This window comes from Streptomyces sp. NPDC037290 (assembly GCF_055603245.1).
The window spans coordinates 50,836-108,506 of record NZ_JBVJVZ010000001.1; the positions used below are offsets into that span (position 1 = coordinate 50,836).

46 protein-coding genes and 1 pseudogene (1 of these 47 running past the window's edge) are annotated in these 57,671 nt (G+C 71.6%); 30 read left to right on the forward strand and 17 right to left on the reverse strand.

All coding sequences use genetic code 11. The features are described from left to right. Positions 1–1,389: PucR family transcriptional regulator ligand-binding domain-containing protein (locus tag ACZ7HQ_RS00255; RefSeq protein ID WP_470982685.1), on the reverse strand; the 1,389-nt coding region annotated here is incomplete at its 3' end. Positions 1,390–1,579: 190 nt separating this feature from the next. On the opposite strand from ACZ7HQ_RS00255, the gene ACZ7HQ_RS00260 reads away from it, so the two are divergent. The 11 genes from ACZ7HQ_RS00260 (at position 1,580) to ACZ7HQ_RS00310 (ending at position 16,817) form a co-directional block, all read left to right on the forward strand. Continuing rightward, on the forward strand, positions 1,580–3,043 hold the full coding sequence (locus ACZ7HQ_RS00260; RefSeq protein WP_470982687.1) for a sodium:solute symporter family protein: 1,464 nt from the start codon (positions 1,580–1,582) through the stop codon (positions 3,041–3,043). A gap of 65 nt (positions 3,044–3,108) precedes the next feature. Continuing rightward, positions 3,109–4,077, forward strand: coding sequence for an agmatinase (gene speB / locus ACZ7HQ_RS00265; RefSeq protein ID WP_055706451.1), 969 nt, complete (start codon positions 3,109–3,111; stop codon positions 4,075–4,077). A gap of 23 nt (positions 4,078–4,100) precedes the next feature. After that, on the forward strand, positions 4,101–5,786 hold the full coding sequence (locus tag ACZ7HQ_RS00270; protein WP_470982690.1) for a thiamine pyrophosphate-binding protein: 1,686 nt from the start codon (positions 4,101–4,103) through the stop codon (positions 5,784–5,786). Between the two features lie 234 nt (positions 5,787–6,020). Then, a complete protein-coding gene (locus ACZ7HQ_RS00275) occupies positions 6,021–6,296 on the forward strand; it encodes an ATP-binding protein (RefSeq protein ID WP_470985122.1) in 276 nt (91 codons plus the stop codon). A 53-nt stretch (positions 6,297–6,349) separates the two neighbouring features. After that, a complete protein-coding gene (locus ACZ7HQ_RS00280; protein ID WP_470982692.1) occupies positions 6,350–7,258 on the forward strand; it encodes a hypothetical protein in 909 nt (302 codons plus the stop codon). A gap of 375 nt (positions 7,259–7,633) precedes the next feature. Then, entirely contained in the window at positions 7,634–8,557 is a 924-nt protein-coding gene (locus ACZ7HQ_RS00285; protein WP_470982694.1) for a serine hydrolase, read from the forward strand. Positions 8,558–8,620: 63 nt separating this feature from the next. Next, complete coding sequence (locus tag ACZ7HQ_RS00290) at positions 8,621–9,652, forward strand: esterase-like activity of phytase family protein (protein ID WP_470982697.1); 1,032 nt, start codon at positions 8,621–8,623, stop codon at positions 9,650–9,652. Positions 9,653–9,743: 91 nt separating this feature from the next. Next, positions 9,744–13,463, forward strand: a complete 3,720-nt coding sequence (locus tag ACZ7HQ_RS00295) for an ABC transporter ATP-binding protein (protein WP_470982700.1) — start codon at positions 9,744–9,746, stop codon at positions 13,461–13,463. Positions 13,464–13,574: 111 nt separating this feature from the next. Beyond that, on the forward strand, positions 13,575–13,970 hold the full coding sequence (locus tag ACZ7HQ_RS00300; RefSeq protein WP_470982703.1) for a hypothetical protein: 396 nt from the start codon (positions 13,575–13,577) through the stop codon (positions 13,968–13,970). Between the two features lie 195 nt (positions 13,971–14,165). Then, entirely contained in the window at positions 14,166–16,121 is a 1,956-nt protein-coding gene (locus tag ACZ7HQ_RS00305; protein ID WP_470982706.1) for a glycoside hydrolase family 3 protein, read from the forward strand. 87 nt (positions 16,122–16,208) lie between these two features. Next, positions 16,209–16,817, forward strand: a complete 609-nt coding sequence (locus ACZ7HQ_RS00310) for a hypothetical protein (RefSeq protein ID WP_470982709.1) — start codon at positions 16,209–16,211, stop codon at positions 16,815–16,817. A 7-nt stretch (positions 16,818–16,824) separates the two neighbouring features. On the opposite strand, the gene ACZ7HQ_RS00315 is transcribed toward ACZ7HQ_RS00310, so the two are convergent. The 4 genes from ACZ7HQ_RS00315 to ACZ7HQ_RS00330 all read right to left on the reverse strand — a co-directional run bounded on the left by ACZ7HQ_RS00315 (position 16,825) and on the right by ACZ7HQ_RS00330 (position 20,636). Then, on the reverse strand, positions 16,825–18,243 hold the full coding sequence (locus ACZ7HQ_RS00315; RefSeq protein WP_470982711.1) for a S28 family serine protease: 1,419 nt from the start codon (positions 18,241–18,243) through the stop codon (positions 16,825–16,827). Positions 18,244–18,309: 66 nt separating this feature from the next. Then, positions 18,310–18,624: a hypothetical protein gene (locus ACZ7HQ_RS00320; RefSeq protein ID WP_470982714.1), complete on the reverse strand. Its 315-nt coding sequence runs from the start codon at positions 18,622–18,624 to the stop codon at positions 18,310–18,312. A gap of 264 nt (positions 18,625–18,888) precedes the next feature. Further along, positions 18,889–19,689 (reverse strand): sugar phosphate isomerase/epimerase family protein, encoded by an 801-nt coding sequence (locus tag ACZ7HQ_RS00325; RefSeq protein WP_470982716.1) that lies wholly within the window; start codon positions 19,687–19,689, stop codon positions 18,889–18,891. A 17-nt stretch (positions 19,690–19,706) separates the two neighbouring features. After that, positions 19,707–20,636, reverse strand: coding sequence for a GNAT family N-acetyltransferase (locus ACZ7HQ_RS00330; RefSeq protein ID WP_470982718.1), 930 nt, complete (start codon positions 20,634–20,636; stop codon positions 19,707–19,709). Positions 20,637–21,006: 370 nt separating this feature from the next. Here ACZ7HQ_RS00330 and ACZ7HQ_RS00335 point away from each other — a divergent pair, with 370 nt between their 5' ends. Together ACZ7HQ_RS00335 and ACZ7HQ_RS00340 are read left to right on the forward strand one after the other, a co-directional pair. Next, positions 21,007–21,315, forward strand: coding sequence for a hypothetical protein (locus tag ACZ7HQ_RS00335; protein WP_470982721.1), 309 nt, complete (start codon positions 21,007–21,009; stop codon positions 21,313–21,315). Positions 21,316–21,390: 75 nt separating this feature from the next. Then, positions 21,391–21,951, forward strand: coding sequence for a hypothetical protein (locus ACZ7HQ_RS00340; RefSeq protein ID WP_470982724.1), 561 nt, complete (start codon positions 21,391–21,393; stop codon positions 21,949–21,951). Here the strand turns inward: ACZ7HQ_RS00340 and ACZ7HQ_RS00345 are convergent. After that, the gene (locus tag ACZ7HQ_RS00345) at positions 21,937–22,992 is read right to left on the reverse strand and encodes a LacI family DNA-binding transcriptional regulator (protein ID WP_470982726.1); all 1,056 of its coding nucleotides are present in this window, start codon (positions 22,990–22,992) and stop codon (positions 21,937–21,939) included. The two genes, ACZ7HQ_RS00340 and ACZ7HQ_RS00345, sit on opposite strands and share 15 nt — an antisense overlap. A gap of 232 nt (positions 22,993–23,224) precedes the next feature. Here ACZ7HQ_RS00345 and ACZ7HQ_RS00350 point away from each other — a divergent pair, with 232 nt between their 5' ends. The 3 genes from ACZ7HQ_RS00350 to ACZ7HQ_RS00360 are packed head-to-tail and all read left to right on the forward strand — an operon-like array spanning position 23,225 to position 26,387. Further along, complete coding sequence (locus tag ACZ7HQ_RS00350; protein WP_470982729.1) at positions 23,225–24,376, forward strand: Gfo/Idh/MocA family protein; 1,152 nt, start codon at positions 23,225–23,227, stop codon at positions 24,374–24,376. Beyond that, positions 24,373–25,524, forward strand: coding sequence for a dihydrodipicolinate synthase family protein (locus tag ACZ7HQ_RS00355; protein ID WP_470982732.1), 1,152 nt, complete (start codon positions 24,373–24,375; stop codon positions 25,522–25,524). The genes ACZ7HQ_RS00350 and ACZ7HQ_RS00355 overlap by 4 nt, the downstream gene beginning before the upstream one ends. After that, positions 25,521–26,387 carry a sugar phosphate isomerase/epimerase family protein gene (locus ACZ7HQ_RS00360; protein ID WP_470982734.1) on the forward strand — a complete coding sequence of 289 codons (867 nt, stop codon included), beginning with the start codon at positions 25,521–25,523 and terminating at the stop codon, positions 26,385–26,387. The genes ACZ7HQ_RS00355 and ACZ7HQ_RS00360 overlap by 4 nt, the downstream gene beginning before the upstream one ends. A gap of 6 nt (positions 26,388–26,393) precedes the next feature. Here ACZ7HQ_RS00360 and ACZ7HQ_RS00365 read toward each other — a convergent pair whose 3' ends face one another. The 4 genes and pseudogenes from ACZ7HQ_RS00365 to ACZ7HQ_RS00380 form a co-directional block, all read right to left on the reverse strand. Further along, a complete protein-coding gene (locus ACZ7HQ_RS00365; protein ID WP_470982737.1) occupies positions 26,394–27,113 on the reverse strand; it encodes a VC0807 family protein in 720 nt (239 codons plus the stop codon). 129 nt (positions 27,114–27,242) lie between these two features. Continuing rightward, on the reverse strand, positions 27,243–27,974 hold the full coding sequence (locus ACZ7HQ_RS00370) for a DUF4097 family beta strand repeat-containing protein (protein WP_470982739.1): 732 nt from the start codon (positions 27,972–27,974) through the stop codon (positions 27,243–27,245). A 165-nt stretch (positions 27,975–28,139) separates the two neighbouring features. Next, positions 28,140–28,414: pseudogene (locus ACZ7HQ_RS00375) on the reverse strand (RbsD/FucU domain-containing protein). Next, complete coding sequence (locus tag ACZ7HQ_RS00380) at positions 28,393–29,313, reverse strand: ribokinase (RefSeq protein ID WP_470982742.1); 921 nt, start codon at positions 29,311–29,313, stop codon at positions 28,393–28,395. Before ACZ7HQ_RS00380 ends, ACZ7HQ_RS00375 begins: the two are co-directional and overlap by 22 nt. Positions 29,314–29,548: 235 nt before the next feature. Between ACZ7HQ_RS00380 and recD2 the strand changes: the two genes are divergently transcribed. Both recD2 and ACZ7HQ_RS00390 read left to right on the forward strand, forming a co-directional pair. Then, positions 29,549–31,801 carry an SF1B family DNA helicase RecD2 gene (gene recD2, locus ACZ7HQ_RS00385; protein WP_470982744.1) on the forward strand — a complete coding sequence of 751 codons (2,253 nt, stop codon included), beginning with the start codon at positions 29,549–29,551 and terminating at the stop codon, positions 31,799–31,801. Positions 31,802–32,037: 236 nt separating this feature from the next. Continuing rightward, positions 32,038–33,327 (forward strand): citrate synthase, encoded by a 1,290-nt coding sequence (locus tag ACZ7HQ_RS00390; protein WP_470982747.1) that lies wholly within the window; start codon positions 32,038–32,040, stop codon positions 33,325–33,327. 696 nt (positions 33,328–34,023) lie between these two features. Here ACZ7HQ_RS00390 and ACZ7HQ_RS00395 read toward each other — a convergent pair. From ACZ7HQ_RS00395 to ACZ7HQ_RS00410, 4 genes are all read right to left on the reverse strand, one after another. Continuing rightward, positions 34,024–36,276: a heavy metal translocating P-type ATPase gene (locus ACZ7HQ_RS00395; protein ID WP_470982750.1), complete on the reverse strand. Its 2,253-nt coding sequence runs from the start codon at positions 36,274–36,276 to the stop codon at positions 34,024–34,026. Positions 36,277–36,422: 146 nt separating this feature from the next. Continuing rightward, positions 36,423–36,662: a heavy-metal-associated domain-containing protein gene (locus ACZ7HQ_RS00400; RefSeq protein ID WP_470982753.1), complete on the reverse strand. Its 240-nt coding sequence runs from the start codon at positions 36,660–36,662 to the stop codon at positions 36,423–36,425. A 75-nt stretch (positions 36,663–36,737) separates the two neighbouring features. Further along, a complete protein-coding gene (locus ACZ7HQ_RS00405) occupies positions 36,738–37,688 on the reverse strand; it encodes a PrsW family intramembrane metalloprotease (protein WP_470982756.1) in 951 nt (316 codons plus the stop codon). A gap of 206 nt (positions 37,689–37,894) precedes the next feature. Further along, positions 37,895–38,551 carry a TetR/AcrR family transcriptional regulator gene (locus tag ACZ7HQ_RS00410; protein ID WP_470982758.1) on the reverse strand — a complete coding sequence of 219 codons (657 nt, stop codon included), beginning with the start codon at positions 38,549–38,551 and terminating at the stop codon, positions 37,895–37,897. 160 nt (positions 38,552–38,711) lie between these two features. Here ACZ7HQ_RS00410 and ACZ7HQ_RS00415 point away from each other — a divergent pair, with 160 nt between their 5' ends. Both ACZ7HQ_RS00415 and ACZ7HQ_RS00420 read left to right on the forward strand, forming a co-directional pair. After that, the gene (locus tag ACZ7HQ_RS00415; RefSeq protein ID WP_470982760.1) at positions 38,712–40,970 is read left to right on the forward strand and encodes an MMPL family transporter; all 2,259 of its coding nucleotides are present in this window, start codon (positions 38,712–38,714) and stop codon (positions 40,968–40,970) included. Positions 40,971–41,018: 48 nt separating this feature from the next. After that, entirely contained in the window at positions 41,019–42,062 is a 1,044-nt protein-coding gene (locus tag ACZ7HQ_RS00420) for a zinc-dependent alcohol dehydrogenase family protein (RefSeq protein ID WP_470982762.1), read from the forward strand. A gap of 27 nt (positions 42,063–42,089) precedes the next feature. Here the strand turns inward: ACZ7HQ_RS00420 and ACZ7HQ_RS00425 are convergent, their stop codons facing one another. The 3 genes from ACZ7HQ_RS00425 to ACZ7HQ_RS00435 all read right to left on the reverse strand — a co-directional run bounded on the left by ACZ7HQ_RS00425 (position 42,090) and on the right by ACZ7HQ_RS00435 (position 44,614). After that, positions 42,090–42,302, reverse strand: coding sequence for a helix-turn-helix transcriptional regulator (locus ACZ7HQ_RS00425; protein ID WP_470982764.1), 213 nt, complete (start codon positions 42,300–42,302; stop codon positions 42,090–42,092). Between the two features lie 484 nt (positions 42,303–42,786). After that, a complete protein-coding gene (locus ACZ7HQ_RS00430; protein WP_470982766.1) occupies positions 42,787–43,665 on the reverse strand; it encodes a helix-turn-helix domain-containing protein in 879 nt (292 codons plus the stop codon). 31 nt (positions 43,666–43,696) lie between these two features. After that, positions 43,697–44,614, reverse strand: a complete 918-nt coding sequence (locus tag ACZ7HQ_RS00435) for a sugar phosphate isomerase/epimerase family protein (protein ID WP_470982769.1) — start codon at positions 44,612–44,614, stop codon at positions 43,697–43,699. 125 nt (positions 44,615–44,739) lie between these two features. Here ACZ7HQ_RS00435 and iolC point away from each other — a divergent pair, with 125 nt between their 5' ends. The 10 genes from iolC to ACZ7HQ_RS00485 all read left to right on the forward strand — a co-directional run. Beyond that, a complete protein-coding gene (iolC, locus tag ACZ7HQ_RS00440; protein ID WP_470982771.1) occupies positions 44,740–45,690 on the forward strand; it encodes a 5-dehydro-2-deoxygluconokinase in 951 nt (316 codons plus the stop codon). A gap of 59 nt (positions 45,691–45,749) precedes the next feature. Beyond that, entirely contained in the window at positions 45,750–46,634 is an 885-nt protein-coding gene (locus ACZ7HQ_RS00445) for a Cgl0159 family (beta/alpha)8-fold protein (RefSeq protein ID WP_470985125.1), read from the forward strand. Positions 46,635–46,641: 7 nt separating this feature from the next. Continuing rightward, positions 46,642–47,481 carry a 5-deoxy-glucuronate isomerase gene (gene iolB, locus ACZ7HQ_RS00450; protein WP_470982774.1) on the forward strand — a complete coding sequence of 280 codons (840 nt, stop codon included), beginning with the start codon at positions 46,642–46,644 and terminating at the stop codon, positions 47,479–47,481. Further along, on the forward strand, positions 47,478–49,355 hold the full coding sequence (iolD, locus tag ACZ7HQ_RS00455; protein WP_470982776.1) for a 3D-(3,5/4)-trihydroxycyclohexane-1,2-dione acylhydrolase (decyclizing): 1,878 nt from the start codon (positions 47,478–47,480) through the stop codon (positions 49,353–49,355). Before iolB ends, iolD begins: the two co-directional genes overlap by 4 nt. 16 nt (positions 49,356–49,371) lie before the next feature. Then, a complete protein-coding gene (mmsA, locus tag ACZ7HQ_RS00460) occupies positions 49,372–50,874 on the forward strand; it encodes a CoA-acylating methylmalonate-semialdehyde dehydrogenase (RefSeq protein ID WP_470982779.1) in 1,503 nt (500 codons plus the stop codon). Positions 50,875–51,254: 380 nt separating this feature from the next. Then, a complete protein-coding gene (locus ACZ7HQ_RS00465; RefSeq protein ID WP_470982782.1) occupies positions 51,255–52,667 on the forward strand; it encodes an APC family permease in 1,413 nt (470 codons plus the stop codon). Positions 52,668–52,917: 250 nt separating this feature from the next. Beyond that, complete coding sequence (locus tag ACZ7HQ_RS00470) at positions 52,918–55,566, forward strand: CocE/NonD family hydrolase (RefSeq protein WP_470982784.1); 2,649 nt, start codon at positions 52,918–52,920, stop codon at positions 55,564–55,566. After that, positions 55,563–56,417, forward strand: a complete 855-nt coding sequence (locus tag ACZ7HQ_RS00475; protein WP_470982786.1) for an ABC transporter permease — start codon at positions 55,563–55,565, stop codon at positions 56,415–56,417. Before ACZ7HQ_RS00470 ends, ACZ7HQ_RS00475 begins: the two co-directional genes overlap by 4 nt. A gap of 181 nt (positions 56,418–56,598) precedes the next feature. Next, positions 56,599–57,021, forward strand: a complete 423-nt coding sequence (locus ACZ7HQ_RS00480) for a hypothetical protein (RefSeq protein WP_470982788.1) — start codon at positions 56,599–56,601, stop codon at positions 57,019–57,021. A gap of 347 nt (positions 57,022–57,368) precedes the next feature. After that, positions 57,369–57,671, forward strand: the 5' portion of a protein-coding gene (locus tag ACZ7HQ_RS00485) for a hypothetical protein (RefSeq protein WP_470982791.1). Its footprint extends 12 nt past the window's final position; the window shows 303 of its 315 coding nt (coding positions 1–303); it begins with the start codon at positions 57,369–57,371; its stop codon lies beyond the right edge, outside the window.

Sequence of the window (57,671 nt, forward strand, 5' to 3'; positions counted from 1 at the left end):
GGTGGGTTGTGCCTTGTCTCCCCTCTCCGGCACAGGGTCCTGGGTTCTCGCCGGGTCGTGGTGTGGGCCCAGTGGTTGGGTTGTCGTTCTGCCCCCCGCGAGGGCACGGGCCGCCTGGGCGTCGCCGGCCGCCCACTCCCGTGGCTCGACGGCGCCGCTCACCCCGAGCGTCCACCCGGCCTGCGGCTCCGGTGCCCGCCCCCCGGGCACCAGTACGCGTACGACGTCATGGCCGAGGTCGACCAGCGGCGAGCCCAGGGCGGCACCGAGCGCGGAGGCGCCGACGGCGTCCGGGAGCTGCCCCTCGGGCCGGGCGTGCACGACCACCCAGCCGCCCTCTCCCAGCAGCGGCGCGACCGCCTCCGGCGGGGCGCCGAGCAGCAGCCGCACCAGCGCCGAGGACCGCGCCGCCCCGGCGCCGCTGTGGTGCTCCCCGGTCAGCAACGACAGCAGCACCGCGGCGACGGAGGCGATGGTGTTGTCCCCCGGCTCCCGCCGGGTGGCGGCCACACCGAGCACGAACCCGTCACCGGTGCCGAGAGCGTAGACCGCGAGGTGCGTGGCACCGACGGTGTGGGCGGCGGAGGCGGGGAGCGGGCGGCCCGCACCCGTCGACCCGGGGGCGGCCACGCCCCCGGCCCCGGCCGTGCCCTCACCCCCGCCCCGGGCCGTCCCGTCGGGCGTCGTGTGGGGGGCCGGGGACGGGGCGCCGTCCGCTTCGGGGGCCGGGGCGGGCGTGGGGCGTACCACTGTCGCCAGCTCGGCCAGTGCGTTGCGTACCTCGTCGGCCGGGGCGCGGCCCGCTGTGGCGAGGGACGTGCCGTCGGGACCGTAGAGCACCGCGTGGCCGGAGAGGTGCCGGGCCAGGCGGCGCAGCACCGCCGGCACCGGGTCCGGGCGGGCGGCGGCCGAGGCGAGGCTCTGCTGGGCCTCGGTGACGCGGCGCAGTTCGGCCAGACGGGCCTGGGCCATCAGCTGCCACACGGCGCGGGCCACCCCGGAGAAGGTGGTCTGGGGCGGGACCTCCAGCAGCGGCAGCCCGTAGCGCTCGCAGGCGGCGACCAGGGCGCGCGGGACCGTGTCGTGCACCGGGGCCAGGCCGAAGCCGAGGGCCGCGCCGCCGGCGGCGACGATCCGGGAGACGTAGTCGTCGAAGTAGGTGCCCGAGCCCGCCGCCTCCGGAACGTGCACCCCGGCCGTCAGCAGCAGCTCGCCGCCCAGCAGGTACGGGTACGGGTCGGCCATCTCCGAGGTGTGCGCCCAGTGGATCACGACGGCCGGGTCGGCCGGGCCGGCGATCTGGCGCAGGGCCAGGTCCTCGCGGGCCAGAAGGGCAGCGAGCGGTACCGGTGGGGTCGGTGGGACCGCTGGGGTGATCGTCTCCGGCATGGTGTGCGTTCCCTCCATCCCGCCCCGTTCATATGGATGAAACGTACACTTCGCAGTCGCTTTCCGGCCACCTAGTGTCAAGTCAGCACGGCAGCCGCGGGTACGGGCGGATGTCCCCGCGAGCCGCTGCCGTCGTCCCCACTGCATCTGCACGACACGCCACCGGACAGTGCGCGAAGGAGGGCCCCACATGGCCGTCGACTACACAGTGATCGTCGTCTATCTCGCCGGCATGCTGGCCATGGGCTGGTGGGGCATGCGCCGCGCCAGGTCGAAGAGCGACTTCCTGGTGGCCGGCCGCCGCCTGGGACCCGCCATGTACTCCGGCACCATGGCGGCGATCGTCCTCGGCGGCGCCTCCACCATCGGCGGCGTCGGCCTCGGCTACCGGTACGGACTGTCCGGCGCCTGGATGGTCTTCACCATCGGCCTCGGGCTCCTCGCGCTCTCGGTCTTCTTCTCCGCCCGCATCGCCCGCCTGAAGGTGTACACCGTCTCCGAGATGCTGGACCTGCGCTACGGCGGCCGGGCCGGTGTGATCTCCGGCGTGGTCATGTGGGCGTACACCCTGATGCTGGCCGTCACCTCGACCATCGCCTACGCCACGATCTTCGACGTCCTCTTCGACATGAACCGGACCGTCGCGATCATCCTCGGCGGCTCCATCGTCGTCGCCTACTCCACCCTCGGCGGCATGTGGTCCATCACGCTGACGGACATGGTCCAGTTCGTGGTGAAGACCATCGGTGTGCTGCTCCTGCTGCTGCCGATCGCGGTCGTCAAGGCGGGCGGCTTCTCCGAGATGAGGGCCAAGCTGCCCACCTCGTACTTCGACCCGCTGGGCATCGGCGGCGAGACGATCTTCACGTACGTCCTGATCTACACGTTCGGCATGCTGATCGGCCAGGACATCTGGCAGCGCGTGTTCACCGCCCGCAGCGACAGGACCGCCCGGTGGGGCGGCACGGTGGCCGGCACCTACTGCCTGGCCTACGCCCTCGCCGGCGCGGTGATCGGCACCGCCGCCAAGGTGCTCTACCCCAAGCTCGGCAGCCCCGACGACGCCTTCGCCACCATCGTCAAGGACGAACTCCCGATCGGCGTGCGCGGCCTGGTGCTGGCCGCCGCCCTGGCCGCCGTGATGTCCACCTCCTCCGGCGCGCTGATCGCCTGCGCCACGGTCGCCAACAACGACATCTGGTCGCGGCTGCGGGGGCTCACCGGCCGCTCGTCCGAGGACCACGACGAGGTCACGGGCAACCGGGCGTTCATCCTGGTCATGGGCGTGGCGGTGATCGGTACGGCGATCGCGCTGAACAACGTCGTCGAGGCGCTGACCGTGGCGTACAACCTGCTCGTCGGCGGCCTGCTCGTGCCCATCCTCGGCGGCCTGCTGTGGAAGCGCGGCACGGTCCAGGGCGCGCTGGCCGCCGTGATCGCCGGCGGTCTCGCCGTGATCGGCCTGATGGCGGGTTACGGCATCCTCGCCAACGAGCCCGTGTACTACGGCCTGCTCGCCTCCCTCGTCGCCTACGTCGCCGTATCCCTGGCGACCAAGCCCACCGACGAGGCCGTCCTCACCACCTGGCGGGAGCGCCTCGCCGGGCGAGGAGCCCCCGAACTCGCGTCCGAACCGGTCCCGGCTCCCCAGTAGAGTCGTATGGAAAGCAGTAAATGCAGTACATGCGCGACGAAGCGCAAGAAAGAAGGCATTTCATCATGAGCAGCAACGAGACGCCCCGCGGCCCCGTCGACTCCTCCCGCATCCCGCGGTACGCCGGTCCCGCCACCTTCGCCCGGCTTCCCCGCCTGGACGAGGTCGGCACCGCCGACGTCGCCGTCGTGGGCGTGCCGTTCGACTCCGGCGTCTCGTACCGGCCGGGCGCCCGCTTCGGCGGCAACGCCATCCGCGAGGCGTCCCGGCTGCTGCGCCCCTACAACCCCGCACAGGACGCGTCGCCGTTCGCGCTGGCGCAGGTGGCGGACGGCGGCGACATCGCGGTGAACCCGTTCAACATCAACGAGGCCGTCGAGACGATCGAGGCCGCGGCGGACGAGCTGCTCGGCACGGGCGCCCGCCTGATGACCCTGGGCGGCGACCACACCATCGCGCTGCCGCTGCTGCGCTCGGTGGCGAAGAAGCACGGCCCGGTGGCGCTGCTCCACTTCGACGCCCACCTGGACACCTGGGACACCTACTTCGGCGCCGAGTACACGCACGGAACCCCCTTCCGGCGTGCGGTGGAGGAAGGGATCCTGGACACCTCGGCCCTCTCCCACGTGGGCACCCGTGGTCCCCTGTACGGCAAGCAGGACCTCACCGACGACGAGAAGATGGGCTTCGGCATCGTCACCTCGGCCGACATCTACCGCCGGGGCGCCGACGAGGTGGCCGACCAGCTGCGCCAGCGCATCGGCGACCGCCCGCTGTACATCTCCATCGACATCGACTGCCTCGACCCGGCGCACGCCCCCGGCACGGGCACGCCGGAAGCGGGCGGCATGACGTCGCGGGAGCTGCTGGAGATCCTGCGCGGCCTGGCTTCGTGCAACCTGGTCTCGGCGGACGTCGTCGAGGTGGCGCCCGCGTACGACCACGCCGAGATCACCTCGGTCGCGGCCTCGCACACGGCTTACGAACTCACCACCATCATGAGCCGCCAGATCGCGGCGGCCCGCAACGCCTGACTCTCCCTGGGGGAACAAGAGCTGTGACTCACGACCACGACCTGGTACTCCGCCCGACGCCGGCGCAGATCACCGCCGCCCTGAATCCTCCCGCGGGGCGCAACGGCGGAGACCTGGTCGTGGAAACACTGGCCGGGCTCGGCGCGACCACGGTCTTCGGCCTGCCCGGCCAGCACGCGCTGGGCATGTTCGACGCGCTACGGCGTTCCTCCCTTCGCTATGTGGGCCTGCGGGTGGAGAACAACGCGGGCTTCGCGGCGGACGCGTACGGCCGTGTGACGGGCGAGGCGGCGCCGCTGCTGCTGTCGACCGGCCCGGGCGCGCTGACGTCGCTGGCGGCGTTGCAGGAGGCAGCCGCCGCCTCGGCTCCGGTGCTGGCGATCAGCAGCCAGATCCCGACGGCGGGCCTGGGCGGCGGCCGCCACGGCTACCTCCATGAACTCCCCGACCAGGCGGCCTCGTTCCGCGGTGTGGTGAAGTCGGTTCACACGGTCCGCACCCAGTCCCAGATCCCGTCCGCCATCGCGGCGGCGTGGAAGTCGGCGCTGACGGCACCGCACGGCCCGGTGTGGGTGGAGATCCCGCAGGACGTGCTGCTCGCCGCGACCGCCCTGCCGGTGGTGACGGCGCCGGACGCGACTCCCGAGGACCTGGTCCCGCGCCCCGAACTGACCGCGGTGGCGGCCGACCTGCTGTCGCGGGCCGAGCGTCCGGCGATCATCGCGGGCGGTGGGGTCGTGCGGTCGGACGCGTCCGGGAAACTGCGGGCGCTGGCCGAGAAGCTGAACGCGCCGGTGGTGACGACGTTCGGCGGCAAGGGCGCGTTCCCGTGGGAGCACCCGCTGTCGCTGCAGTCCTGGCTGGAGGACCGCCATACGACCGACTTCCTGGAGGACGCGGACGTCCTGCTGGTGGTGGGCTCGGGCCTCGGTGAACTCTCCTCCAACTACCACACGTTCAAGCCGCGCGGCCGGGTCGTCCAGATCGAGGCCGACCTCGGCAAGCTGGAGTCCAACCATCCCGCCCTCGGCATCCACGCCGACGCGCGCCTGGCGTTGCAGGCGCTGCTGGAGACGGTGGAGGAGCGGGCGGACGACTCGGCGCCGGAGCGGGTGCGGGAGCTGCTGGAGAAGGTGGCCTCCCGCATCGCGTCCCAGGAACTCACCCTGGAGCAGCAGGTACTGGGCGCCGTCCGCCGCGCCCTCCCCGACGCTTCCCCCTCCTTCTGGGACATGACGATCCTGGCGTACTGGGCCTGGTCGGCGTTCGACCCGCAGGGCACGAATCTCATGCACTCCGCGCAGGGCGCCGGCGGCCTCGGCTACGGCTTCCCGGCGGCGCTGGGCGCGGCGGCGGCCGACCCGGCGCGCCCGGTGCTGGCGGTGTCGGGCGACGGAGGCGCCCTGTACTCGATCGCGGAACTGGCGACGGCCCGGCAGTACGACCTGCCCGTGACCTGGCTGATCGTCGACGACGGCGGCTACGGCATCCTCCGCGAGTACATGACGGACGCCTTCGGCCAGGCCACGGCGACGGAACTGACCCGCCCGGACTACGTGGCCCTGGCGGAGTCCTTCGGCGTCCCCGGCTTCCGAACGACTCCGGAGACCCTGGAGCAGGACCTCGCGAAGGCACTGGCGGCACCGGGCCCGTCGGTGGTCGTACTCCCGGCGGTGCTGCGGATGTTCGCGCCGACGCATCTGGCCTAGGGCCGACGGCGGTGAAGATCCGGCGTACGGCTGGCCGAGCAACCTGAGCGGGTACGGCACTGCTGGGCCGGCGGGTCCGATGACACACCGGTCGTCAGTTGCGATCAGCCGTGGAGGCCTGCCGACCATGTAGCCGAAGACCGCACGGGCGTAGTCGGGGGTTTGGAGGAGCCCGGGGACGTGGCTGATACCCGCTCCTCGCTGACACCCGCGAGGCCCGCCTCGACCTGGCTCATCTGCGCCGACGTCGAGCTGAGCAGCCCCGCTACCTCGCGGCCCGTACGCCACACGGGGCCGGCCGCGCTGGGGGCTCGCCGCACCCCGGAGGGCACGGTGTGGATCGGGGCGTGGGACACCGACCCGGCCCCACCGGACCCGCCGCGCCCGCTGGGGCAGGTGGCGGAGCTGGAGTGGGAGGACGGGCGGGGGCTGGGGTTGGTGAAGGCGCGCGCGGAGTACTGGGGGTGGCGGCCGGCGGCACGGTTCGGTGACAGAGGCAAATTCGTGTGATGCGAACTTGCGGCGGCGTAGCTCGTTGATCACGGCGATGGAAAGGAGAGCTGATGGTCGGCTCGTCGCATGAGGCGTTGCACCGGATCTTCCAGAAGGACCCGACGCTGCTGACGAAGGCGTTACAGAAGGTCCTGCACGTGCCGTTTCCCGAACCGAGGGAGATCGCGGCGCTGAACGTGGACCTCACCGAGATCGAACCGGTCGAGCGCCGGGTGGACACGCTGCTGCGGGCGGAGACGGACGAGGGCACGTATCTGCTGGTGGTGGAGTCGCAGGGGAAGGTGGACGAGCGCAAGCGGGGCAGCTGGCCGTACTACCTGTCCTACTTGTATGAAAAGTACCGCTGCGAGCCGGTGCTGATCGTCATCACGCAGAGCAGCAGGACCGCCCAGTGGGCCTCGCGCCCGATCCGGTTCGGCTTCGCCGGCTGGGACTCGTTGACGGTGCGTCCGTTGGTGCTGGGTCCGGACAACGTGCCGGTGATCGCGGACGAGCGGCAGGCCGAGAAGGACGTCCCCCTTGCGGTGCTCTCGGCCATGACACACGGGCGTGGACCGAAGGCTGAGGCCATACTGGAATCCCTGGCCGCCGCCCTGCGGACCATCGACCCCGACAGTGCCGCAGTCTTCGTGCAGTTCGTCGACTCCTGCCTGGCCGACCCCCAGGCGAAGCAGATGTGGAGGGATTTGATGACGGCGATCCAGTACTTCTGGCGACACCCCCTCGCCGAACAGGTACGCGAGGAAGGACGGGAGCAAGGCCTGGAGCAAGGCCTGGAGCAGGGGCGTGTTCAGGATCGTCAGGAGATGACCCTGCGCATCCTGGAGTGGCGCGGCATCCCCGTGTCAGAAGCAGTCCGCCAGCGGGTCGAGGCCTGTACGGACCTGGACCAGCTCGAGGTCTGGGCCCAGCGCGCCGTACATGCCACGAATGCCGCGGGGTTGTTCGCCGAGGAGTGAGCACGCGGCCGTTGCGCGGGCAGCTCTGGCAAGGTGCTTCGGCCCTGCCCGTCCGGGCGGCTGGCCGGTTGGAAGAGGACGACTTCGATGCCGACGGGACGACACGCGGACCGGGCACCCCGCTGGACCCTCCCTGCGCTGCTCGCGGTTCTGCTGCTGGCGGCCGTGCTCTATTGATGTCGTTGACTCGCTTCCGGTCGGACGGGACCAGGCAGTGCAGGACCGCCAGCGCCGCGAACAACCGCCCCGAGCGCACGTATCCGCTTTCCTTCTCCTCCGGCATGAGCGAATCATTGCCGTCTTCCGGGGCGATCGAACTCCCGCCTCCGGGAACGGGCGTACAACTTCCGGTCGGTCTCGCGCGTCAACCGGGGTATGAAACCCCGGACCTCACGACGTACCGGCGCGCTCTCCGCCGCCCTCGGTGCCGCGCTGCTCATACCCACCGTGGCCGCCGCCACCCCGGCCGCCGCGGCCACGCCAGCCGTCAGCTGTACGTCCGCCACGGCGGGCCTCGCCGCCAAGCTGCAGAAGGACATCACGGCCGCCCTCGCGAACCGCACGGGCACGGTCGCCATCGGCCTGTACGACCGCAGCACCAGCACCACCTGCACCCTGCGCGCCACCAGCTCCTACGACTCGGCCAGCACCGTCAAGGTCACCGTGCTCGCCACGCTGCTCTGGGACGCGAAGAAGCACAACCGGTACCTGACCGACCGTGAGGCCTCGCTCGCCAAGGCCATGATCACCCAGTCGGACAACAACGCCACGACCACGCTGTGGAAGCAGCTGGGCATGACGAAGATCAAGGGCTTCCTCGCCGCCGCCGGGATGACGAAGACCGTGCCGGGCGCGGACGGCTACTGGGGCCTGACCCAGGAGAACGTCACCGACGAGCAGAAGCTGCTCAAGCTCGTCACCGCACCGAACAGCGTGCTGAGCGACAACTCCCGTGCCTACATCCTGAAGCTGATGGGCCAGGTCATCTCCTCGCAGCGCTGGGGCACCCCGGCCGGTGCGCCGTCCACCGTCTCCGTGCACGTCAAGAACGGCTGGCTGCAGCGCGCAACGCACGGCTGGCGGGTGCACAGCCTCGGCACCTTCAACGGCGCCGGCCACGACTACATGATGTCGGTGCTGACGCAGGACAACAGCACCATGGACTACGGCGTCACGACGATCCAGAACGTCGCGAGGGCCATCCACAAGGACCTGGTGCCGACCACCCCGTCGACCGCGGTCTACACCCCGACCAGCAGGCCCAGTGAGGCCTTCGTCGCGGTCCCGCCGCAGGGCTGAGGCGGCAGGTCGGTTCACGGGGCGGTCTCCCGCAGGACACCCGGCCGCCCTACGGTGACCGGCATGCGCCTGAGAACCGTACTCGCCACCCTGACCGCCGGCCTGGCGGCGGCCACCTGCCTGACCGCCGCCGGGCCCGCCGGTGCCGCCAACTCCGCGGACGGTCAAGCCTGTTCGCCGTCCGTCGCCATCGACCGCTTCTCCGACGCGCTCGACAAGACGACGTACGACGGCACGTTCGTCGGCAACTTCTCCGCGCTCGCCGTCGACCGGGACGGCTCGATCGCGGCCCTGGAGGACCGCTCCTCGCTGTTCGGCCTGGACCCGGTGACCCTCCAGCCGCGGCGGGCCGTCCACCTCGCCGACGAGAAGGGCGCCGACCTCGACTCCGAGGGCCTGGTCGTCGAGGGCGACGGGACCCGGCTGGTCACCTCCGAGACCGAGCCGTCCGTCCGCCGCTACTCCGCCGACGGCAGGATCCTCGACCGTCTCCCGGTGCCGTCCTCCCTCCTGGTCGCCCCGGCCGGCCGCGCCACCTCCAACCAGACCTTCGAGGGGCTGACCCTGCTGCCCGGCGGCCACACCCTGCTGGCCTCCATGGAGTACGCGATCTCGGGCGACTCGACGGGTGTCGTCCGCTTCCAGACCTGGACCCGGACCAAGGGCGGCCACTTCCGTCTCGCCGCCCAGTACGCCTACCGCACCGACGCCGGCCTCGGCGTCCCGGAGGTGCGGGCCACCCCCGACGGCCGCCTCCTCGTCCTGGAGCGCGGTTTCACCGCCGGCGTCGGCAACACCGTCCGTCTCTATCTGGCCGACCTCCGCCACGCGACGGACACCAGCGGCATCGAGAACCTCACCGGGCAGAGCGGCGTGCGGTTGATCAAGAAGTCGCTGCTGACCGACATCGCGGACTGCCCGTCCCTGGGTGCCACGGCGAAGCAGCCCCAGCCGAACCCGCTGCTGGACAACATCGAGGGCATGACGATCACGGGGCGGGACCGCACCGGCCGCCTGAAGGTCCTGCTGGTCAGCGACGACAACCAGAACGCGGCCCAGACGACCCGGTTCTACTACCTGCGGGTACGGACCTGACCGCGGCCCCTGTTTTGTTGCGGAGGGATGAAATCCGGTCCCGGACGCGTTGGTGTCTTCCGGTAGAACAGGTCGACAGGAAGGCACCCGCGTGTCACCGCAACGGGGATGGGCAAGAAGGCTCGCAGGGTATGCCTGGCGGTATCCGAAGGACGTCGTCCTCGCCCTCGGCTCCTCTCTCGCGGGCATGGCCGTCATGGCCGTGGTGCCGCTGATCACGAAGGTGATCATCGACGACGTGATCGGGAACCACACCCGCACCATGGCCCCCTGGGCCGGCGCCCTGATCGGCGCCGCCCTGCTCGTCTACGCCTCCGCCTACGTCCGCCGCTACTACGGCGGCCGGCTCGCCCTCGACGTCCAGCACGACCTGCGGACCGAGATGTACCGCACGATCACCCGCCTGGACGGCCGCCGCCAGGACGAGCTGTCCACGGGGCAGGTGGTCGGCCGGGCCACCAGCGACCTGCAGCTGATCCAGGGTCTGCTCTTCATGCTCCCGATGACCCTCGGGAACGTCCTGCTCTTCCTGATCTCCCTGGTGATCATGGCCTGGCTGTCGCTGCCGCTGACCCTGGTCGCGCTCGCCGTGGCACCGGCCCTGTACTGGATCGCCAGGCGCAGCCGCGGCAGGCTGCATCCCGCCACCTGGTACGCCCAGGCCCAGGCCGCCGCCGTCGCGGGCGTGGTCGACGGCGCCGTCAGCGGCGTACGCGTGGTGAAGGGCTTCGGGCAGGAGGAGCAGGAGACCGGGAAGCTCAGGGAGGTCGGCCGCAGGCTCTTCGCCGGGAGGCTGCGCACGATCCGGCTGAACAGCAGGTACACCCCCGCCCTGCAGGCCGTCCCCGCCCTCGGCCAGGTCGCCATGCTGGCCCTCGGCGGCTGGCTGGCGGTGCGCGGGCACATCACGCTCGGCACCTTCGTCGCCTTCTCCAGCTATCTCGCCCAGCTGGTCGGCCCGGTCCGCATGCTCGCGGTGGTCCTCACCGTCGGCCAGCAGGCCCGCGCCGGAACCGAGCGCGTCCTGGAACTGATCGACACCGAGCCGACGATGCGGGACGGCACCAAGACCCTGCCGGCCGACGCGCCCGCGACCGTCGAGTTCGACGACGTGTCCTTCGGGTACGACAGCGGATCCAGCGTCCTGGACGGGCTGACCTTCGAGATCCGCTCCGGCGAGACCCTCGCCGTCGTCGGCTCCTCCGGCTCCGGCAAGTCCACCCTGTCCCTGCTGCTCCCGCGCTTCTACGACGTCACCCACGGCGCCGTCCTGATCGGCGGCCACGACGTCCGCGAGCTGACCCTGGACTCGCTCAGGGCCGCCATCGGGCTCGTCCCCGAGGACTCCTTCCTCTTCTCCGACACCGTCCGCGCCAACATCGCCTACGGCCGTCCGGACGCCACCCAGGAGGAGATCGAGCAGGCCGCCCGCGCCGCCCAGGCGGACCGTTTCATCAGGGATCTCCCCGACGGCTACGACACCAAGGTCGGCGAGCAGGGCCTGACCCTCTCCGGCGGCCAGCGCCAGCGCGTCGCGCTCGCCCGGGCCCTGCTCACCGATCCGCGCCTGCTGGTCCTGGACGACGCCACCTCGGCCGTGGACGCCCGCGTCGAACACGAGATCCACGAGGCCCTGGGGCAGGTCATGGCGGGGCGTACGACCCTGCTCATCGCCCACCGCCGCTCCACCCTGAACCTCGCCGACCGCATCGCCGTCCTCGACGGCGGCCGGCTCGCCGACGTCGGCACGCACGAGGAACTCCAGCAGCGGTCCGCGCTGTACCGGCGGCTGCTCACCGACCCGGACGAGCTGGGCGGGGTCTCTCCGGGCCACGCCGAGCCCGCCGTGCCGCGCGAGGACACCTCCGTCCGCGAGGAGCTGGACGCCGAGTTCGACGCCGAGCGGGGTGTGACCCCGAGGCTGTGGACCGGCGACCGTGAACCCAAGGACCAGGCGCTGACCGGCACCCCCGCCACCCCGCAGCTCCTCGCCCAGGTGGAGGCGCTGCCGCCGGCCACCGACACCCCCGACGTCGACGAGGCGCGGGCGGTCCGCCGTGAGGACTCCTACGGCCTGCGCCGCCTGCTGCACGGCTTCGGTACGCCCCTGCTGCTCAGCCTGCTGCTGGTCGCCCTGGACGCGGGCGCGGGCCTGCTGCTGCCGGTGCTGATCCGGCACGGCATCGACGCGGGCGTGTCGAAGATGGCCCTCGGCGCGGTCTGGGCGGCCTCGCTGCTCGCCCTGGTGACCGTCCTCGTCCAGTGGGTTGCGCAGATCGGCGAGACCCGGATGACCGGCCGTACCGGCGAGCGGGTGCTGTACGCGCTGCGGCTGAAGATCTTCGCGCAGCTCCAGCGGCTGGGGCTCGACTACTACGAGCGCGAGCTGACCGGCCGGATCATGACCCGGATGACGACGGACGTCGACGCCCTGTCGACCTTCCTGCAGACCGGCCTGGTCACGGCGTTCGTCTCGGTCGTGACGTTCTTCGGCATCATGGCCGCCCTGCTGGTGATCGACCTCCACCTCGCCCTTGTGGTCTTCGCGACGCTGCCCCCGCTGATCGTCGCGACCTTCTTCTTCCGCCGGGCGAGCGTGAAGGCGTACGAACTGGCCCGGGAACGCGTGTCGACGGTCAACGCCGACCTCCAGGAGTCGGTCGCCGGGCTGCGGATCGTGCAGGCCTTCCGGCGCGAGCGGGACGGCGGCCGCCGGTTCGGCGAGCGCAGCGACAGCTACCGGCGCGCCCGCATACGCGGCCAGTGGCTGATATCGATCTACTTCCCGTTCGTGCAGCTGCTGTCCTCGGTGGCGGCGGCGAGCGTGCTGATCGCGGGTGCGCACCGGATCGAGGCGGCCACGCTGACGACCGGCGCCCTGGTCGCGTACCTGCTCTACATCGACCTGTTCTTCGCCCCGGTCCAGCAGCTCTCCCAGGTCTTCGACGGCTACCAGCAGGCCACGGTGTCCCTGGGCCGCATCCAGGAACTGCTGCGCGAGCCGACGTCCACGAAGTCCGCGGACGAACCCCTCGACGTCCTCTCCCTCCGCGGCGACATCGCCTTCGAGGGCGTGCACTTCGCGTACGGCGACGGTGAGGAGGCGCTGACCGGCATCGACCTGACGATCCCCGCCGGGCAGACGGTCGCCTTCGTCGGCGAGACGGGCGCCGGCAAGTCCACCCTCGTCAAGCTGGTCGCGCGCTTCTACGACCCCACGTCCGGCCGGGTCACGGTCGACGGCGCGGATGTGCGCGCCCTGGGCCTGACCTCGTACCGGCACCGCCTCGGGGTGGTCCCGCAGGAGGCCTACCTCTTCCCCGGCACGGTCCGGGACGCCATCGCCTACGGCCGCCCCGACGCCACCGACGCCGAGGTGGAGGCGGCGGCGCGAGCCGTCGGCGCGCACGAGATGATCGCCACCCTCCAGGGCGGCTACCTGCACGAGGTCGCCGAGCGCGGCCGCAACCTCTCGGCCGGCCAGCGCCAGCTGATCGCGCTCGCCCGCGCAGAACTCGTCGACCCCGACATCCTGCTCCTGGACGAGGCCACGGCCGCCCTGGACCTGGCCACGGAGGCCCAGGTCAACCAGGCCACCGACCGTCTGGCGGGGCGCCGTACGACACTGGTGGTCGCCCACCGCCTGACCACGGCGGCCCGCGCGGACCGGGTGGTGGTGATGGACCACGGCCGGGTCGCCGAGGACGGCACCCACGAGGAACTCCTCGCCCGCGACGGCCGGTACGCCGAGCTGTGGCGCACCTTCATCGGCCGCGCCGAACCGGAGGAGCCGGTCACCGCGTCCCGCTGAGCCCCCCGGTGGACGCGTGCCGCTGACGGCCGTGCAACCATCCGGCATACGTCGTGCGTCCGTACAGCAGTACGGCAACCGGAGGTACGACCGATGCGGGGGAGGACGACAGTGCACAGTGGTGGGATACGCCGGCGCCTGGCGCTCGGCGCGGCGGTGCTGGCCGCGACCGGAGTGCTCGGGCTGGTGACATCGGGAACCGCCGCGGCGGCCACGGCCCAGGGCTGCGCCGGGCGCGAGGTGCGGACGCTGCCGTTCAGCAGCGGTGTCACCCACGTCTACAAGCGCGACGGCTACATCTGCGCCATCACCGTGGCCCGGCATCCCGGCTCCGCCCAGACGATGTCCGTCAGTGTCCAGGCCCGCGGCAGCCGGCCGGTCGTGGACATGGGCCGCTACTGGCACCACGCCGGCCCGGTGACGGTCCACGCCGGCCGCCGCTGCGTCCTGGTCAAGGGCTCGGTCGGGTCGAGCGGAAAGGTCGACTCGGGCTGGATCCTGTGCTGACGGCCGACCCCGGCCGGTCAGCCGGCCGCGGCCGGTGAACCACGGGAACCGGCCCGGCCCCCCACCCGTCCAACGGCCAGGCTGCCGGACGAGTCTCCGTGGTGCGGTGTCGGCCTGAACGCCCGGCGGCGAGCGCCGACGCACCCTCTCCGCCGCATCCGGCCGACAGCCCGCCGCCATCGGCGCGCCCCCTCAATGCGCCGATGGCGGCCCCTTCTCCGGTTACTGTGCTCTCCCTTGACGGAAAGTAACTTCCCGGATATTGGTGACCCCTCGGAAGTTTCCTTCAGCGGTTCACCTCTGGAAGGAGCGCACGTGTCCGACACCAGCAGACCGTCCAGACGCGCCGTCCTCGCCGCCACCGCGGGTTTCACCGCCGCGCTGACCGTACCGACGACCGCCCGCGCCGCCGCACCCGGTGACGACCGCCGGCTGCGTGCCCTGATCTCCCGGATGACTCTTCAGGAGAAGGTCGGCCAGCTCTTCGTGATGCGGGTCTACGGCCACTCCGCCACCGCCCCCGACCAGGCCGACATCGACGCCAACCTCAAGGAGATCGGCGTCCGCACGGCCGCCGAGCTGGTCGCGAAGTACCGGGTCGGCGGGATCATCTACTTCACCTGGGCCCACAACACCCGTGACCCGCAGCAGATCGCGGACCTCTCCGACGGTATCCAGCAGGCCTCCCTCGACCAGCCGCGCGGCCTGCCGGTGCTCATCGCCACCGACCAGGAGCACGGCGCGGTCTGCCGGGTCGGCAAGCCCGCCACCCTCTTCCCCGGCGCCATGGCGATCGGCGCCGGCGGCTCCCGCGCGGACGCGCACACCCTCGGCCGGATCTCCGGCGCCGAGCTGCGCGCGATGGGCATCAACCAGGACTACTCGCCGGACGCCGACGTCAACGTCAACCCGGCCAACCCGATCATCGGCGTACGGTCGTTCGGCGCCGACCCGGACGCCGTCGCCGCGCTGGTGGCCGCCGAGGTGAGGGGCTATCAGGAGTCCCGGGTCGCGGCCACCGCCAAGCACTTCCCGGGCCACGGCGACACCGCCGTCGACAGCCACACCGGCTTCCCGGTCATCACGCACAGCCGGGACCTGTGGGAGAAGCTGGACGCCGTGCCGTTCCGGGCGGCGATCGCCACCGGCATCGACTCCGTCATGACCGCGCACATCCAGTTCCCCGCCCTGGACGACTCCGGCGACCCGGCCACCCTCTCGCACCCGGTGCTCACCGGCATCCTGCGCGGCGAACTCGGCTACGACGGGGTCGTGATCACCGACTCCCTCGGCATGGAGGGCGTCCGGACCAAGTACGGCGACGACCGGGTGCCGGTGCTCGCGCTGAAGGCCGGCGTCGACCAGCTGCTCAACCCGCCGTCCCTGGACGTGGCCTGGAACGCCGTGCTGACGGCCGTCCAGGACGGCGAACTGACCGAGTCCCGCCTGGACGAATCGATCCTGCGCATCCTCCGTCTGAAGGCCCGCCTGGGCCTGTTCGACGACCCGCGCGCCGACCCGACCCGCATCGGGCACACCGTGGGCACCAAGGCGCATCTGGCTGCCGCCGACCGGATCGCCGAGCGGACCACCACCCTCTTGGTCAACGAGGACCGCACTCTTCCCCTCGCCCCCCGGACCGAACCCCGCCTCCTGGTCGTCGGCGCGGACCCGGCCTCCCCCTCCGGCACCACCGGCCCGCCCACCGGCGTCCTGGCGGCCGCCCTCACCGAGCTGGGCTTCACCGCCACGGCCCTGTCCACCGGCACCTCGCCCTCCACGGCGGCCATCGCCCAGGCGGTCACGGCAGCGCGGGACGCGGACGCGGTGATCGTGGCGACGTACAACGTGACGGCGGGCAGTGCGCAGCAGACGCTGGTGGAGCACCTGTCGGCCACCGGCAGACCCCTGGTGGCACTCGCCGTCCGCAACCCCTACGACGTGGCCCAACTCCCCTCCGTGAAGGCCTGCCTGGCCTCCTACGGCTGGACGGACGTCGAAGTACGCGCCGCCGCACGCGTGATCGCCGGACGCGTGGCGCCGCGCGGCAGGCTGCCGGTGCCGGTGCAGCGGGCCGACGACCCCACGCAGGTGCTGTACCCGATCGGGCACGGGCTGACGTACCAGCCGTACGCCACACACCGGGCGTAATACCCCCCATGGGCGGAAAACCTCCCGCATGTCTGGCGTGGCCCCGTCGCCAAGGGCCACGCTGGACCGGGGTGTCAGGGGGGTGCCATGCGTGGGAAGGGTGCCGCAGGACTCGCGTGCCTGCTGCTGGCCGTCCTGCTGACCGGCTGCCGGGGCCCGGCGGGCACCCCCGTCGGCGACGCCCGCCCCGCCCCGGCCACGACCAGCGGCTACGGAGCCGAGTTCCTCGCGGTCGGCGAGTGCAGCTCCTTCGGCACGACCAGCTTCACCGAGGTGCCCTGCGCGAGCGAGCGGGCGGCGGCCAGGGTCGTCGCCCGCTACGACGGCGTGGCCGCCGACGGCCCCTCGTGCCCGGCGACGACCGACTTCGTCCTGCACATCAGCGCCCAGGCCGCGACCGGCGACGAGGACGGCGACGGCGCGATCCCCCAGGGCTACGCCTGCATGCGCAACCTGGAGCCCCCGCACCCCGGCGACCCGGGCGGCGGGGGCGGCCCCCGCACGATCCCCGGCGACTGCGTGTACGCCTCCGGTGAGGGCCAGGTCCGCGAGACGCCCTGCGACGGCTCGGGCGGACACCGGCCCCAGTACCGGATCACCAGGGCGACGACGACCCGCGGGAGCTGCCCGGCGTCGACGGCGCTGTACGTCCAGCTGGGCGGGAGCGAACCGGTGGGCTGCGCCAGGCGGGTGTGACGCTCCGCTACGGCCGCAGCGCGGGCTCCCGTTCCGGATCCCGGCGATCCAGCTTCGCATCGAACCGGGCCAGCGGCCTGGCCCGGGCCACGTCGGCGGAGGAGACCCCGGCCCACTGCAGGATGCGCTCGGTGGCGAGGGACCTCTGGTCCGGTACCAGGCCCGCCACGTTCGCGCCGTGGTTCAGGCCGGGTGCCGTGAAGACGTAGGAGTCACGCGCACCCGGGCCGAGCCGGAACCGTTCCGAACCCCAGGGGTCGTTCTGGCCGTACACGAAGAGCATGTGCGCGGCGTGGTGCCGGACCCAGGTGTCCACGTCCCGCATCGCGTGCGGCTGGAAGCGCATCGGGATGGAGCGGGGCACGAGGCTGCGCGGCTGCTCGTAGCCGTAGCGGATCAGTTTCCGCTCGATGCGGGGGAAGTGGATGGTCGGCGCGCCGAGCTGGGTGCCCGCCTGGTAGTAGTACGGCGTGTACTGCGCGAGGCCCTGGTCGGTGTAGGCGGAGAAACCGGAGATGGTGTCGACCGACTTCCAGATCTCCTCGTCGCTCGCCGTGGCCGCGTTCGCCGGGACGGTGTCGCAGTCCTTCAGCAGGCTGTACTGCCAAAAGCCCCACACGTAGTCGAGGACGACCGCCTCGTAGGCCCTGTCCAGGCCGCCGATCGTGTCGAAGGTGTCGTGGTTGTCGGCGGCGTACTGCGCGTACCGCTTCTCCAGCGGCTCCCGGCGCACCAGTGCCTCCCGCTGGACGGCGTTCAGCCGGTCCCGGCACTCCTTGGTGCCGACGGTGGCGAAGAAGCGGTCGTAGGCGGAGTCCTCGTCGTTGACGACGTCGTTGGGCGCGACATACGCCACCACACCGTCCATGTCATGCGGGTAGAACCGCTCGTAGTACGTCGCCGTCATACCGCCCTTGGAGCCGCCGGTGGCGAGCCAGTGGCCGCCGTAGATCGGTTTGAGCGCCTCGAACACGCGGTGCTGGTCGCCGGCCGCCTGCCAGATGTCCAGCTTGGACCAGTCGGCCGGGTCGGGGCGGGACGGGGTGAAGAAGCGGTACTCCAGGGAGACCTGGTTGCCGTCCACGATCTGCGTGGGCTCGCGGCGCGAGGGGGTCGTGGAGACGTTGTAGCCGCTGGTGTAGAAGACCGTCGGCCGGCTGGTGTCCTTGTGCAGTACGGTGATCCGCTGCTGGAAGGTGCCGCGGTCCGGATGGCGGTGGTCGATCGGCTGGGTGTAGTCCAGGACGAAGTAGCGGTAGCCGGGGTACGGCTTCTCCTCGATCAGGCTCATGCCCGGTACGGACAGCAGCCGGTCCTTGATGTCGGTGGGCCCGGACCGCGCGGCGGTGGCCGCGCCGGCCGCCGTGCCGCTCAGTGTTCCTATGAACACCGCGAGCGCCAGCAGCCATCTGAGCGCCTTGCGCATGCGCACTCTCCCCTGTGTGACTGTTGTGAGACACATGTGCGCCGGAAGCTATCGGAGCAACTTCTCTCACACCAGAGGGGGTTGAGCCGACCGGGCAGCAGCTGACCGGAGTTGCCGGGCGGCACCGACCGGTTCCGCCGCGAGGGCGCGGACCGCCTGAGGCCCCCGCAGGGCGAGTCGGTCGTTCGGGTCGTCCACCGTGACCCGGCCGAGCGCGGCGCCCACGAACAGGCCGAGGGCGAGGTCGGTGATCGGCGCACCGCGCACCACCCGGTGCCCGGCCGGCCCGAAGGTCCGGCAGCACACCGGCCGGGGCGGCGCCGACGAGCGGGACGAACACCCCGGCCCCGGGGCACCGAGCGCGCCGTACGCCGGCCGCACGACGACCAGCGCGAGAACGGCGCCACCGGGACATGCCCGCTGACACCCTGCACGGCCAGCGGCGCGGAACCGGCCGCTTGGCTCACGGTCGCCGTCAGAAGGATCCGCCGCCGGTACGAAGAGCCCGCACACCCGGCACCTGGTTCATGACCGTCACCATGGCCATGAACCCGGCCGGCGCGGACGCGGCTGGATCACCGCGGGCCGGGACAGCGGTTCACCGGGGCCGGGTGGGGGCGGCGCCCGGCAGGGGGCGCCGCAGCGTCACGCGGCCTCGCCCAGCAGACGCAGCACATGCTCCCGCCCCGCGCCCAGCAGCCCCGCGAGCGGCGCAGCCGACTCGTACCACCGCTTCTCGTACTCCCAGCACAGCCACCCGTCCCACCCCTGCCGCAGGAGCACATCCACGCACTCGGTGAGCGGCAACACCCCCGACCCCAGCGGCAGCGGCACCGTGTCCTGCGCCGACGCGATGTCCTTGACCTGTACGTATCCCAGGTGCGGGCGGAGCGCGGCGAAGGTGTCGGAGGGCTGCTCGCCGCCCAGCCAGGTGTGCATCACGTCCCACAGCGCGCCCACCTGCCGGTGGCCGACCGGGCCGAGGACCCGGATGGCGTCGGCACCGGTGCGGTGCGAGTCGTGCGTCTCCAGCAGGATCCGCACCCCCAGCGCGGAAGCGTCCTCCGCGGCGGTGCCGAGCCGCCGGGCGGCGAGGGCGTCGGACTCCTCGCGCGGGCGGTCGGGGTCGGCGCCGGGGAAGACCCGGACGAAGGGCGCGCCCAGGTCATGGGCGAGGTGGAGGAGGTCCCGGACCTCCGCCAGTACGGGCTCGTCGTCACCGGGCGCGGCGACACGCGCGTACCCGGCGACGGCCAGCGCCTCGATCCCGGCCGCCTTGAACAGGGCGGCCGTCTCGGCGCGTTCGGCGGGGGAGAGGCCGGGATGCACCGGCTCCTCCGGGTGGGCACGCAGTTCGACGCCGTGATAGCCGTGTGCGGTCGCGAGCGCGAGGACCTCAGGGACGGGCAGGCCAGGGACACCGAGAGTGGAGAACGCCAGCTTCATGGGGCGGACCCTACTCGTCATGCGCCCGATTCGTGTAGATCCAGCCGCCAGTCCTGGCCGACGAGGTCCTTGCCGAAGGAGCGGTGCGGCTTCTCCGCGACGAGGACGAAACCGTGTCGCTGGTAGATGCGGCGGGCGCCGCCCAGCACGTCGTTGGTCCACAGCACCAGGTCGCGGTAGCCGGCCCCGCGCGCGAAGTCGATCACCGTCCGCACCAGTGCGTCGCCGATGCCGTGCCCGCGCGCCTCCGGCTCGACGAGCAGCAGCCGCAGCCGCGCGGTACCGGGCGCGTCGTCCCGTACGCACATCACGCACCCCACCGGCCGCCCGTCCTCCTCGGCGATCCACACCCGCTCCAGGTGCGGGTCGTGATCCTCCGCGAAGTCGGCGACGATCCGGGCGACCAGCCCCTCGTAGTCGGCGTTCCAGCCGTACTCGGCCGCGTACAGCGCTGCGTTGCGCTGCACGATCCAGCCGAGGTCGCCGGGGAGCGGCTCGCGCAGCACCGCCTCGCCGGACCGGGTGCGCGGCTCGCCGAGGAGGTCCCGGATGGTCCGCATGGCCTCCGCCAGCCGCGGCCGGTCGGCCGGGGCCACGGTGTCGAGCATGGCCCCGACCGTCGCCCGGGCCCGCTCGTCCAGCAGCCCGGCGGCCTCCCGCCCGCGCCCGGTGAGCCGCACCCGCCTGCGGCGCGGATCGCGTTCCGACGGCCCGCGCTCGATCAGCCCGGCGTCCTCGAACTTGTTCAGGATCCGGCTCAGGTACCCGGCGTCCAGGTCGAGCAGGGTGCGCAGGTCGGCCGCGTCCACGTGCGGGGCCTGGGCGAGTTCGTACAGCATGCGGGATTCGGTGAGCGTGTACGGCGCGTAGAGATGGCGGCCGTAGTCGAGGGCGCCGATGAGGCCCGTGTAGAAGCGGTTGAAGGCTCGGACGTCCTGGACGCTCATAATCGCCCCCGGATGCTTGACTCAGTCAGAGATACCGCCCCCCGAGCGTAAGCCCGCGACCCGCCCGCGTCCACGGTCCGAAGGCGCAGCGGCCCCGGAGGGCTGCCGAAACGGCTTGCCCGGCGGGGAAGTTGGGCCCTTGTCCTTACCTCCTTCCGTCGTCCCGCTCCTTTTGACTTCGTCGTAAACTCGTCGTAGTTTAAGAACAAACGTCACATATGCCCGTTCTGTTTCGGGAGTGACGATTCGCCGCCGTAGCGCAACGCGGGCGGCGGAGGGGCGCACGGAGCGACGCGCAGGCTCCGGAGCGCAGGCTGACGGCCCGTCACGGCCGCCGTACATCAACCGCACCCTCGGAGAGGGGTTCATCATGCGCGCGCACACCACCCGCATCAAGAGAGTGGCCATCGCGGTCTGCTCGGCGCCGATCCTGGCCATCGCCGCCGGAGCCGGAGCCGCCACCGCGGCCTCCGCTGCGGCCCCTGACCATGTCGTCGCCTACGACAACCACGGTGGTGGCGGGGGCGGAGACCACGGCGGCGGGGGCGGCTACGGCGGCGGAGGCGGAGACCACGGCGGCGGAGGCGACTACGGCGGCGGGGGCGACCACGGAGGCGGAGACCACGGAGGAGGAGACCACGGTGGCTGCGGCTGGGGCGATGACGACGACGACTGCTGAGTCGACCGTCGTGACTGCCGCCCACTGACAGCGACAGCGGATCCGGGTGCCCAGCCCAATGGGGCGCCCGGATCCATGCTGCACCGCACCGGACCCCGAGAGCGCACGCGTGGTGAGCGCCGGGTCCGCTCACGCGGCGAACCGGCGAAGTGGCAGCGGTTCCGGCACCTCAGCAACAGGACCTGGTACGACGACGCCGGCACCCCCGTCGTCCTGGCCGGCGAGGCCGCGCACACCACGCACCTCACGCTCGGCTCCGGGACCCGCCTGGCGGTGATCGACGCGATCGTGCCGGCCCACAGCCTCGCCCGGTACCCGGACCCACGGGTGGCGCTGCGCGAGTACGACCGGCACCGCCGTGCGGAACTGCACCCCGTGCAGGCGGGAGCGCGCTCCGGCATGGCCTGGTTCGAGCAGCCGGACGACTGCCTGGACCGCGGCCCGGTGTCCTTCGCCTACGCCGTGTCCGTGCGCCAGGGCCGCCAGCGCCTCTGGCGCTACCGGGTCCACCTCGCCACCCGGATCGCCGCGGAACGCCGGGCCCGGCGGGCCTACGACACCGGAAAGCGCTGGTACCGGGACCGCCGCAGGGGCGAGGCGCCCCTGCAGCCGCTGGGGCGATCACTTCCCGGCTGACCGGGGCACCCCCGAGGACCCCCGCACCATCAACTCCCCGCGAACGCTCGCCACACCCCCCGGCGGCGGCTCCTCCCGCCCCATGGCGATACGCCCGGCCCGCGCCCCCGCCTCAGCGAGCGGCAGCCGCACGGTCGTCAGCGAAGGCACCGCGTCGATGCTGAACGGCAGGTCGTCGAAGCCCGCCACCGACACGTCCTCCGGTATCCGCAACCCCGCCTCCCGCAACGCCGCACACGCCCCGAGCGCGACGGAGTCGTTCGCGGCGACGACCGCCGTCAGCGACGGATCGCGGCGCAGCAGCTCCACCGTGGCCTCGTGACCGGACTGGCGGTCGTACCGTCCGTGCACCGTCCAGCGAGGGTCCTCCTCGATACCCGCCGCGGCCAGCGCCGCCCGGTGGCCCTCCAGGCGGTGCCGGGTGGTCGTACGCTCCTCCGGGCCCGCGATGTAGCCGAGGCGGCGGTGGCCGAGACCGAGGAGGTGCTCCGTCAGCCGGCGGGCACCGCCCCGGTTGTCGAAGGTGAGGGCGACGGCGCCGGTGTCGGGTGCCGGCGGCCGCCCGCACAGCACCACCCGCGTCCCGGCCTCCGCGAGCTTGCGCAGCTTCGCCGCGACCGCGGCCGCGTGCGGCGCGTCCTCCACGGCTCCGCCGGTCAGCACCACGGCCGCCGCGCGCTGTCGCTGCAGCAGCGTGAGATACGTCAGCTCGCGCTCCGGCGATCCGCCCGTGTTGCAGACGACCGCGAGCCGCTCGCCGCCCGCCCGGCCGCCCGGCCCGCCGATCTCGGCCTGGATCGCGCTCGCCATGATCCCGAAGAACGGGTCGGCGATGTCGTTGACGAGAATGCCGACCAGATCGGAGGTGGCCGCCGCGAGGGCGCTCGCCGGGCCGTTGAGGACGTAGTCCAGTTCGTCCACCGCCCGCAGCACCCGCTCGCGCGTGGAGGCGGCCACCGGGTAGTTGCCGTTCAGCACGCGCGACACCGTCGCTGGGGAGACCTGGGCGCGGGCCGCCACATCCGCCAGGGTCACCGTCATGTCGTCGTCCTCCGGTCGCGCATCGTGTCGTACGCCCTCGTAGACAGCCAGACCCTGCTCCTGGTTCCGAGCAGATCTTCCAGCAGACCTTAAAGCCATGGCCTCCGTTTGTTCGCCCCCTCGAACAACTCGAAGGGGACACGGTCTTGTACGGACCACTGTCCTGACGCTAGCTTCTCACCGTAGAAAGCGCTTGCTGCACTCGTGCCGATGCTGTGCGAAGGGAACTGACGTGACACGCAAGACGGTGCGTATCGCCATGAACGGCGTCACCGGGCGCATGGGCCACCGCCAGCACCTCGTCCGGTCGATCCTGGCCCTGCGCGAGCAGGGCGGCCTCGCCCTCGGCGACGGCACCGTGCTGTGGCCGGAGCCGGTCCTGCTCGGCCGCCGCGAGCACGCCCTCCGGGACATCGCCGACCGCCACGGCCTGGGGCACGTCTCCACCGACCTCGACGCCGTACTCGCCGACCCGTCCGTCGACATCTACTTCGACGCCCAGGTCACCTCCGCCCGCGAGGAGGCCGTCAGGAAGGCGATCGCGGCGGGCAAACACGTCTACACCGAGAAGCCGACGGCGACGGGGCTGGCGGGCGCCCTCGAACTCGCCCGCCTCGCCCAGAGGAAGGGGATCAAGCACGGCGTCGTCCAGGACAAGATCTTCCTGCCGGGCCTGCTGAAGCTGAAGCGGCTGATCGACGGCGGCTTCTTCGGCCGGATCCTCTCCGTGCGGGGCGAGTTCGGCTACTGGGTCTTCGAGGGCGACTGGCAGGCCGCCCAGCGCCCCTCCTGGAACTACCGGGCCGAGGACGGCGGCGGCATCGTCGCCGACATGTTCCCGCACTGGGAGTACGTCCTGCACGAGCTGTTCGGCCGGGTGACGTCCGTCCAGGCCCTCGCCACCACCCACATCCCGCAGCGCTGGGACGAACAGGGCAAGCCCTACGACGCCACCGCGGACGACGCAGCCTACGGCGTCTTCGAACTCGAGGGCGGCGCCGTCGCCCAGATCAACTCCTCCTGGGCCGTGCGCGTCCACCGCGACGAACTCGTCGAGTTCCAGGTCGACGGCACCGAGGGCTCGGCCGTGGCCGGCCTGCGCACGTGCCGCGTCCAGCACCGGTCCGCCACCCCCAAGCCGGTCTGGAACCCGGACGTCCCGGCCACGGAGGCCTTCCGCGACCAGTGGCAGGAGGTGCCGGACAACGGTGACTTCGACAACGGCTTCAAGGCCCAGTGGGAGCTGTTCCTCAGGCACGTCCACGCCGACACCCCGTACCACTGGGACCTGCTGGCCGGCGCCCGCGGGGTGCAACTCGCCGAACTGGGCCTGAGGTCCTCCGCCGAGGGCCGCCGCCTCGACGTACCGGAGATCGCGCTGTGACCATCCGACTCCCTTGTACGGATGGGGAGTTGCGGACGTACGAGCCGCGCCCCGAGCCGCTGCCGGTGACTTCGGGCACCCCCTTCACCTCCCGTACGGTCTTCTCGGCGGCCCATGTGGTGGCCGACCCGTACGCCGACACCACCCCCGACTCGCCCGCCGCCGTCGACTGGGACGCCACCCTCGCCTTCCGCCGCCACCTGTGGTCCCACGGACTCGGAGTCGCCGAGGCGATGGACACCGCCCAGCGCGGCATGGGCCTGGACTGGGCGGGCGCGGCCGAGCTGATCCGCCGTTCGGCGGCGGAGGCGAAGTCGGCCGGCGGCCGGATCGCCTGCGGGGCCGGCACCGACCAGATCACGGGCGGTTCCCTGACGGAGATCCGCGCGGCCTACGAGGAGCAGCTCGCGGTGGTGGAGGAGTCGGGCGCCCAGCCGGTCCTGATGGCCTCGCGCGCGCTGGCCGCCACGGCTCACGGCTCCGAGGACTACCAGGAGGTCTACGGCCACCTGCTGCGCCAGTCCGCCGAGCCGGTGATCCTGCACTGGCTGGGCCCCGTGTTCGACCCGGCACTGGAGGGCTACTGGGGGTCGAGCGACCTGGATGCGGCGACGGAGGTGCTCCTGGAGGTCGTCGCCGCGCACCCGGAAAAGGTCGACGGCATCAAGGTGTCGTTGCTGGACGCGCGGCGGGAGATCGACCTGCGCCGCCGGCTGCCTCGCGGTGTCCGCTGCTACACCGGCGACGACTTCCACTACCCCGAGCTGATCGCGGGCGACGACCAGGGATTCAGCCACGCCCTGCTCGGCGTCTTCGACCCGCTGGGCCCGCTGGCGGCCGAGGCGGTACGGGCCCTGGACACGGGTGATGTGACAGGCTTTCGGGGTCTGCTGGACCCCACGGTCGAGCTGTCCCGCCACCTCTTCCAGGCGCCGACCCGGTTCTACAAGACCGGCGTGGTCCTGCTCGCCTGGCTCGCGGGCCACCAGTCGCACTTCACCATGGTCGGCGGCCTCCAGTCGGCCCGCTCCCTCCCGCACCTGGCCCGCGCCTACGAACTGGCGGACGGCCTCGGCCTGTTCCCGGACCCGAAGCTCGCCGAGGAGCGCATGAAGACCCTGCTGTCGCTGTACGGGGTGAACCAATGACCGGTCTGGCGCGTTTCAGCATCAACCAGATGACCGTGAAGCAGTTGTCCCTGCCGGAACTGGCGCAAGCCTGCGTCGAGTCGGGCGTCAGCCAGGTGGGCCTGTGGCGTGAACCGGTCCGGGCGTACGGCCTGGACGCGACGGCGAAGCTGGTCCGTGACGCGGGCCTGACGGTGACGACCCTGTGCCGGGGCGGCTTCCTCACGGCGATCGACCCGTCCGAGCGGGCGAAGGCGCTGACGGACAACCGCCGTGCCGTGGACGAGGCGGCCGTCCTCGGCACCGACACCCTGGTCCTGGTCTCGGGCGGTCTCCCGCCCGGAACCCGGGACCTGCGGGCGGCCCGCGAACGCGTCGCCGACGCCCTGGCCGAGCTCGCGCCGTACGCCGGGAACCACGGCGTACGCCTGGCCGTCGAGCCCCTGCACCCCATGTACGCCGCCGACCGCTGCGTGGTGTCGACGCTGGCCCAGGCCCTGGACCTCGCCGAACGCTTCCCCGCCCACCAGGTCGGGGTGACCGTGGACACGTATCACATCTGGTGGGACGACCAGGCCCCGGCGCAGATCGCGCGGGCGGGGGCGGGCGGCCGTATCCACACCTTCCAACTCGCCGACTGGGTCACCCCTCTGCCCGAGGGCGTCCTCAACGGCCGGGGCCAGATCGGGGACGGCGCGATCGACATGCGGGAGTGGAAGGGATACGTGGAGAACGCGGGCTACGCCGGCCCCATCGAGGTCGAGCTGTTCAACGAGGGCCTGTGGGCACGCGACGGCCGGGAGGTGCTGGTGGAGACGGCGGCACGCTTCGCCGAACACTTCTCGTCGGGCTCTTCCCAGGGCCCCCGACCGCGATCCGGGTGAGGCCGTCTAGCCCTGGGCCGCGGCCGCGGCGGTACGTTCCTCGCCCCTGCGCCGTGCCCGCTTGCCGTACAGGGTCGTCCACAGGACGAGGCCGCCGAGGACGCCGTAGATCAGGATCGGGCTGATGCTCACCACGGTGCCGGTGCTCAGCACGGAGGCCAACGCGATGCGGACCACGGCCTCCAGGCAGTAGGCCACGCCCCAGACGATGGTCATCGTCCGTACGGTCGTGCGGAACCCTTCGAACTGCCAGAGGCCGTTCCACCAGGCGGTGCTCGCGCGGGTGCCGTCGGTGGCGAACTTGCGGCCGAAGTAGAACATGAGCGGCCGCGGCGCCAGCAGCGTCGCCAGGCACAGCAGGCCGAAGAGACCGGTGACGGCCGAGTCCTTGACCAGCAGGGCCCCGGCCGAGTGGGGGCCGACGAGTGAGACGACAGCCGTGATGACCAGGAACGCCAGGGTCACGATGGCGAACTCGTCGAGGCGGCGCCGCCACACGAGGTGCACGGCACTGTCGAGCACCGGCCAGGCACCGCTTGCCAGCAGTGCGGCGAACTCACTCCACCCCCGGTCATGCAGGGCGTTGTAGGTGAAGATCGGCGCCGCCACGTTCAGCGCGATGGTGAGGATCCAGCCGGCCGCGGCGCTGCCCTGGGACCGGGCAGGCGGCAGCGGGCGTTCCTCCGCCTGTGCCGCCCGCACGTCCGCCGGTCTTGGCGTGTCCATGGCATCCTGAACAGACATGATTCCCCCCGGAGTTCCTGCTGATGAAAGTGGTCGTCGGCGGGCATGATCATTCACGACCAGGATTCGTTTTGGCAAGGTTGGCGGGGCGGAGGGCGGGGGCGGGGGCCGTCAGGCGGGCTTGACCGTGATGTCCCCACTGGAGGTCCTCAGGTCCAGGGCGTACCTGGCGGACGGGTCGGTGGGCACGGAGATGTGCGGGCTGCCGCTGCTGATGTCGGTGGACACCCGGTAGGGGCCGGCGGGTGCCGCGACGGTGACGTTGCCGCTGGAGGTCTTCACCCACACGTTCTGGGCCACCGCCGGGCTGATGGAGACCGACCCGTTGGACGTCTCGGCCCTCACCCCGCGGCCCTTCAGCCCCTTCGCCTCGACCTCGCCGTTCGAGGTGTGCAGGTCGACCGGCCCGCTCGCGCCGTCGACGGTCACGTCCCCGTTGCTGGTGGACACCTTCACCTCGCCCACGGCGGACAGGTCCACCTCTCCGTTCGTCGTCGAACCGGTCACCGGCAGGTTCGCCGGCACGTCGACCGTGTAGTCCACCGCGCAGTGGTGGCCACAGCCGGCGAGCACCAGGACGCCGTTCTCGACGTGGTAGCTCGGGGACTGTGGTTTGTCGTTCCGGTAGGTGACCCTGCGGTGGACCGACACCTTCGTGGCACCCTCGGTGCCCCGCACCTCGACCCCGCCGTTCGCGTTGTCGAGCCGCATCGCAGTGATCTTCTGCGAGACGGCGTGGTCGTCCTCGAAGGTCTTGTCGTCGAGCGCACCGCACGCGCCGAGCGCTCCTGCCGCGATCACGGTCACGGACGCAGCCGCGAGAAAGCGGAGCCGCTGGTGCATGAGAATCTCCCCCGTTGTGCACAAGTCGCCGAGCCGGTCGGCAGTACCGGCCGGCGGTATGGTCGAAGCGCAGGTCGGAACCGTGATCGAATCCGCCCTCGGCACGACGTTACAAAGCCCGCGACGAGCCCCGCCATGGGGTTAACCCCCGCATGCGCCTGCGGATCACCCACCCGGCCGGCGGTGACCCGCGAGGGGCGGCCCCTGGAAGGACACCCCGCACCGCAGCAGCACATCGGTGTACGGCCGGGCCTCCCCGGTGCGGACGACCAGCCGGGCGCCCGCCGACCGTTCCTTCAGACGCTCGCGCGGACGAGGTCCAGATCCGGGAAGTGCCGGTCCAGCAGGACCCGGTCGGCGCACACCAGCACCTCGTGCCTGTGCCCCAACTCGGCGAGCGCGCCCAAGAGATGACGGTTCAGGATTCCCGACTTCCGCACAGGGCGTCGACCTCCTCCGTCGTCGGGTACGACTCCTGCGCGCCCCGCTTCGTCACGGCCGCCGCACCGACCCGGGCCGCGTGGGCCGCCGCCCGGGCCAGCGGGGCGCCCGTGCCCAGCTTCCAGGCGAGCGCGGCCGTGAACGCGTCCCCGGCACCGGTGGTGTCGACCGCGTCCACCTTCACCGACTCGACCCGCGTCACCCCCGAGCCGTCGCACACGAGCGCCCCCTCCGCGCCCAGCGTCACCACCACCGAGCGCGGACCCTTGGCCAGCAGCAGCCGAGCCCAGTCCGCAGGCTCCTCGCTGACACAGGCGTCGCCGAGGATCACCCGTGCCTCGTGCTCGTTCACGATCAGCGGGTCGCAGGCCGCGAGCACCTCCGTCGGCAGGGGCCGGGGCGGCGAGGGGTTCAGCACGAAGCGGCTGTCCGGGGACAGGTTCCGTACCACCTCCACCACCGTCTCCAGCGGGATCTCCAGCTGCGCCGACACCACTCGCGAGGCCAGGAACAGGCTCACGGCCGCCCGGACGTCCGCCGGGGTGAGCCGGGCGTTGGCACCCGGCGACACCACGATGCTGTTGTCCCCGGCCGGGTCCACGGTGATCAGTGCCACGCCCGTCGGTGCCCCGCCCACCAGTACGCCGACCGTGTCGACGCCGGCCGCGTGCAGGGAGTCGAGGAGCAGCCGGCCGTAGGTGTCGTCACCGACCCGGGCCAGCAGGGCCGTACCGGCGCCGAGGCGGGCCGCGGCGACCGCCTGGTTGGCGCCCTTGCCGCCCGGGTGGACGGTCAGGTCGCCGCCGAGCACCGTCTCCCCGGCGGCGGGCCGCCGTTCGACGTCGATCACCAGGTCGGCGTTGGCCGAACCCACGACCAGCAGGTCGTAGTCGTACATCAGTTGACTCCCCAGAGAGATGACCCGGGCGGACGGCCGTCGCCCACGCCGCCCCATGGTGGCCCATGGCGGCGTTCCATGGGGTCCGACCGCCCGCCCCTGCCGTCGTCAGCCGCTGAAGCCGGCCACGTTGTCCTTCGTGACCACCCTCATGGGCACCTTCACCATCGGCTCCCCCTTCTCCGGCGATCCCCTCTCCGCCCCTCCTGTCAGACCCGCCCGGTACCGTCGGATCATGGCTCGACAGGCGGGGACGCAGACCGGTGAGCGGCGGCTTGCCTTGCTCGAGGGTGTGCTGGAGCGCATCACGTACGCCAACGAGGAGAACGGCTACACCGTCGCCCGCGTCGACACCGGAAGAGGCGGCGGAGACCTCCTCACGGTCGTCGGCGCGCTGCTCGGTGCCCAGGTCGGCGAGTCGCTCCGGATGGAGGGCCGCTGGGGCTCCCACCCCCAGTACGGCAAGCAGTTCCACGTCGAGAACTACACCACCGTCCTGCCCGCCACCGTGCAGGGCATCCGGCGCTATCTCGGGTCCGGCCTCGTCAAAGGCATCGGACCGGTCTTCGCCGACCGGATCACCCAGCACTTCGGACTGGACACCCTCCGGATCATCGAGGAGGAGCCGAAGCGGCTCGTCGAAGTCCCCGGTCTCGGACCCAAGCGGACCAGGAAGATCGCCGACGCCTGGGAGGAGCAGAAGGCGATCAAGGAGGTCATGCTCTTCCTCCAGACCGTCGAAGTGTCCACGTCCATCGCCGTGCGGATCTACAAGAAGTACGGCGACGCGTCGATCTCCGTCGTCAAGGAGCAGCCGTACCGGCTCGCCGCCGACGTCTGGGGCATCGGCTTCCTCACCGCCGACAAGATCGCCCAGTCCGTCGGGATCCCCCACGACAGCCCGGAGAGGGTGAAAGCCGGGCTGCAGTACGCCCTGTCCCAGTCCGCCGACCAGGGGCACTGTTTCCTGCCCGAGGAGCGGCTGATCTCCGACGCCGTGAAGCTCCTCGCCGTCGACACCGGGCTTGTCATCGAGTGCCTCGCGGAGCTGGCCGAGCCGGCACAGGACGGCTCGGACCCGGGCGTCGTACGGGAGAAGGTGCCCGGGCCGGAGGGTGATGCCGAGCAGCCCGTCACCGCCGTCTACCTCGTCCCCTTCCACCGCGCCGAGGTGTCCCTCTCCGCCCAGTTGCTGCGCCTCCTGCGGACCGACCAGGACCGCATGCCGGCCTTCCGGGACGTCGACTGGGGCAAGGCCCTCGGCTGGCTGAAGAGCCGTACGGGCGCCGACCTCGCCCCGGAGCAGGAAGCCGCCGTCAGGCTCGCGCTCAGCGAGAAGGTCGCCGTCCTCACCGGCGGGCCCGGCTGCGGCAAGTCCTTCACGGTGCGCTCGATCGTGGAGCTGGCCCGGGCCAAGCGGGCCAAGGTGCTGCTCGCCGCTCCGACGGGGCGTGCCGCCAAGCGGCTGGCCGAGCTGACCGGTGCCGAGGCCTCGACCGTGCACCGGCTGCTGGAGCTGAAGCCGGGAGGGGATGCCGCCTATGACCGGGACCGCCCGCTCGACGCCGACCTCGTCGTCGTGGACGAGGCCTCCATGCTGGACCTCCTCCTCGCCAACAAGCTGGTCAAGGCCGTGCCCCCGGGTGCTCATCTGCTCTTCGTCGGGGACGTGGACCAGTTGCCCAGCGTCGGCGCGGGAGAAGTCCTCCGGGATCTGCTCGCCGAGGGCGGTCCCCTGCCCGCGGTCCGGCTCACCCGGGTCTTCCGCCAGGCCCAGCAGTCCGGTGTCGTCACCAACGCGCACCGGATCAACGCCGGGCAGCATCCGGTCACCGACGGGATGAAGGACTTCTTCCTCTTCGTCGAGGACGACACGGAGGAGGCCGGGCGGCTCACCGTGGACGTGGCCGCGCGGCGGATTCCGGCCAGGTTCGGGCTCGATCCGCGGCGGGACGTGCAGGTCCTCGCGCCGATGCACCGGGGCCCGGCCGGGGCCGGCGTACTCAACGGGCTGCTCCAGCAGGCCATCACGCCCGGGCGGCCCGATCTGCCGGAGAAGCGGATCGGAGGCCGGGTCTTCCGCGTCGGCGACAAGGTCACCCAGATTCGCAACAATTACGAGAAAGGGAAGAACGGTGTCTTCAACGGCACCGTCGGCGTCGTCACCTCGCTCGACCCGGTCGACCAGCGCCTGACGGTGCTGACGGACGAGGACGAGGAGGTTCCGTACGAATTCGACGAACTGGACGAACTGGCACATGCGTACGCGGTGACCATCCACCGTTCGCAGGGGAGTGAATATCCCGCCGTGGTGATTCCCGTCACGACCGGAGCATGGATGATGCTCCAGCGGAACCTGCTCTACACGGCGGTCACCCGGGCCAAGCGGCTGGTCGTCCTCGTCGGTTCGCGCAAGGCGATCGGACAGGCGGTGCGCACGGTGTCGGCCGGACGGCGTTGCACAGCCCTCGATTTCAGGCTGGCGTAACCGGCTCGTACGGTCGGCGGACGGCATCAGAAAAAATGATCGATCAAATGAGTCGTGAAGGTCACAGAGCACTTCCAGATGCCGTTCGGAGGGGGCAGGATGAGCAGGTTGGCGGCACTGAGTGCCGTCGATAGGCCCAATGGTCGACCCCGAGTGCACTCTCCTGAGCCAAATGGGGGATGGTAGAGACAGTCAGGGCACCTCGAAGATGAGGCACTACGTCGGTGAGGGAAGACGTGAGCGACAACTCTGTAGTACTGCGGTACGGCGACGGCGAGTACACCTACCCGGTGGTCGACAGCACCGTCGGCGACAAGGGCTTCGACATCGGGAAGCTCCGCGCCCAGACCGGTCTGGTGACGCTGGACAGCGGTTACGGCAACACGGCCGCCTACAAATCCGCGGTCACCTACCTCGACGGCGAGGCGGGCATCCTCCGCTACCGCGGCTACCCCATCGAGCAGCTGGCCGAGCGCTCCACCTTCCTCGAGGTGGCGTACCTGCTGATCAACGGTGAGCTGCCCACCGTCGACGAGCTGACGACGTTCAAGAACGACATCACGCGGCACACCCTGCTGCACGAGGACGTCAAGAACTTCTACAAGGGCTTCCCGCGCGACGCCCACCCGATGGCCATGCTGTCCTCGGTCGTCTCGGCGCTGTCCACCTTCTACCAGGACAGCCACAACCCGTTCGACGAGAAGCAGCGCGACCTCTCCACGATCCGGCTGCTCGCCAAGCTGCCGACGATCGCGGCGTACGCGTACAAGAAGTCGATCGGCCACCCGTTCGTCTACCCGCGCAACGACCTGGGCTACGTCGAGAACTTCCTGCGCATGACCTTCTCGGTCCCGGCGCAGGAGTTCGAGCTGGACCCGGTCGTGGTCTCCGCGCTGGACAAGCTGCTGATCCTGCACGCCGACCACGAGCAGAACTGTTCGACCTCGACGGTCCGCCTGGTCGGCTCGTCGCAGGCCAACATGTTCGCGTCGATCTCGGCCGGCATCAGCGCGCTGTGGGGCCCGCTGCACGGTGGCGCCAACCAGTCCGTGCTGGAGATGCTCGAGGGCATCCGCGACTCCGGCTCCGACGTCGACACCTTCATCCGCAAGGTGAAGAACAAGGAGGACGGCGTCCGCCTGATGGGCTTCGGCCACCGGGTCTACAAGAACTTCGACCCGCGCGCCAAGATCATCAAGGCCGCCGCGCACGACGTGCTCTCCGCGCTCGGCAAGGAGGACGAGCTCCTCGACATCGCCCTGAAGCTGGAGGAGCACGCGCTCTCCGACGACTACTTCGTCGAGCGCAAGCTGTACCCGAACGTCGACTTCTACACCGGTCTGATCTACCGGGCCATGGGCTTCCCGACCGAGATGTTCACGGTCCTGTTCGCCCTGGGCCGCCTTCCGGGCTGGATCGCCCAGTGGACCGAGATGATCAAGGAGCCGGGCTCCCGTATCGGCCGCCCGCGCCAGATCTACACGGGTGTCGTCGAGCGCGACTTCGTGCCGGTCGAGGAGCGCTGACACCTGCCGCTGAGGGGCGCCGCTCGCCTGGTGCCCCTCGCTGTGGCGTCAGCCGATCCCACGAGTGGGAGGGCGCATGGGCCCTGAAATCACAGGCGACCCCACGGGGGAGCGCTGAACCTCAGATGACCCCATGGGCGGTCCCTGAGTCACAGGTGAAAAGCAGAAGGCGCCCTGTCGCCGGTCCCCCCACGGGCCGACGATCAGGGCGCCTTCCCATGTCCCGGTGCGGATTCCCCCCACGGGATCCGGCCGGGCGCTCGGAGAGGACAGCGCCTGAATCGCTGTCGATGAGCAGAATGAGCAAAACTCGTCCTGCCCCAGTGATGCCGTGCGATCTGCCGGGACAACGCACGCTGGGAGGGCCGCTCAAAGCTTCCCTGTGTGCGTGCCCCGGCAACGCATCTCTGAGGAAGTCCCCCAAGACATCCCCAGATGCCGACTGACGCCCCCCAAGACGCCTAACCGACATCGCCAACTTAGACCTTCGAACCCCTTCGATGGTTACGTTCGCATCACTGTGATCTGCGTCTCTTGCATATGTCCTTTAGGTGCGCAAGAGCCCCGATACGGCGATCGGGGCCCAAGCGTAAGGATGATGCGCGAGCCTTGTGAAGAGCTTATGTGAGGCTCGCGTCGGACTCTAGGGGGTCTCTTACTTCTGCTGCGGCGAACCGCCGGTAACCCCGGGGGACTTCAGCGGAAGCGGCGCAGGCGGAGGCTGTTGGTCACCACGAACACCGAGGAGAAGGCCATCGCCGCGCCGGCGATCATTGGATTGAGCAGCCCCGCGGCGGCCAGCGGCAGCGCGGCCACGTTGTAACCGAAGGCCCACACCAGGTTGCCCTTGATGGTGGCCAGCGTCCGCCGGGACAGCCGGATGGCGTCCGCCGCCACGCGCAGGTCCCCCCGCACCAGCGTCAGGTCCCCGGCCTCGATCGCCGCGTCCGTCCCGGTGCCCATCGCGAGGCCCAGGTCGGCGGTGGCGAGGGCGGCCGCGTCGTTGACGCCGTCCCCGACCATGGCCACGGCCCGCCCCTCGCGCTGCAGCCGTCGTACGACGTCGGCCTTGTCCTCGGGGAGCACCTCGGCGAACACGTCCCCGGAGTCGATGCCGACCGTGCGCGCGACCGCCTCGGCGACCGTGCGGTTGTCCCCGGTGAGCAGCACCGGCCTCAGGCCCAGCGCACGCAGTTCCCGTACCGCCTCCGCGCTGGTCTCCTTGACCGCGTCGGCGACGGCGAGCACCCCGCGGGCCCGTCCGTCCCAGCCGGCCACGACGGCCGTACGGCCCTCCTGCTCGGCCTCGTGCACCGCGCGGGCCAGCTCCTTCGGCAGTACGTCGTACAGGCGCCCCACGGCCACCTCACGGCCGTTCACGCGCCCGCGTACGCCCCGCCCGGGGACGTTCTCGAAGTGCTCGGCCGGGGGCAGCGCTCCGGCGCGCCCCTCGGCGCCGGCGGCGATCGCGCGGGCGACGGGGTGCTCGGAGGCGTGTTCCAGGGCGCCCGCGAGCCGCAGCAGCTCCTTCTCGTCCTCGCCCTCGGCGACGTACACCGACTGGAGCGTCATCCGGCCGGTGGTGACCGTGCCGGTCTTGTCGAGGACGACCGTGTCGACGCGGCGCGTGGACTCCAGGACCTCGGGCCCCTTGATGAGGATGCCGAGCTGGGCGCCGCGCCCGGTGCCGACCATCAGCGCGGTCGGCGTGGCGAGGCCCAGCGCACACGGACAGGCGATGATCAGGACGGCGACGGCGGCGGTGAACGCGGCGGCCGTGTCGCCCGTGACGCCCAGCCAGACGCCGAAGGTGCCGAGCGAGATCAGGAGGACCACGGGCACGAAGACGGCGGAGATCCGGTCGGCGAGCCGCTGCACCTCGGCCTTGCCGTTCTGCGCGTCCTCCACCAGCCGCGCCATCCGGGCGAGCTGGGTGTCGGCGCCGACCCGGGTGGCCTCGACGACCAGCCGGCCGCCCGCGTTGACCGTGGCACCGGTGACCCGGTCGCCGGGCCCGACGTCCACCGGCACCGACTCGCCGGTCAGCATGGAGGCGTCGACGGCGGAGACGCCCTCGACCACCGTACCGTCGGTGGCGATCTTCTCGCCGGGCCGTGCGACGAACCGGTCGCCGACGGCCAGGGACGACACGGGGACGCGTGTCTCGCGGCCGTCCCGCAGGACCGCCACGTCCTTGGCGCCCAGCTCCATCAGTGCCTTCAGGGCCGCCCCGGCGCGGCGCTTGGAGCGGGCCTCCAGATAGCGGCCGAGCAGGATCAGGGCGACGACTCCGGCGGCGACCTCCAGATAGATGGTGGAGGCGGCGTCCATGCGGGAGACGGTGAGGCGGAACTCGTCGTGCATGCCGGGCATGCCCGCGTCACCGAGGAACAGCGCCCACAGTGACCAGCCGAACGCCGCCAGCGTGCCGACCGAGACCAGGGTGTCCATGGTGGCGGCGCCGTGCCGGGCGTTGGTCCAGGCGGCCCGGTGGAAGGAGGCGCCGCCCCAGACGACGACGGGCGCGGCGAGGGTGAGCGAGAGCCACTGCCAGTTGTCGAACTGCAGCGCCGGGATCATCGCCAGCAGGACCACGGGCGCGGCGAGCAGCGCGGAGACGAGCAGACGGTGGCGCAGGGCACCGAGTTCGGGATCCCGCGCGGGGGTTTCCGGCGCCGTCTCGGGTCCGGGCTCCGGCGGCGCGGGTTCCTCGGCGGTGTAGCCCGTCCGCTCCACGGTGGCGATCAGGTCGGCCACCTGGACGCCCTGCCCGAAGGTGATCTTCGCCTTCTCGGTGGCGAAGTTGACGGTGGCGCTGACGCCCTCCATCCGGTTGAGCTTCCGCTCCACGCGGGCGGCGCAGGAGGCGCAGGTCATTCCGCCGATGAGCAGCTCGACCTCGGAGTTCGAACCCGGGGCTATGGCTGTCTCTGCGGTGGTGCTGGTCATGTCCGGACTCCAGACATCGGACCGGGCCGTACGGAGCCAGTATCAGCTGGTCGGCACGGCCGGTCGGGGAAAGGTTTCTGGTCCCGTGCTCAGGGCGGGACCGGTCGTACGAGCCCTGACGCTCGGGCCTTGTCGTACGAGCCCTGTCAGGCCCGCCCGGCCAGTTCGAAACCGGCCTCGTCCACTGCGGCGCGCACGGCCTCGTCGTCCAGCGGGGCGTCGGAGACGACGGTCACCTCGCCGGTCGACGCGACGGCCTTCACCGAGCTGACGCCGGGGATCTGGGAGATCTCGCCGGAGACGGAGCCCTCGCAGTGGCCACAGCTCATGCCGGTCACCTTGTAGACGGTGATGACGGAGTCCGGGGTGTCGGTGTGGGCGGTCATGTCGTTACTCCTCGTCGAGGCGTGTGGGGCCGGTGGGGTCCGCGGGGGATCCCCACGCTTCCTCACAGTATACCCCTAGGGGGTATTTCTCCAAGGAGGGTCCCGGCGCGCGAGCAAGCGCACCCATCCGACGCCCGCCAGGGCCACCAGGGCGAGTCCGCCGATCGAGAACAGCGTGAACAGGTGTGCCTGCCCGGTGCTCGGCCGGACGAGGTACCCCTGGGTGAACAGCCGCCCCCTCGTACCGGTGCCCGTCAGCCGGCCGACCACCCAGATCGCGATGCCGTGCGTGGTGTCCCCGAGCGCGTGCAGCAGGGAGACGCCCAGGCCGGCGGCGGCCACCGGCGCGGCGAGGCGGAAGTGCCCGTTCAGGCGGCGCCGGGACAGCAGCACGCCGCCGGCGATCGCGGTCCACAGGCCGTGTCCGAGGGGGGCGAGCACACCGCGCGGGAACTCCGTCTCCAGCAGGATGCGCAGCTCGGTGCCGGGGGCGGAGGCGGCCGTGGTGAAGGCGTACCCGGCGCTCTCCAGGGCCGCGAAGCCGAAGCCGACGGCCGCGCCGAGCACCAGTCCGGCCCGCGGCCCGCGGATCCCCGGATGCCGGCGCAGCACGAAGACCAGCCCCGCGAGCTTGGCCGCCTCCTCGGTCAGGCCGATTCCGGCGAACGTTCCGAGGGAGGGGTGCAGCAGATACGTCCCCGCCAGTGAGGCGCCCAGGGCGCCGAGGGTCCCGCCGGTGAGGAAACAGCCGAGCACGGCGCTGACGCCCAGGTCGCGGCTGTGCCGCTCGTACGCCCACAGTGTGAAGACGACCGGTATGAGAAACCCGCCGAGCAGGATCAGTGTCGGCAGCAGCGTGGCGCTCCGCGTCTCGTACGTGATCCACGCGGTCAGCGCCCACAGGGCGATCCCCCCGCCCAGGCAGCGCCGCCACAGGCCCGCGGCGATACGGGGGTACGGCGGTGGCGGCTGCTGGGGGCCGGGGATGCGGGCCTTGGGTGTGCCGGGAGGCGGGGAGTGACTCACGGGGGTCCCCTCGACAGCTGCTGGGCGATTTATCCGCACTCTAGGCAGATGTACCGGGCGTCGCAGTCCGGGTGATTCCCGGGATCACCCCTCCGGGACGGCCCTCCCTGTCACCTGCGGCATCACCTGTGGCGGTATCCATGGCGGTGTCCATGGCGGCACCTACGGCGGTGCCTACGGCGGTGCCTACGGCGGTGCCTACGGCATCAGCCGCGGCCGAGGCGTGCGCCCACCAGCGGTTCCAGGTAGCGGATCAGGACGTCCTTGATCTCCTGGACGTAGGCCGCGCGCCGGGTGCCCTCGTGGGCGAGGACCAGCTCCAGGCCGGCCTTGTAGACACCGAGGCAGACGTGCGCCGTGCGGGTGACGTCGGCCGGGGCGGCGCCGGGCATGAGCGAGGCGAGCAGTTCCTCGATCCGGCCGAGCACGGTCGTGTGCAGCTGGTCGTGCTGCTCGGCCATCCGGCCCGGGATGTCGGGGCCATGCATCAGCGCGAAGAAGACCGGGTGCTCGGTGTTGAAGGTGATGAACCGGTCGATGGCGGACCCGATGGCCTCCTCCAGGGGGGTGGCCGGGGCGACCGGGCCCAGCGCCTCGCCGTAGGCCGCCCGCATCTCGTGGACGAGCCGGTCTCCCAGCTCGACCGCGATCGCCTCCTTGTTCGGGAAGAACTGGTAGAGCGTGCCCGGCGAGACGCCGGCCTCACGGGCGATGGCGTTGGTGCTGGCGGCGGTGTAGCCGGTGGTGCAGAAGACCCGGGCGGCCGCCTCGAGCAGCTGGGCGATACGGCGCTCCCCGCGGGCCTGCCGGCGACGGGGCTGCTCCTTGTCCCGTGACTGCTCCTTCTCCGAGGTGTCGGACACGCGTTATCCCCAGCTCTCCGAAGGTCATTGACAAACACGAGTTACCGCTCGCATTCTTGAGAAACGCGAGCGATGTCTCGTGTTTGCCAGTTTAGGGCAACGACTCCTCCGTGCCGCCTGCTCGTGCGGGCACGGCTCGTGGTGAAGGGGACACCGCAGGATGACCGAAGTCAACACGCCACCGCGGACAGGGAAGCGGGCGCCAGGGGAGGCGCCGCCCCGGCCCGGCCGGCACACCCGTTTCGTCACCGCGCGCCCACGCCTGTCGCTGCTGGTGGCCCTGGTGCTCACCGCGCTCGCCGTGCTGGCCGGCAGCGGGGTCGCGGACCGTCTCGGCAGCGGCGGCTGGGAGGACCCGGGCGCCGAGTCGACGTACGCGACCAAGGCCCTGGAGCGCGAGTTCCCCGGCTCCCAGCCCAATCTGCTGCTCCTGGTCGACGCGGGCCGCGCCTCGGTCGACGATCCGGCGGTCGCCGCCGAGGCCCGCGACCTGGTCGGCCGGCTGGCGGGGGAGAAGGGCGTGACCGGCGTCGGCTCCTACTGGCAGAGCGGCTCACCCGCCCTGCGCGCCGAGGACGGGCACGAGGCGCTGATCGCCGCCCGCATCACCGGCGACGACAGCGCGATGGGCAAGACCCTGGACCGCATGGCGCCCCACTACCGGGGCGCGCACGGCCCGGTCCGGGTGAAGCTCGGCGGCATCGTCGCCGTTCGGCACGAGATGCAGACGATCATCAAGGAGGATCTGACCCGCGCCGAGCTGATCGCCCTGCCGATCACACTGGTCCTGCTGGTGATGGTGTTCGGCAGTGCGATCGCCGCCCTGCTGCCGCTCGGCATCGGCATCGTCGCCATCCTCGGCACCAACGCCGTCCTGCGCGGACTGACGGCATTCACCGACGTCTCCGTCTTCGCGCTCAACCTCACCACGGCCTTCGGCCTCGGCCTGGCCATCGACTACGCCCTGTTCATCGTGCGCCGCTACAGAGAGGAACTGGCCACCGGCGCCGACCCGTTGACCGCGGTGGGGGCGACCCTGCGGACGGCCGGGCGCACGGTGCTCTTCTCCGCCCTCACGGTGGCGGTGTCCCTGGCCGCCATGATGGTCTTCCCGCAGTACTTCCTCCGGTCCTTCGCCTACGCCGGCATCGCCGTGGTCCTGCTCGCCGCGGCCGCCGCCCTGATCCTGCTTCCGGCCGCGCTGGTGCTGCTCGGTCACCGGGTCAACTCCCTCGACCTGCGCCGCCTGCTGCGCCGGCGCCGCGATCCGAAGCCCGCCGAGGGGTCGGCCTGGGCACGGACCGCCGTCCTGGTGATGCGCCGCGCCCCGCTCTTCGCACTCGGCACCACCGTCCTGCTCGTGACCCTCGGACTGCCCTTCCTGGGCGTGAAGTTCGGTACCGCCGACGACCGTCAGCTCCCCTCGACCGCCGAGTCCCACATGGTGCAGGAGCACATCCGTGAGGGCTTCCCGGGAAGCCCCGGCGGCGGCCTGGAGGTCCTCGCCGAGGGCAGGGCCACCAAGGCTCAGTACGCCGCGTACGAGCGGCGGGTGGCCGCCCTGCCCGAGGTGCTCCGCGTCGACGGTCCGCTGGTCAAGGGGGACGCCGCCTACTTCACGGTGCAGCCGAAGGGCGAGGCCGTGGACGACGCGGCCCAGCGCCTGGTCGGCGACCTGCGCGCACTGCACGCCCCCTTCGACACCCGGGTGACCGGCACGGCCGCCGTCCTCGTCGACACCAAGCACGCGATAGCCCGGCGTCTGCCCTGGGCGGCCGCCTTCATCGCCGTCGTCACCCTCCTGCTGGTCTTCCTGCTCACCGGGAGCGTGCTGATACCCGTACAGGCCGTGGTGCTCAACGCCCTCAGCCTGACCGCGATGTTCGGCGCCGTGGTCTGGGTCTTCCAGGACGGCCATCTGTCCGGCGCGCTCGGCTTCACCAGCTCCGGCTCCATCGAGACCACCCTGCCCGTGCTGATGTTCTGCGTGGCCTTCGGACTGTCCATGGACTACGGCGTGTTCCTGCTCTCCCGCATCAAGGAGGAGTACGACCGCACCGGCGACCACGACGCGGCGGTACGGCACGGACTGCAGCGCACGGGAGGTCTGATCACCGCGGCGGCGGTCATCCTCGCCGTGGTGATGGTCGCCATCGGCACCTCACGGGTGACCAACACGAAGATGCTCGGCCTGGGCATCGCGCTGGCCGTCCTGATGGACGCGATGGTGGTCCGGAGCCTGCTGGTACCGGCGATCATGCGGTTGACGGGCAGGGCCACATGGTGGGCGCCGGGGCCGTTGCGCCGCCTCCACGAACGGTTCGGACTCAGTGAGGGTGAGCCTCCGGCGGCCCCGAAGGGGCGTGACGAGCCACGGACGGCCCGCAGTCGCCGGACGGCAGCTCCCGCCGAGCGCTAGCGTTCCGCGAGAGCGGTGGCCCGGACGCGGCCGGAAGGTGAGGCACGGATGCGCGCGGTGGTGTTCGAGCGGTACGGGGAGCCGGCCGAGATGCGAAACGTACCCGACCCGGAACCCGCCGGCCACGGAGTCGTCGTGCGGGTCGAGGCGACCGGCCTGTGCCGAAGCGACTGGCACGGCTGGATGGGCCACGACCCCGACATCACCCTGCCGCATGTGCCCGGGCACGAACTCGCCGGTGTCGTCGAGGCGGTGGGCTCCCGGGTGACCGGATGGCGGCCGGGCGACCGGGTCACCGTGCCGTTCGTCTGCGCCTGCGGCACGTGTCCCTCCTGCGCGGCCGGCGACCAGCAGGTCTGCGAACGCCAGACCCAGCCGGGCTTCCACCACTGGGGCTCCTTCGCCGGCTACGTGGCGCTCGGCCACGCCGACGTCAACCTGGTCGCGATCCCCGACGACATGGCGTACTCCACCGCCGCCGCCCTCGGCTGCCGCTTCGCCACCGCCTTCCGCGCGGTGGTGCGGCAGGGCCGGGTGGCGGCGGGGGAGTGGGTCGCGGTGCACGGCTGTGGCGGGGTCGGGCTGTCGGCCGTGATGATCGCGGCGGCCGCCGGGGCGCGGGTGGTCGCCGTCGACGTATCACCCCACGCCCTCGATCTGGCACGGAAGTTCGGGGCCGCCGAGTGCGTGGACGCGACCGGTGCGGCCGACCCCGCCGGGGCCGTCCGCGAGCTGACCGCCGGTGGTGCCCATCTCTCCCTGGACGCGCTCGGCTCGCCGGTCACCTGCGCGGCCTCCGTGAACGGCCTGCGCCGCCGCGGCCGGCACGTTCAGGTCGGGCTGCTGCCCTCGGACGACGGCACCACCCCCGTGCCGCTGGCCCGCGCCATCGCCCTGGAGCTGGAGCTCCTCGGAAGCCACGGCATGGCCGCCCACGCCTATCCCGGCATGCTCCGCATGGTCCGCTCCGGTGCCCTGCGCCCCGACCTCCTGGTGACCTCCACCATCCCGCTCGACGCGACACCGGCGGCCCTCGCGGCGATGGGGACGGCGCCGGGGGCCGGGGTCACGGTCATCGAGCCGTGGACCTGAGAGCGGCCCGGGCGGGGCGCAGCCGGTCTACGGCGCGGATCCGTCCGGCCGGCGTCCTCGGTTGCCGGGCCGGGAGGCGACCCAGGCGCGGACGGTGTCGGCGTACCAGTAGGGCTTGCCGCCCTCCACGTGGTCGGGCGGGGGCAGCAGCCCGTGCTTGCGATAGGACCGCACGGTGTCCGGCTGCACTTTGATGTGCGCCGCGATCTCCTTGTAGGACCAGAGCCCTCGGTCGGTCATGAGTTGCACCTCCCTGCGCGCGCCGCAGCGGCGACCAAGGGCGGTCGTCGGGGGAGCCGGGCGCTGCGCTGGCGATCACCAGCCTGCGTCCGGTGAACGACACGGAGTGACCGCGGGACAGGGCCTGTCGAGATGGTGTGACGCACAACCGGCGTACATGAGACATGTGTGACACAGAGAGTGCCTTTGTGACACAGCCGCCACAAAGGCGTACGCCCGGGCACCGGCGGTCGCGTTGACATCGCGTCGGTCCCGAGGTGACGGAACCGGTCGACCCGGGCCGGTCCACCCGGTGCCGGTCGAACCGGTGCCGATCCGGTGCCGGTGGGCCGATGACGGGCCGGGTCCGCTGCGTCAGACCCGGCCCGCCGGCTTCCCCGCATCCTCCGGCGGCTGATTCCCCCGGGGCCACCTCCTGGACCGGTGCCCCTGGCCGCCGAAGGCCCCCGTCTCCCCGGACCCCGTGGGCGGGACGATCAGCGTGTCAGGCCCTGCCCGCACGGGTCTTGGAAAAAAGCGCACCGCGGCCGGGGGTGAGGAGCAGGCTGGTCGGCTCGCCCGCCAGCCGGTCGGTCACGGCGCCTGCCGCCGACAGCCGCCGGGCCGCCAGGAACTCCCCCGGGGTGCAGCCCGTCATGGTCTTGAAGTCGCCGCTGAGGTGCGCCTGGTCGTAGTAGCCGCAGATCGCCGCGGTCTCCGCCTGCCCGTGCCCCGCGGCCAGCAGCCGCCGCGCCCGTTGCAGCCGCAGCACCCGGGCGGCCGCCTTCGGGGGCAGACCGATCTGTTCCCGGAAGCGGTTCTCCAGGTGCCGTACGCTCCAGCCCACCTGCTCGGCCAGCCGGGGCACCGGGACCGTGCCGGCGCTGTGCCGCAGCAGCGACCAGGCGTGCACCACCCGCTCGGAAGCGGGGGCGCCCGCGCGCAGCCGCTCCAGCAACACCCGGTCGAGCAGCGCGAACCGCTCCGTCCAGCGGGGCAACGCGGCGAGGGCGCCCGCCAGTCGACCGAGGCTGCGGTCCAGCTCATCGGGGCCGACGGAGCGGTTGGCGAGTTCGTACTGCTCCGTGCCGAGCAGCGCGAACGAGGCCCACGGTTCCAGCAGCACCTCGACGCCGGAGAGCCGGCCGTTGTGTTCGCCGAGCGCGGGGGTGGTGGTGAGGCCGTTGACGAGGGAGACCAGGCTCACCGGGGGCCGCCCGGGGCGGGAGATGCGCACCGGCTGCTCGAAGCCCAGCAGTAACGTGGCCGCACCGATCGGCGCCTCCAGCCGCCGGCGGGGCCGCCCGAGGTCCACCCGGATCCCGCGATAACTGATCACTCCGGGCCGCAACGCCGGATGGGGTCGTGCGGACACGGTGAACATGCCCTCATGGTAGGCAGGGCACGCTACCCCCCTACACCCCGCAGGAGCGAAGAAACGCCCGGGTCCGCCGGGCGATCGGCAACGGCGCATCCGCCTCGCACGGGTACATGTCCTGCTCCACGATCGCGAACAGATCCACCCCCAGCCGCTGCGCGGCGGCGAGCACCGGACCCAGTTCAGGCACCCCACCAGGGGGTTCGCACATCACCCCCTGGGCCACGGCGGGCCCGAACGGCGTCCCCTTGGCCCGTACGTCCGCGAGGATCTCCGGGTCTACCTGCTTGAGGTGCAGATACCCGATCCGTTCCCCGTACGTCTCGATCAACCGCACGCTGTCCCCGCCGCAGTAGGCGTAGTGCCCGGTGTCCAGGCACAGCGACACCAGGCCGGAGTCCGTGCCGTCGAGGAAGCGGGTGACATTCTCCTCGCTGTCGATGTGGGTGTCGGCGTGCGGGTGGACGACGATCGTCAGCCCGTACCGCTCCCGCACCTCCCGGCCCAGTCGCTCGGTGAGCGAGGTCAGGTCGCGCCACTGCTCGGGGGTGAGTTCGGACGGTTCCAGCACCTCGCCCGTCTTGTCGTCCCGCCAGAAGGACGGGATGACGACCAGGTGCCGGGCGCCCATCGCCTGGGTGAGCGCCGCGATGTCGCAGACGTGCGCCCACGTCCTGTCCCACACGGCCCTGCCGTGGTGCAGCCCGGTGAAGACGGTGCCGGCCGACACCTTCAGGCCGCGCCGGGCGGTCTCCTCGGCGAGCACCGCGGGGTCGCTGGGCAGATAGCCGTAGGGGCCCAGCTCGATCCACTCGTAGCCGGAGTCGGCCACCTCGTCGAGGAAGCGCCGCCAGGGCACCTGCCGGGGGTCGTCGGGGAACCACACGCCCCAGGAGTCGGGCGCCGATCCGATCCGGATACGGGACAGTGAGGAGGAGGGCGACAACGACGTCATGGGCGTCAGCGTGCGGGCCTCCGGAAAGCGGTGTCAAGTGCTGGTCCGAATGTCCGGACAAAATATTGACAGGGCGCGGCATGCGGGACTAGAAATCCGGGGAGAGCCACGACGAAGGGAAGCCGATGGCCTACGACCTGATCACCATGGGGCGGATCGGAGTGGACCTCTACCCGCTGCAAACCGGTGTCCCGCTCGCCCAGGTGTCGTCCTTCGGCAAGTTCCTCGGCGGGTCGGCGACGAACGTCGCGGTCGCCGCGGCCCGGCTCGGCCGGCACACCGCCGTGATCACCCGTACGGGCGACGACCCGTTCGGCGCCTATCTGCACGAGGCCCTGCGCGGCTTCGGTGTCGACGACCGCTGGGTCACCCCGGTCCCCGGACTGCCGACCCCGGTCACCTTCTGCGAGGTCTTCCCACCGGACGACTTCCCCCTCTACTTCTACCGGCAGCCCAAGGCGCCCGACCTGGAGATCGACGCCCACGAGCTGGACCTCGACGCCATCCGCGAGGCCCGCGTCTTCTGGGTCACCGGCACCGGCCTGAGCGAGGAACCCAGCCGTACGGCCACCCTCGCCGCCCTCACCCACCGGGCGAAGGCGGGCACGACGGTCTTCGACCTCGACTGGCGGCCCATGTTCTGGGCCCACCCCGACGAGGCCCGCTCCTTCTACGCCGAGGCGCTGAGGCACACGACCGTCGCCGTGGGAAACCTGGACGAGGTGGAGGTCGCCACCGGCGTACGCGAGCCGCATGCGGCGGCCCGGGCACTCCTCGAAGCCGGCGTCGAGATCGCCGTCGTCAAGCAGGGGCCCAAGGGTGTCCTCGCGGTCAGCCGGAACGGCGACTCGGCCGAGGTCCCGCCGCTCCCCGTCACCGTCCTCAACGGACTCGGTGCCGGAGACGCCTTCGGCGGCTCCCTGTGCAACGGCCTCCTCGAAGGCTGGGACCTGGAGACGGTCATGCGGCACGCCAACGCGGCCGGTGCCATCGTCGCCTCCCGCCTGGAGTGCTCCTCCGCGATGCCCACCCCGGACGAGGTGGCCGCCGCGCTCGACGCCGGAGCGGTGCTGTGAGGGCCGGCCGGGTCACGGGCACGCACACCGAGGGCGGGGACGCCGGACGGCGCTCCCGCATCGACGTCGCCGAACTCGTCCGTATCCGCACCCATCACCCCGAAGCGATCGCCGAGGCCGCCGTCCGCCGGGTCCGCCGCCCGCTGCTGAACGAAAGCGGCCGGCTGGTGATCGTCGCCGCCGACCACCCGGCCCGCGGTGCGCTGGGCGTCGGCGACCGCAAGCTCGCCATGGCCAACCGCGCCGACCTGCTCGAACGCCTCTGCCTGGCGCTGAGCCGACCCGGCGTCGACGGCGTCCTCGCCACCGCCGACATCCTGGACGACCTGCTGCTGCTCGGCGCCCTCGACCACAAGGTCGTCATGGGCTCCATGAACCGGGGCGGACTGCAGGGCGCCAGCTTCGAGCTGGACGACCGTTTCACCGGGCACCGCCCGGAGGACATCCAGCGCCTCGGTTTCGACGCGGGCAAGCTGCTGCTGCGCATCGACTACGACGACCCCGGCTCGCTGACCACCCTGGAGTCCACCGCCCGTGCCATCGACGAGATGGCCGCGCGCCGGCTGCCGGTCTTCGTCGAGCCGTTCATCAGCCACCGCACGCCCGGGGGAAAGGTGCGCAACGACCTGTCCGCCGACGCGGTCACCAGGTCCATCGCCATCGCCTCCGGCCTCGGCGGCTCCTCCGCCTACACCTGGCTGAAGGTGCCCGTCACCGACGACCCCGACGACATGGCCCGGGTCATGGAGACCTCGACGCTGCCCGCCGTGCTGCTCGGCGGCGACATCGGCGACTCGCCCGAGGACCAGGTCGCCGCGTACGAGAAGTGGCGTGACGCGCTGCAACTGCCCACCGTGCGCGGCCTGGTGGCCGGTCGCTCGCTGCTGTACCCGGCGGACGGCGATGTGGCCGCCGCCGTGGACACCGCCGTAGGACTGCTGTGAGGGCCGCATGACCAGCACCGACCTGCACCTGCCCCGGGGTGCCGCCGCGAACGCCCGGTACGCCGTCGACATCGACCCCGAGTTGGCCGGCTGGACACACAGCAGCCTGCGTGTCGTCGAGTTGGCGCCCGGCGGCAGCCATACGTTCACCACCGGGGACGGTGAGTGGATCGTGCTTCCGCTGGAAGGCGGATGTACCGTACAAATTGAGACTGCGTCAACGCAGCGGTGCGCGTTCCAACTCCTGGGCCGGGACAGTGTGTTCGCGGACGTCTCCGACTTCGCGTACGCCCCCCGGGACGCCCGGGTCCAGATCGCCTCCGGCGCGGGAGGCCGCTTCGCCCTGGCAGGAGCGAAGTGCGAGCGACGACTCCCCGCCCGCTACGGCCCCGCGCCGGAGGTCCCCGTCGAGCAGCGCGGCAGCGGCAGCTGCGCCCGCCGGGTGCGCAACTTCGCCTCGGCGGACTCCTTCGACTGCGACAAGCTGATCGCCGTCGAGGTGATCACCCCGGGCGGCAACTGGTCCTCCTACCCGCCGCACAAGCACGACGAGCACCGTCCGGGCGAGGAGTCCGAGCTGGAGGAGATCTACTACTTCGAGATCGACGGCCCGAACGGTCTCGGATACCAGCGCGTGTTCCCCTCGCGGGAAGGCGGCTCCGACGTCCTCGCCGAGGTCCGCTCCGGCGACGCCGTCCTCGTCCCCGACGGATGGCACGGCCCGTCCATCGCCCAGCCCGGGCACGACATGTACTACCTGAACGTCATGGCGGGTCCGGGCGAGACCCGGGAGTGGCGGATCTGTTTCCACCCCGACCACGTAGAGAGCACAGGGGGCTACCGATGACGATCCGGCTGACCGTCGCCCAGGCACTCGTCCGCTTCCTCGCCGCCCAGTACACCGAACGGGACGGCGAACGGCACCGGCTGATCGGCGCCACCTGGGGCATCTTCGGCCACGGCAATGTCGCGGGGCTCGGCCAGGCGCTGGTCGAGTACGCCGACGCCATGCCGTACCACCAGGGCCGCAACGAGCAGTCCATGGTGCACGCGGCCGTCGGCTACGCCCGCCAGTCGGGCCGCCTGTCCACGCACGCGGTGACGACGTCCATCGGCCCCGGCGCCACCAACCTCGTCACCGGTGCCGCCCTCGCCACCATCAACCACCTCCCGGTGCTGCTGCTGCCCGGCGACGTCTTCGCCACCCGCCCCGCCGACCCGGTCCTGCAGCAGCTGGAGCTGCCGTACGCGGGCGACGTCTCGGTCAACGACACCCTGCGCCCGGTGTCGAAGTACTTCGACCGCGTCACCCGCCCGGAGGCCCTGATCCCGTCGGCCCTCCAGGCCATGCGGGTCCTCACCGACCCGGTGGAGACCGGCGCGGTCACCCTCGCCCTGCCGCAGGACGTGCAGGCGGAGGCCTTCGACTGGCCGGAGGAGTTCTTCTCGACGCGCGTGTGGACCGTACGACGGCCGGGCGCGGACCCCACCGAGCTGGCCGAGGCGGTCCGCGCGATCCGTGCGGCGCGGCGGCCCCTCGTCATCGCGGGCGGCGGGGTCCACCACAGCCGCGCCGAGGCCGCCCTCGCCGAGTTCGCGTCGGCCACCCGCATCCCGGTCGCGTCCACCCAGGCCGGCAAGGGCTCACTCCGCTACGACCACCCGCAGGACGTCGGCGGGGTCGGCCACACCGGCACCGCGACCGCCGACGAACTGGCCCGCACCGCCGACCTGGTGATCGGCGTCGGCACCCGGTACACCGACTTCACCACCGCCTCCGGCACCCTCTTCGAGAACCCGGAGGTCCGCTTCCTCAACCTCAACATCGCGCCCTTCGACGGCCACAAGCTGTCCGGACTCCCGCTGGTCGCCGACGCCCGCAGCGGCCTCGGTGAACTGACCGAGGCGCTGGTGGTGCACGGGCACGGGGCGGCGGAGTCGTACGTCGCCGAGTACTCGGAGGACAAGGAGCGCTGGGAGCAGCGCGTCGACGCCTGCTTCGAGGCCGGCGAGATCGACGTACGGCCGACCCAGCCGCAGGTCATCGGCGCCCTGGACGCCCTGGTCGACGAGTCGGACATCGTCATCAACGCGGCCGGCTCGCTCCCGGGCGATCTGCACAAGCTGTGGCGGGCGCGGTCGAGGGACCAGTACCACCTGGAGTACGGCTACTCCTGCATGGGCTACGAGATCCCGGCCGCGCTCGGTGTGAAGCTCGCCGCGCCGGAGCGGAACGTGTGGGCGCTGGTCGGCGACGGCACGTATCTGATGATGCCGACCGAGATCGTGACCGCCGTGCAGGAGGGCATCGCGATCAAGGTGCTGCTGGTGCAGAACCACGGGTACGCGTCCATCGGCGGGCTGTCGGAGTCGGTGGGCGGCGAGCGGTTCGGCACCGCGTACCGGTTCCAGGCCGAGGACGGCACGTACACCGGTGCCCCGCTGCCCGTCGACCTCGCCGCCAACGCGGCCAGCCTCGGCATGCGGGTGCTGCGCGCGAAGACCGTGCGCGACCTGCGCGCGGCGCTCGCCGAGGCGCGCGCCGCCGACACTCCCACATGTGTCTACGTGGAGACCGAAACGTCCGACACTGTGTCGGGCGCGCCTCCGGCGCAGGCCTGGTGGGATGTTCCTGTGGCCGAGACCGCGACCCGACCGTCGGCGGTCAAGGCACGTGAGCTGTACGAACGGCACGTCTCGACCCGACGCCGCCATCTGTAAGAAGGAGTCTCTGGGCATGACGAAGATCGTCAACCACTGGATCGGCGGCAAGACCGTCGAAGGCGCGTCGGGCACGTACGGGCCGGTCACCGACCCGGCGACCGGCGCGGTCACCACGAAGGTCGCGTTCGCGTCGGTGGAGGAGGTGGACGCGGCGGTCGCGGCTGCCAAGGACGCGTTCACCAGCTGGGGCCAGTCCTCGCTGGCCCAGCGCACCACCATCCTCTTCCGCTTCCGCGCGCTGCTCGACGCGCACCGGGACGAGATCGCCGAGCTGATCACCGCCGAGCACGGCAAGGTGCACTCCGACGCGCTCGGCGAGGTCGCGCGCGGTCTGGAGATCGTGGACCTGGCCTGTGGCATCAACGTGCAGCTGAAGGGCGAGCTGTCGACGCAGGTCGCGAGCCGCGTGGACGTCTCCTCCCTGCGCCAGCCGCTCGGTGTCGTCGCCGGTATCACGCCGTTCAACTTCCCGGCGATGGTCCCGATGTGGATGTTCCCGATCGCCATCGCGTGCGGCAACACGTTCGTGCTGAAGCCGAGCGAGAAGGACCCGTCGGCGTCGATCAGGCTCGCCGAGCTGCTGGCCGAGGCCGGTCTGCCGGACGGCGTCTTCAACGTCCTCCACGGCGACAAGGTGGCCGTGGACCGCCTGCTGGAGCACCCGGACGTCAAGGCGGTGTCGTTCGTCGGCTCGACCCCGATCGCCCGCTACATCCACACCACGGCCTCCGCCAGGGGCAAGCGCGTGCAGGCTCTGGGCGGTGCGAAGAACCACATGCTGGTGCTGCCGGACGCCGACCTGGACGCGGCGGCCGACGCCGCGGTGAGCGCGGCGTACGGCTCCGCCGGCGAGCGCTGCATGGCGATCTCGGCGGTCGTGGCCGTGGGCGCCATCGGCGACACGCTGGTGGAGAAGATCCGCGAGCGCGCCGAGAAGATCAAGATCGGCCCCGGCAACGACCCGACGTCCGAGATGGGTCCGCTGATCACCGCCGCCCACCGCGACAAGGTGGCGTCGTACGTGGAGGGCGCCGCCGCCGAGGGCGCCGAGGTCGTGCTCGACGGCACCGGGTACACCGTGGAGGGCTTCGAGGACGGTCACTGGATCGGCATCTCGCTGCTCGACAAGGTGCCGACCAGCGCCAAGGCCTACCAGGACGAGATCTTCGGCCCGGTGCTGTGCGTGCTGCGCGTGGACACGTACGACGAGGGCGTGGCGCTGATCAACAGCTCCCCGTTCGGCAACGGCACCGCGATCTTCACCCGGGACGGTGGCGCGGCCCGCCGCTTCCAGCTGGAGATCGAGGCGGGCATGGTCGGCGTGAATGTCCCGATCCCGGTCCCCGTCGGCTACCACTCCTTCGGTGGCTGGAAGGACTCGCTCTTCGGCGACCACCACATCTACGGCAACGACGGCACGCACTTCTACACCCGCGGCAAGGTCGTCACCACCCGCTGGCCCGACCCGGCCGACGCCCCGGCGGGCGTGGACCTGGGCTTCCCGCGCAACCACTGAGCACCGCCAGAACCCTGTCGTCAGGCCGTCCGGATTCCGGACGGCCTGACATTTTTTTGACACGTTGGCTGCGGTTCCCGTTTACGCGGGACGAAACGGGTGGCGAAGGGGTTACGAGCAGATGACCTTGGAAAGCAAGGTCACATTTGCCATGGGCTTGATGGATGCCTCTATAGGGCGCCGCCGCCTAGGAATGTGGTGCGGCGTAAGGGTCTCTGGAAGTGCGGATTCCGAAGGTAAACGGCCATTGACGTGGCGGTTTTCGTCGGGGTTCGCTATGCAGCGCCGGGAGCGGACGAGATGAACGCACCACGATCCGCCGGAGGCGATAGCGCTCCCGACCCCCACCCTCAGCCGCTCAAGTCGATCGGAACCGCCGCATGACCGACACGCTCCAGAAGTCCGTGGTTGACACCGCGACGGCCCCCTCACCCGGGCTGAAGCGTTCCATCGGTGTCGTCGGCGGCACCCTGCTGACGCTGTCCTGCGTCACGCCCGCCTCCACGCTCTTCGTGATCGTGCCCGACCTGTTCTCCAGCCTGGGCACGGCGACGGCGCTCTGTCTCGCCATCGGCGCGCTGCTGTGTATCCCCGTGGCGTTCTGCTACTCGGAGCTGGGCACCCTCATCCCCAGCGCGGGCGGCGAGTACGCCATCGTCTCCACCCTGGCCGGGCGGCTCGCCGGCTGGCTGGCCTTCGTGATGTCGCTGCTCGTCGTGATGATCGTCCCTCCGGTCATCGCGATGGGCACCGCCGACTACCTGGCCCCGGTCATCCACCTCGCCCCGTCCATGACGGGCGCCGGCGTGATGATCGCGGCCACCCTCGCCGGACTGCTGGACCTGCGCGCCAACGCCTGGATCACCGGCATCTTCCTGGTCCTGGAGGTCGTCGCCGCCGGAGTCGTCGCGATGCTCGGCTTCACCCACGCCCACCGCGGTGCGGGCAGCCTCGTGGGCTCGTTCCACGTGGCCGGCGAGCACGCGCACGTCAACCCGGTCACGGCCATGATGGTCCTCTCCGGGCTCGCCATCGCCCTCTTCGCCACCCAGGGCTTCTCCACCGCCATCTACCTCTCCGAGGAGCTGGAGAACCCGCGCCGCAGCGTCGCCCGCACCGTCCTCGCCACCCTCGCCATCTCCAGCGTGGTCATCCTGGTGCCGGTCGTGGCGATCACCCTGGGCGCCGGTGACCTCAAGGCCCTGACCGGCGGCGACATCTCCAGCATGGTCATCGCCTGGAGCAACTCGGCCGTCGGCACCTTCGTCAGCCTGTGCGTCGCCCTCGCGATCATCAACGCGGGCATCGTCATGGTCATCCAGAACTCCCGCGTGCTCTTCGCCTCCGCCCGCGACAAGGCCTGGCCCTCGCCGGTCAACGCGGCCCTGTCCAAGCTGGGCCGGTTCGGCTCCCCGTGGGTCGCCACCCTCGTCGTCGGCATCCCGGGCGCGTTCCTCTGCTTCGTCAACCTGGACACCCTCTACGGCGTCACCGGCGTCGCCGTCACCGGCCTGTACCTGCTGGTCGCGGTCGCCGCCCTGCTCGCCCGCCGCGGCGCGCACCGCGGGAAGCAGGCGTGGCGGATGCCGCTGTGGCCGGCCATGCCGGTCCTGCTGATCGCGGTGCTCGTCTACATCCTGGTCGAGCAGGACCCGTCGTACCTGTGGTGGACCGGTGGCATCACCGCCGTCGCCACCCTCTACTGGGCCTTCTACCTCCGCCCGCGCCGCGAGACCCGCTGGCTGGTCTCCCTGCCCGAGGACGTCCAGACCGCCGAGGAGGCGCAGGCGTAGGGGGTCACCACTCCCACGTCATCACCGTGCACGTCCCGTCGCCCTCGCCGCCCGCACTCCGACAAGCGGCAAGGGCGACGTCGTTCCCGGCCCCGGCCCACCTCGGCGACGGTGGTCGCCCGGCGCATGCCCGCGGGCCTTCGTACCACGGCTGGTGTACGCCGGTCAGGCCCCGTACTCCTGTGGGAGGGGCGGGGGTTCAGCCCAGCGGCTTCAGCGGTTGTCGGTGGCGGCCCGTACCGTTGAGGGCATGGATCTTCGGGTGCCTTCCGTGCGAGGGCTGCTCAAGGGGCCGCGCCGGCTGTTCGCCGCCGCGGCCGCCGTCGTGGTGCTCGCCGGTGCCGGCACCTGGACGGCGGCCGCCTCCGGCGACACGCGGGCGGTACGCGTGAGCGACCGGGTCATGGCGGTCGACGGAGTGCGCCTGGACACCTCGTTCTTCACCCCGGCCGACGCCGGCCGCCACCCGGCCGTCCTGCTGGCGCACGGCTTCGGCGGCAGCAAGGACGACGTGCGCGAGCAGGCCGAGGACCTCGCCCGGGACGGGTACGCGGTCCTGACCTGGTCCGCGCGCGGCTTCGGCAGGTCCACCGGAAAGATCGGGCTGAACGACCCGAAGGGCGAGGTCGCCGACGTCTCCCGGCTCATCGACTGGCTGGCGAAGCGGCCCCAGGTCCGGCTCGACAAACCGGGCGACCCGCGCGTGGGCATGGCCGGCGGCTCCTACGGCGGCGCGATCTCCCTGCTCGCCGCGGGGTACGACCACCGGGTCGACGCCATCGCCCCGGCCATCACCTACTGGAACCTCGCGGACGCCCTGTTCCCGGGCGGCGTCTTCAAGAGGCTGTGGGCCGGTGTCTTCTTCAACACCGGCGGCGGCTGCGCCCGCTTCGAGCCCGCGCTGTGCCGGATGTACGACAGGGTCGCCGAGTCCGGCACCCCGGACGCGGCCGCCCGCACGCTGCTCGAGCGGCGCTCGCCGTCCGCCGTGGGCTCCCGGATCAAGGTGCCCACGCTGCTGATGCAGGGCCAGACGGACTCCCTGTTCACCCTCGCCCAGTCCGACGCGGCTGAGAAGGCGATCCGGGCGAACGGCGCACCGGTGGACGTCGACTGGATCGCGGGCGGCCATGACGGCGGCGACATGGAGGCCGGCCGGGGCCGGACACGCGTGCGTGCGTGGTTCGACCGGTATCTGAAGGGCGACAGGAACACCGACACCGGGCCGGCCTTCCGGATCACCCGCACCGGAGGCGTCGACTCCACGAACGGCAGGGCCCAGTTGCGCGGCGCGAGCGCCACCGCCTACCCCGGCCTGCGCGACCACCCGCGCGGCATCACCCTGACCGGCGGCACCCAGCGGATCACCAACCCGGCAGGCGCCAGCCCGCCCGGCGTCTCCGCGCTGCCCGGCCTCGGCGGCTCCGGCGGCCTGACCCAGCTGTCCGCGCTCGGTCTCGGTGTCTCCCTGGACTTCCCCGGTCAGTACGCGAAGTTCGACTCCGCGCCGCTCACCCGCGACCTGCAGATCACCGGCACCCCGACCGCGACCGTCCACATCACCTCGACCAGCGACGACGCCGTCCTGTTCGGCAAGGTCTACGACGTCGGCCCCGACGGCACCCAGCAGGTGCTGCCCTCCCAGCTCGTCGCCCCCTTCCGGGTGACCGGCGCCAGGGCCGGCAAGGACGTCACGCTCACCCTCCCGGCGATCGACCACGAGGCGCAGAAGGGCCACCGGCTCCGCCTGGTCCTCGCCTCCACCGACCTCGGCTACGCCTCACCGGCCGCTCCGGCCACCTACACCGTCTCCCTCAAGGGCGACCTGAGCGTGCCGACGGCCCCGGCCGTCACCACCGCCGCGGCGCCCCTGGCCGCCTGGGTGTGGTGGCTGCCGCCGGCCTCGGCGGCGGCCGCCCTGGCCCTGCTGCTCACCGCCCGCCGTCGTACGGCCGGGCCCGCGCCCGACCCCGAGTCGGCCGAAGTCCCGCTGGTGATCAAGGACTTGAGCAAGCGGTACGCGAAGTCCGCCGACCGGTACGCGGTGCGCGAGCTGTCCTTCCGCGTCGAGAAGGGCCAGGTGCTCGGCCTGCTCGGGCCCAACGGCGCGGGCAAGACGACCACCCTGCGGATGCTGATGGGCCTGATCACACCGGACGAGGGCGAGATCCGCGTCTTCGGCCACGCCATCCGGCCCGGCGCGCCCGTGCTGTCGAGGGTCGGCGCCTTCGTGGAGGGCGCGGGCTTCCTGCCGCACCTGTCCGGCCGGGAGAACCTGGAACTGTACTGGCGGGCCACCGGCCGCCCGCCCGAGGACGCCCACCTGGACGAGGCCCTTCGGATCGCCGGGCTCGGCGACGCGCTCGCCCGCGCGGTGCGCACCTACTCGCAGGGCATGCGCCAGCGCCTCGCCATCGCCCAGGCCATGCTCGGCCTGCCCGACCTGCTCATCCTCGACGAGCCCACCAACGGCCTCGACCCGCCCCAGATCCGCGAGATGCGCGAGGTGATGATCCGCTACGCCTCCGGCGGCCGTACGGTGATCGTCTCCAGCCATCTCCTCGCCGAGGTCGAGCAGTCCTGCACCCACCTGGTGGTCATGGACCGCGGCCGGCTCGTCCAGGCAGGACCGGTCGGCGAGATCATCGGCTCCGGCGACACCCTGCTCGTCGGCACCGCCCGCCCCGTCGAGGAGCCGGTCGTGGAGAAGGTGGCCGCGCTGCCCGGCGTCGCCTCCGCCGTGCGCACCGACGACGGACTGCTGATCCGCCTCGCACCCGGGGCCACGGCCGAGGGGCTGGTCGCGGAGCTGGTCCGGCTGGACGTGCCCGTCGCCTCGGTCGGCCCGCACCGCCGCCTGGAGGACGCCTTCCTCACCCTGATCGGAGGTTCCGCATGAGCACGCTCACCGAGGCCGCCTCCGGCTACCGGACGCGGCACACCCTGCCCCTGCGGGTCGAGCTGGTCCGCCAGCTCAAGCGGCGCCGCACCCTGGTCATGGGCGCCGTCCTCGCACTGCTGCCGTTCGTGCTGCTGATCGCCTTCGCCGTCGGCGGTGACCCGGGCGGCCGGAACAACCAGATCACCCTGATGGACACGGCCACCGCCTCCGGAGCCAACTTCGCCGCGGTGAACCTGTTCGTCTCGGCCGGCTTCCTGCTGGTCATCCCGGTGGCCCTGTTCTGCGGGGACACCGTCGCATCGGAGGCGAGCTGGTCCTCGCTGCGCTATCTGCTCGCAGCTCCCGTGCCACGGGCCCGGCTGCTGTGGTCGAAGCTGGTGGTGGCGCTCGGGCTGAGCCTCGCCGCGATGATCCTGCTCCCGGTGGTCGCCCTCGCCGCCGGTACGGCGGCCTACGGCTGGGGCCCGCTGCAGATCCCCACCGGCGGCGCACTGGGCGCCGGTACGGCACTGCAGCGCCTGGCGGTGACCGTGGCGTACGTCTTCGTGTCCCAGCTGGTCACCGCCGGGCTCGCGTTCTGGCTGTCGACGAAGACCGACGCCCCGCTCGGCGCGGTCGGCGGCGCGGTCGGCCTGACCATCGTCGGCAACGTCCTGGACGCTGTGACCGCTCTTGGCCACTGGCGTGACTTTCTGCCCGCGCACTGGCAGTTCGCCTGGGCCGACACCGTCCAGCCGCACCCCGAATGGTCCGGCATGATCCAGGGGACGGCGATCTCCCTGAGCTACGCACTCGTGCTTATCGCCCTGGCTTTCCGGGGCTTCGCCCGCAAGGACGTGGTGTCATAGTTTTCTTTTCCGATCAATTGATTCGCCGACCAGATGTGAATACCTCTGTATAAATCCCGGGAATGCGCTCCTTCACCCCCATGGCATTCATGCGTATGGAGTAGTGCGTCGCTTTGGGCGGACTGTGGACTGCTATGTTCTGCGTCTGTCGGATCAGAGGTAACTTCAAGTGAGGTGAATCATGAAGAAAGCAGTTTTCACAACTGCGGCGCTGGCGATCGGTGCGAGTCTCGTGGGTGGCTCCGCGGTCGCCGCGTCGGCCGTCGGCAAGACGCCCGCTCGCGAGACAACCGGTCCGCTCGGCCTCATGTCCCAGACCGATGTCACTCCGGCGCTCGTGCCCGCGGCCGACACCGTGATGCGGGTGGCCAAGCAGGGCAGCCTCACCAAGGGCAGCGCGTTCGACGAGAACCAGGCATCCTCGGTCACCGGCAAGAATAAGGCCGCCAAAATCTCCGGCGTATACCTGGACGGCATGGGGCACAGCACCAACAAGAAGCCCGCAATCCCGGTGAAGAATCCGCTCGGAACCGGATCGGTTCAGCTCCACCCGCTGAACGGGCCGACGAGTGCCGGGGTCGGTAGCCTGCTCAACCAGGGGTGACGCGGAAACCGTCAGGAGTCGGCGTGACCGGGATTCTGAGACTCTGATCCGGTTCCTTCGCCGGAGACCCGACACCGCAGTGCCGCGCACCCACCCCGGCGCCGATGTCGTGCCGCACACACGGCTCAAGCCTGTCCGGCCCACTGGATTCCTCCTTGCCAGTGGGCCGGACGCATGTCGGCGTTCTCTCCGGTGCCGGTGCGGCCCGCATGAATCGGTGCCCAGCTGCCGTTCCGCCATCCGGTGGAATCCGCCCGGTATGCCCGGTGTCCGCGTGACTTTTCGCCACATATTTCGGTTTCTTGCTATGTAAGCGCGGCTTACCGTGAATCCAGGAAGGAACCGAGTTGACCAGGAAGTTCGCGGTCATCACTGCACTCGCCCTTGCCGCTGTCTGCGGCAGCGCCGGCGTTGCCTCCGCCCACTCGAACACGACCAACGTCACCGGTGGTGACGGCTTTTCGGAGTCCCCGGTCGTCGTGAACGCTCCTCAGCAGGGCGTTGTCGTCGTCAACGGCGCCCTGATCGATGGCCGCTGCATCGCGCCGTGGTCCAACGGTGCCGTCCTCGGCGGCGTCGCTGCGCCCCACTCGCGCTACGCCGCGTGCAACACGGCGTCCGTCGACCAATCGACGGTCAGCGAGGCGGCC

Excerpts from the sequence above, each read along its gene's own strand:
- ACZ7HQ_RS00260 (WP_470982687.1), top strand. The coding sequence starts at position 1,580 with ATGGCCGTCGACTACACAGTGATCGTCGTCTATCTCGCCGGCATGCTG.
- speB (WP_055706451.1), top strand. The coding sequence starts at position 3,109 with ATGAGCAGCAACGAGACGCCCCGCGGCCCCGTCGACTCCTCCCGCATC.
- ACZ7HQ_RS00280 (WP_470982692.1), top strand. The coding sequence starts at position 6,350 with ATGGTCGGCTCGTCGCATGAGGCGTTGCACCGGATCTTCCAGAAGGAC.
- ACZ7HQ_RS00285 (WP_470982694.1), top strand. The coding sequence starts at position 7,634 with ATGAAACCCCGGACCTCACGACGTACCGGCGCGCTCTCCGCCGCCCTC.
- ACZ7HQ_RS00290 (WP_470982697.1), top strand. The coding sequence starts at position 8,621 with ATGCGCCTGAGAACCGTACTCGCCACCCTGACCGCCGGCCTGGCGGCG.
- ACZ7HQ_RS00305 (WP_470982706.1), top strand. The coding sequence starts at position 14,166 with ATGCGCCGATGGCGGCCCCTTCTCCGGTTACTGTGCTCTCCCTTGACG.
- ACZ7HQ_RS00310 (WP_470982709.1), top strand. The coding sequence starts at position 16,209 with ATGCGTGGGAAGGGTGCCGCAGGACTCGCGTGCCTGCTGCTGGCCGTC.
- ACZ7HQ_RS00315 (WP_470982711.1), bottom strand. The coding sequence starts at position 18,243 with ATGCGCAAGGCGCTCAGATGGCTGCTGGCGCTCGCGGTGTTCATAGGA.
- ACZ7HQ_RS00325 (WP_470982716.1), bottom strand. The coding sequence starts at position 19,689 with ATGAAGCTGGCGTTCTCCACTCTCGGTGTCCCTGGCCTGCCCGTCCCT.
- ACZ7HQ_RS00330 (WP_470982718.1), bottom strand. The coding sequence starts at position 20,636 with ATGAGCGTCCAGGACGTCCGAGCCTTCAACCGCTTCTACACGGGCCTC.
- ACZ7HQ_RS00335 (WP_470982721.1), top strand. The coding sequence starts at position 21,007 with ATGCGCGCGCACACCACCCGCATCAAGAGAGTGGCCATCGCGGTCTGC.
- ACZ7HQ_RS00340 (WP_470982724.1), top strand. The coding sequence starts at position 21,391 with ATGCTGCACCGCACCGGACCCCGAGAGCGCACGCGTGGTGAGCGCCGG.
- ACZ7HQ_RS00345 (WP_470982726.1), bottom strand. The coding sequence starts at position 22,992 with ATGACGGTGACCCTGGCGGATGTGGCGGCCCGCGCCCAGGTCTCCCCA.
- ACZ7HQ_RS00360 (WP_470982734.1), top strand. The coding sequence starts at position 25,521 with ATGACCGGTCTGGCGCGTTTCAGCATCAACCAGATGACCGTGAAGCAG.
- ACZ7HQ_RS00365 (WP_470982737.1), bottom strand. The coding sequence starts at position 27,113 with ATGGACACGCCAAGACCGGCGGACGTGCGGGCGGCACAGGCGGAGGAA.
- ACZ7HQ_RS00370 (WP_470982739.1), bottom strand. The coding sequence starts at position 27,974 with ATGCACCAGCGGCTCCGCTTTCTCGCGGCTGCGTCCGTGACCGTGATC.
- ACZ7HQ_RS00380 (WP_470982742.1), bottom strand. The coding sequence starts at position 29,313 with ATGTACGACTACGACCTGCTGGTCGTGGGTTCGGCCAACGCCGACCTG.
- recD2 (WP_470982744.1), top strand. The coding sequence starts at position 29,549 with ATGGCTCGACAGGCGGGGACGCAGACCGGTGAGCGGCGGCTTGCCTTG.
- ACZ7HQ_RS00395 (WP_470982750.1), bottom strand. The coding sequence starts at position 36,276 with ATGACCAGCACCACCGCAGAGACAGCCATAGCCCCGGGTTCGAACTCC.
- ACZ7HQ_RS00400 (WP_470982753.1), bottom strand. The coding sequence starts at position 36,662 with ATGACCGCCCACACCGACACCCCGGACTCCGTCATCACCGTCTACAAG.
- ACZ7HQ_RS00415 (WP_470982760.1), top strand. The coding sequence starts at position 38,712 with ATGACCGAAGTCAACACGCCACCGCGGACAGGGAAGCGGGCGCCAGGG.
- ACZ7HQ_RS00420 (WP_470982762.1), top strand. The coding sequence starts at position 41,019 with ATGCGCGCGGTGGTGTTCGAGCGGTACGGGGAGCCGGCCGAGATGCGA.
- ACZ7HQ_RS00425 (WP_470982764.1), bottom strand. The coding sequence starts at position 42,302 with ATGACCGACCGAGGGCTCTGGTCCTACAAGGAGATCGCGGCGCACATC.
- ACZ7HQ_RS00430 (WP_470982766.1), bottom strand. The coding sequence starts at position 43,665 with ATGTTCACCGTGTCCGCACGACCCCATCCGGCGTTGCGGCCCGGAGTG.
- ACZ7HQ_RS00435 (WP_470982769.1), bottom strand. The coding sequence starts at position 44,614 with ATGACGTCGTTGTCGCCCTCCTCCTCACTGTCCCGTATCCGGATCGGA.
- iolC (WP_470982771.1), top strand. The coding sequence starts at position 44,740 with ATGGCCTACGACCTGATCACCATGGGGCGGATCGGAGTGGACCTCTAC.
- iolB (WP_470982774.1), top strand. The coding sequence starts at position 46,642 with ATGACCAGCACCGACCTGCACCTGCCCCGGGGTGCCGCCGCGAACGCC.
- iolD (WP_470982776.1), top strand. The coding sequence starts at position 47,478 with ATGACGATCCGGCTGACCGTCGCCCAGGCACTCGTCCGCTTCCTCGCC.
- mmsA (WP_470982779.1), top strand. The coding sequence starts at position 49,372 with ATGACGAAGATCGTCAACCACTGGATCGGCGGCAAGACCGTCGAAGGC.
- ACZ7HQ_RS00465 (WP_470982782.1), top strand. The coding sequence starts at position 51,255 with ATGACCGACACGCTCCAGAAGTCCGTGGTTGACACCGCGACGGCCCCC.
- ACZ7HQ_RS00470 (WP_470982784.1), top strand. The coding sequence starts at position 52,918 with ATGGATCTTCGGGTGCCTTCCGTGCGAGGGCTGCTCAAGGGGCCGCGC.
- ACZ7HQ_RS00475 (WP_470982786.1), top strand. The coding sequence starts at position 55,563 with ATGAGCACGCTCACCGAGGCCGCCTCCGGCTACCGGACGCGGCACACC.
- ACZ7HQ_RS00480 (WP_470982788.1), top strand. The coding sequence starts at position 56,599 with ATGAAGAAAGCAGTTTTCACAACTGCGGCGCTGGCGATCGGTGCGAGT.